The following is a 57,671-nucleotide window of genomic DNA, read 5'->3' as shown; positions in this document are numbered from 1 at the left end:
CCGAGAGTCTTCACGCCGCCGTCTTCCTCGCTCTCTTCGAGGATAATCTGGCAGCCGATGCAGATGCCGAGAACCGGATTTCCCGCCTTCACAACAGCCTTGATGGCGTCTCCGATGCCCGTGCGCGTAAGCGTCTCCATCGCAGATGCCGCAGCGCCCACGCCCGGAAAAATCAGGCGGGTCGCCTTCGCGATTTCATCCGCATCGCGGCTCGACTTCGCATCCGCACCGATATGTGCAAGCGCGTTCATCACGGATGTCAAGTTACCGGCGTTGTAGTCGACCACGATAATAGGATTTGCAGACATAGAGACCTCTCTTTGCATGCGCAAAGATAAAAAATTTAGGGAGCAGGGAAAGCGCTACGCATTCAAAAAGTCGAGTGCCTCGCCCGCAAGCTCCACGCAGCGGTTGCATGGGATGACCTTGTTCGGGCGGATTTCACCGCACTTGGTAAAACCCTGGGCGCCTCGCTTGAAAAAATCCTCGATGGCATCCGCATGGTCGGGCTGCATCATCTTTGCCGCATAGAGCGCCCCGCAGGCGCCGTTCGGGGCCTTCCCGCCACCGAACGCACGGAACATCTCTGCCGCCTCAACAGCTTCCGCTTCGGACTTGCCTGTCGCACGCGCATAGCCGTAGGCCACCGACATTGCGCAGTTACCGCGGTGTTCCGCATGGAAGTTTTTCGAGATTGCCGCAACTGTATTCATCTTTTCTGCCATATTCGCTCCTTTAGGAGAAATATACAAATTTTGATATTGCGCACACCCTATCCGCACTTTCCTTGAAATATTTCACTTTATTGTTATTATTTGCCGCAAAAGAGGTGTATAATGAATGGTTTTAAATTCTTTCGCAGTTCGGCTGTTGCGGCAACGTTTTTCGGCCTGACCCTTATCGCATGTTCCAACGACTCGTCGTCCGAGGCTTCGATTCCCGAACCTTCGCAGATCGAGGAATGCGTAGCACCCGCCTTCCTCAAGAAAGGCGACAAGATAGCCCTGCTCTCCCCCTCTTACCACACGCCCGATTCTAACGTCGAGAACACGGCGAAAGTCCTGGAAGACTGGGGATTCAAGCCCGTCATCGGCAAGCACGTGGGTGCCATCTACGCAGGCAAGTACGCAGGGAACGCCGACGAACGCGCCGAAGACTTTATCGACGCGCTCAAGGATACAAGCATCAAGGCCATCCTCACCAACCGCGGCGGCTACGGCGCCATCCACCTCGTCGACCGCGTCGACCTGAAAACCGTCAGGGACAACCCCAAGTGGCTCATCGGCTTTAGCGACATTTCCACGCTCCACGCCATGGAAACCAAGGCGGGCGTCATGAGCATCCATGGCACCATGAGTTCCTTCATCGGCAAGACCGGCGGCGAAGACGACAACAGCATCTACATGCGCGACCTGCTCCTGGGCAAGGTCCCCAAATACAAGGTCCCCGCCAACAAGCTAAACATCAAGGGTAAGGCGAAGGGCGTCCTCGTCGGCGGCAACATGGCGACTTTCGTCCCTCTCGCAGGAAGCCCCGTCGACGTCTACTCCGAAGACGGAATCATCCTGTTCCTCGAAGAACTGGAAGAAACCATGCGCAATCTTGACCGCATGTTCAGTTCGCTCGAGCTCCGCGGAGTCATGGAAAATGTCAAGGGCGTCGTCCTGGGCGAATTCGAGGAATGCGGAACCGACCTTGATTTCGACAGTCCCGAAGCTATGCTCATCGAGCGCCTGAAAAAATACAACATTCCCGTCATGGCCGGATTCCCCGCAGGCCACGGCGACATCAACCTTCCGATAGTCATGGGAGCAACCGTCACGCTCGATGTCAAGGACAAGGAAGCTACGCTCGCATTCAACATCGACGGCGGCGACGAAGTGGATGTCGACACGGACAAGCTGACAACGGGAAAGCCCATGCCCAAGGCTCTCCGCAAGATGCTCTCCGGAAAATCGTTTGACCTAGAATAAATTAAATCGAAATGGCTTAGGCGAAGGTATTATTTCTTCTTGTTCTTTTGAGAAATAATTTCCATCGCCTCGTCATAGAACGGAATATAGTACGGGAGTTCATCGACCAGTTCGAGTTCTCCCTTTTTGTTATAGCCCAAAAGGTAGCGGTCGTTCACGACGAACAGCGGTTCCACCATCTTGAACGGCGAGAATTTCGACAGGTACACCATTTCCTCCGTACTGATAGAACGGATTTTCGGCGTTTCTGACGGCGTTTCCGGAGTTTGTTCGGAATTGAGAATTCTCTGCTTCACGACATTCCACGCCTTCTCCGCAGACTGCTCGTTCTGGGGAATGGCATAGTGGAACTTGAATTTCTTTTTCTTGGTCACCTGGACCTCGAACTTTCCCTTCTGCCTCTTGAACTTGCTCTTGAACGCTTCGTCGTCCTTGATGCTTTCCCAGGATCCCGGCATCAGGAACAGGTACTTTGCCAGCACGACACCTTCGTCGGATTCGAGAGCCTTCTTGAGATCGCCATGGACGGCGACGACAAGCGAATCGCTAGCGACGACATATTCGACATCGTCCGGAAGTTTCTGGTACTTGAGATTTTCAGGCCTGTTGTTATCGGCCTTTCCCGTGTATGCACCACCGGGAATGGCCTTATGGGAAGCCAAGGCTCTCGGACTCGAGGCACAGCCGAAAAGCAAGCTTACGGCCAGCAAGGATATAGCGATTCGAGCAATTTTCATAGCAGACTCCTTTTATGGGACCTGCTCTAGATATAGAAATATCGAAACGGGCGTCAACCGCTAGATTTCTAAAAAAGCCTTCAAGTCGTCCATGCGGCGCTTGGCCATCTCGATTCCATGCTCGTAGGACTCGTTCATCTTGTCCATGTCGGTATCGAACTGGTCGCACAGCTCGATAAGGGGGCGGACCAGGAACAGCCTCCCCTCCTTCTCGAGCTTTTCCATCTGCACGAACATCTTCTCGTAGCGTTTGAGGCGTACCATCAGTGCACGGAAAAGTTCGGGGTACTTGCGCTTGTACATCGGGTTGAGGATGGCGCGGTACTTGCGGAAATCCGTCACGTCCTCGCCCGGGTAATGCGTCGAAACAGCCACCACCTTGTCGCAGCCCTTTTCAAAAGCGCGTTCAAACGGGATGGGAACCGTAATGCAGCCATCGGCATAATGCTTGCCGTCAATTTCGGCCATCGGGAAAATCATCGGGAGGGCGCAACTCGCGCTAATCAGGTCCAGCAGGCGCTTCTTGTCATGCTTTTCGGACTTGAATTCGGCGCGGCCGGTTTCACAGCAAGTGAGACCAATTTCAAATTCAGTCTTGGAATTCCGGTATGCCTCAAAATCGAGAGGCATCTTGCCGTCAGCCGAGAGGTAGTTGAGCGCATGGAATTCCTTCTGGATTCCGATAAACTTGCTTGCCCACTTCTTGCCCTCTTGCAAGCGGGTCGGGAGCACGATAAACTTTAGCCTCCCCTGCTGCTTCGTAATGAAGTTGACCGCCGCGTGTGCCCCGGCCGACACACCGGACACGTAATTGAAATCAATACCCTCGTCGAACCACGTATCCAGCACTCCAGCGCTGAACATCGTCTGGCGGGAGCCTCCTTCTAACACCAACCCCGTCTTCACGCATTCCCCCTATTGTCATCCCCGGCCTGACCGGGCGGACAGCACTTAGAGCTTTGCTCTTTAGTGCGCATGGCCACCAAGGTGGGGATCTGTTCGGACGGTGTTTCCGCCGCCACCGGCAAAACCGGAGGTTCTGCAACGCCGAGCGCACGCTGCTTGAGCGTCCAAACCTTCTGGCGGAAATACTCACTGCGTTCGGCCAGATGCTTCGAAGAAGGTATGCCCTTCACGCGCTCGATTTTCTCGGGTTCACCCACGACTATGCGGGTGCGGCGCCCAATCTTGTAGACACCTTCAAGGCCCACAGAAAGCACGGGAGCGCCCGTACTACGCGCAAGGAAAGCGAACCCCGTCTTGAACTCATTCAAGAGTCCATCATAGCGGCACTTGCCTTCGGGGAAAATAATGACGTTGTTCCCCTTTTCAAGTTCGCGCTTCGCTAGCAAGGCCCATTCGGTATCCAGGTTAAAACGGTCGCAGGGAATCACGCACTTCACGCGCGTCAAAGCCCAGCTGAAATGTGGATCTTCCACCTGGTCCTTCGCCACAACAATGCTCTTCTTGTGGAAAAAGATGGCCAGCATCATGAGGGGGTCAATCATGCTGGTATGGTTCGCGATAATAACAGAGGGAGTCTTGAGCCGCGGAGACTTCACCGTCTCCCCCACGTACTCGATTTTCGGGCGATACGCCACAAGCAGATAAACGCGCACGGTGTATATCACGACCACCATGACAAACTTCATGAAAAGTTCGAACAAAGGATTCTTCTTTTTCATTACTTTCCGAGGCTTTCTTTCGGAATGCTCGTGAACGTCAGCGCACCCTTCGCGTGCACATTGCCGTTCACCTTCACGATACAGTCAAAGCCGACGATGACTCCACCACCCTTCGTCTTGTTCACGGTAATTTCGAGCTGGTCGCCCGGAATCACCGGCTTCACGAACTTGAATCCGTCAATCTTCAAAAGCACGTAGAGGTTCTTTTCGAGGTCCTCGGCGGGCTTCTCGATAACGAGGGAGCAGAGCTGTGCGCAGGCTTCGCAAATGAGGACGCCCGGCATAATCGGAGTGCCCGGGAAATGCCCCATGAAATACGGTTCGTTCACGCTCACGTTCTTGATGCCGGTAGCGGATTCGTTTGGCACGAGTTCCGTGACCTTTTCGATCATCTGGAACGGCGGACGCTGTGCAATCTTTTCGCTGATTTCGAAAATGTTCATCATAGCGAAAGGCCTCCATCGAGCACGAACACCTGGCCCGTCACGTAGGCGAACTGGTCAGACGCGAGCGCAGACACGATGTTCGCGACCTCGTCCGCGGTACCGAAGCGCTTGAGAGGAATCTTTTCCACATAGCCCTTGCGGGTCTCTTCGGGAATGGCCTCGATCATCTCGGTCGCGATAAAGCCCGGAGCGACGGCGTTCACGCGGATACCGAAACCGCCGAGTTCCTTCGCTAGCGTCTGGGTGAGCGAGTTCACGGCTCCCTTCGTGGCGCTATAGACGGCCTGGCCGGCAAGCGCAAACTTGGAGGATACGGAACTCATGTTGATAATCACGCCGGACTTCTGCTTGTACATCTTGACGGCGACCTGCTGGGCGCAGTAGAAGTAGCCCTTCACGTTCAGGTCGAAGCACTTGTCGAGCGTTTCGGGGTTCATCATCAGGAGGTACTCGTCGCGCACGATGCCCGCATTGTTCACGAGCACGTCGATGCGGCCATAGGCCTTGAACACCTCGCGGACCATGACCTTCACCTGGGAGAGGTCGGCCACGTTCGCCTTGTAAATCATGCCGTCACCGCCCTCGGCCTTGATCTGGTCGAGCGTCTGCTGCGCGGCCTCGTCGGAACTGGAGTAGTTCACCACGACCGTGTAGCCGTCGCGGGCAAGACGCAAGGCACAAGCCTTGCCGATTCCCTTCGATGCACCTGTAACGAGAGCAACTTTCATTTTTGAGCCTCCCTATTAAGCATTTTTCCCAAACACGACTGCGCTGTAAGAGCCACCCGCCGCAAAAGAGATGATTAGAATTTTCTTGAGACTGGCCGCATCGGCAGCCTTGCTAGCCACAGAACCGTCGTTTGCAATAAAATAGGCGTTGTCGCTTGCAAGTTCGCCATTCAAAAGCATGGCGGCTTCTGCAGCGGCAAGCGCGGCAGACCCCGCACGGCCTTCACCGACACGTTCCTTGACCTCGAACAGCGGCATCGTGGCGAGTTTATCGCCGAACACACGCTGGAGGGCACCCTTCTCGATATCGTCGATACGCTTGCAGCCGTTCGCGAATCCGCAAACCGCATCGATATCGGCGGCAGAGAGGCCCGCATCGGCCAGAGCGTCGTTGATAGCCTTGTCGAGCGCCTCGTCGGAACCGGCGAGCTTGCCGAACTTCACGTTCTTGCGGCCATGGCCAAACCCGAGCGCGTAGCAGTAGACCTTCGCACCGCGAGCCTTGGCATAATCCTCTTCTTCGAGCATTATAGACACAGAGCCGTCGCCCACCACAAAGCCTTCGTTTTCGGCAAAGGGGGCAACAACATCGCCTGCAGCCACACCGAGCTTCTGGGCGAATTCGGTAATAATCGGCAAATTCTCGTCGGTACCGGTCGCCATCATCGCCTTTTCCTGGCCGTCGTGGATGACGTTCATGGAGTAGCCGATGCTGTCGAGACCGGAAAGCGGGCCCGTAGTAATCGTGACGCCGTAGCCCTTGATGCCGGAGCAAATCGAGAGGTAACCGCCGGCGGCGTTGTAAACCGTGTGCGGGAACTTAAACGCGGAACCGCCCGCATTGCCCGCCTCGGCAATCAGTTCTTCAAAGTCGTAGGTGGCACCGAGACCGCCCTCGCTGGTTCCCACGATAATGCCGATATCCTTCGCGTTATCGTCGGTCACCTGGAATGCGGAATCCTGCAGGGCGCGCATGCCCGAAACCGTCTGGAGCTGGCCCAGGTTGTCGAGTTTGCGGTAGAAAGCCATCTTGATGCCAAGTTCCTTGTAATCCTCGAGCGCGATGGTCGAATGCACCGATGCGCCTTCGGGCTTCTTGCCCGCCTTCACGGCATCCAGGTAGGCAGCCTTGCTGTTGCCGAGCGGAGACACGATTCCAAGACCGGTCACCGCAATCTTCTTCGCCTTCGCAGACTGCGCAGAGACATCGCCCGGCACCTTCGAGAACACGATGGCGGCGTTCGTGCCGCCGAATGCCACGTTGTTGCTCAAGACGCACTTGAGTTCCTTGTGGCGGGCCTTGTTCTGCACAAAGTCGAGAGCGCCCACCTTCTCCTTGAGGGCGGCGGACTGTTCCTCGGTGTACGGGAACGTCGGGAGCACCGTATCGGTCGTAAGCGCCTTGATGCTGAAAACCGCCTCGATGGCACCCGCAGCGCCCAGGCAGTGGCCCGTCATCACCTTCGTCGAACTCACGCTCACGTTCGCGTTGTCTTCGCCAAAGAAATTCTTGAAAGCCGTAATTTCGGCATTGTCATTCTTGCCCGTACCCGTACCGTGAGCGTTCACGTAGCCGATATCGGACTTATCGATGCCGGAGTTCTTGACAGCGCGGTTAATCGCCTCCATCAGGCACACGCCGTCTTCGCGCGGGGCCGTAATGTGGTTCGCGTCGCTCGTGACGCCGGAGCCGAGCACCTCGCAGTATGTCTTCGCGCTGCGCTTCTGGGCATGTTCGTAAGATTCCACGATAACGATGCCCGCACCTTCACCGAGCGTAATGCCGTTGCAGCGGTTGAACGGGGAGCAACCGTTCTCGTCGAGCGCATGAAGCGAAAGGAAGCCGGAATACGGCACGGACGCAAAGGAATCCGCACCGCCCGCAATCACCACGTCGGCCTTGCCCGCGCGGATGAGGTCGCAGGCAACCGCGATGGAAATCGTGCCAGCCGCACATGCATTCGCCACGTTCGTCACGATGCCACCTGCACCGCAGGTTTCAGCCACCTGGGATGCGATGGATGCAATCGGCATCTTCGCAATTTCTGCGGCATCGCGCCCGTGCTGGTGATACTGTTCAATCGAGAGCACGCCACCCACGCAGCTGCCGATGACCACGCTCACGCGCTGGTCGTCGCCAAAATTAGAAAGCCCCGCATCGGCTAGGGCCTCGTTCGCGGCCTTGATGCAGAGCTTCGAGACGCGGTCCTTCTCTTCGGGGGCGTCAATCTGGTCGAGCGTGTCGCACTTGACTTCGGCAGCCAAGTCCGCATAGCAGTTCTTTGTATCTAGGGAAGTCGTCTTGTGGATACCCGAAACGGATTCCAAAGCGCTCTTCCAGGTTTCTTCGACATTGTTACCGACGGCGCAAATCACACCCAGGCCAGTAACAACACAGCGGCGTTCGTCAGGAGTCATATTTTACCCATGGATCCTGTCGGGCCTTTGTCCGGCTAGCTCAGTAACCGCGGCCATCCAGGATGACCATTCTAAAATTAAGCTTTGTGAGATTCGATGTAGGCAGCGATAGTATCGATGCTCTGGAAGTTTTCCTTGGCAACGCCGGTCATGGACACGCCAAAGGTAGAATCCACGAAGGAGATGATTTCGAGGGAATCGACAGAATCGAGACCGATTTCTTCGCCAAAGAGCGGAGTGTCGAACTGGAGCACGTCACCATCGACGCCGAGATCCGACATAAAGAACGACTTGAGCTTGTTTTTCATTTCTTCGTTAGCCATTGTTTCCTCTTTTGTTTATTTTTGCGACAAAGATAGAAATCTTTTTGTAAGTATTTATCGCAAAAACCTTAAAAAAACGACATGTAGGCCCAAAATGGCGATAAAAAGCAAGAAATCGCCCCTACTGTTCAGGGAAAAGCCGCCCATCCTTCAAAAAAGCAATGCAATGAAGAGCCCGCCGTGCAAGGGACTCCTTTCATAGACAACTTATAATTGAACCTAAACTCGCCCCAACCGAACGGAAATTTTGAAATTGCTATTTTTGGGATATGGCACGCGCACGCAAGACAATTACACCCGACCCGTATGCAAAACCGATAGCGAAACCGCTACCGCCTGAGCAGAGCTTGCCAGGAAAGTTAAAGCAGTTCCAGTCGCCCACGCGTGCGAACTTTGAACTCGTTAGCCCCTACGGGGCGGCGGGCGACCAGCCGAAGGCCATAGAGGAACTCACCGAAGGTTTCAAGCACGGGGAGCAGTTCCAGACGCTGCTTGGCGTCACAGGTTCCGGCAAGACTTTCACGATGGCGAACGTCATCAAGAACGTAGGCAAGCCGACGCTGATTTTGACGCACAACAAGACGCTCGCGGCGCAGCTCTACCAGGAATTCAAGGCGTTTTTCCCGCACAATGCGGTGGAATACTTCGTAAGCTATTACGACTATTTCCAGCCCGAAGCGTATATTCCGCACACAGACACCTTCATCGAGAAGGACGCGAGCATCAACGACGAGATTGACAAGCTCCGCCTGCGCGCGACCGCGAACTTGCTCACCCGCAGGGATGTGATTATCGTGGCTTCCGTGAGCTGCATCTACGGTTTGGGTAGCCCGAGCGAATATTTCGACTTGATGGTGCGCATCAAAAAGGGTGACGTTTACGACCGCGACAAGATTCTGCATGACCTGGTGCGAATTCAATACACGAGAAACGATTTCAGCCTGGAACGCGGCAGCTTCCGCGTGCACGGCGACGTGATTGAAATCCACCCGAGCTACGATGAGGAAGGCCTGCGAATCGAACTTTTCGGCGACGAGGTGGACAGGCTCGTTCGCTTCAACATCATTACCGGCGAAGTCACTCAGGAAATGGACGAGATGACCATCGCTCCGGCAAAGCACTTCGTGACCAAGGAAGAAGGCCGCGCAGGAATTTTGCAGCGCATGCAAGTGGAACTGGCCGAGCGCCTTGCGGAACTCGACAAGGAAGGCAAGGTGCTGGAATCGGCCCGCCTTTCGAGCCGCACTCGATACGACATGGAAATGATTCGCGAGACCGGCATGTGCAGCGGCATCGAGAACTACTCCCGCATTATCGAGAACCGCGCACCGGGTACGCGCCCGTTTACGCTTATCGATTACTTCGGCGACGACTGGCTCTTGATGGTGGACGAATCCCACGTGAGCATTCCGCAGGTGGGCGGCATGGCTGAGGGCGACAAATCCCGCAAGACGACGCTTGTGCAGTACGGCTTCCGCCTTCCTTGTGCGCTGGACAACCGCCCGATGAACTTTGCCGAATTCGAGTACATGTACCCGAAGCAGGTGCTCTTCGTGAGTGCCACCCCCGGCGATTACGAACTCACCAAGACGGGCGGCGTCGTTACCGAACAAATTAACAGACCGACCGGACTTCTGGACCCGAAAATCGAGATGTTCCCCATCAAGGGCCAGATGGACGTACTGCTCTACCGCATCGAAGAAGTCGTCAAGAACGGCGACCGCGTGCTGGTCACGACGCTCACCAAGAAGATGGCGCAGGACCTTACCGACTTCTTTGTGGAAGCGGGCATCCGCGCGCGTTACCTGCACAGCGATATCAAGACCTTGGAACGTCACGAACTGATTCGCGGACTCCGTACCGGAGAATTCGACGTACTGGTGGGCATCAACCTGCTGCGCGAGGGCCTGGACCTGCCCGAAGTGAGCATGGTGGCGATTCTCGATGCCGACAAGGAAGGGTTCCTGCGCAACTACCGCAGTTTAATCCAGACCATGGGACGTGCCAGCCGTAACGTGAACGGTACCGTATTGCTTTTTGCAGACAACATGACCGACAGCCTGGAAAAGGCTATTTCCGAAACCGCCCGCCGCAGGGCCGTGCAGGAAGAATTCAACAAGGAACACGGCATTACGCCGAAGTCCGTGACCCGCAAGATTGAAGATGATTTGAGGATTAACGACCCGCTGGGAATAGACGGCGACGATTCCGTCGACGACGATCAGTTCCCTGAACCTGCCGAAGGGAACGAACCCGGAATCCGTCCGATGGAACCGCTGCAGCCCAGTTCTAGACGAAAGAAAGGTTCTAATTACTCCAAGCGCGCGGAGAACGCCAAACTGAGTGCGGCCGTCGGCGCCACCGCAACACGTCATCCTCGCGCAGGCGAGGATCTATCGGCAAAACTTGCCGACCTCGAGCGCCAGATGAAGGAAGCCGCCGCGCGCCTCGACTTCGAAGAAGCGGCCCGCCTCCGCGACATCATCCGCGGCATGCAGGACTAATTTCCAAAACAAAAAATCCCGCGAATTTCTCCGCGGGATTTTTCACATTCGTCATGTTCGCGACAATTACACGTCGACCACTTCAGTCCAGCCGAACGGGTCTTCCGCTTCGCCAAACTGGATAGCCGTGTACTTCGTGAAGAGTTCCGTGCAGACAGGGCCCGGATTCTTGCCGTCACCGTAGGTGAATTCCTTGCCGGCAACCGGATCCACAATCTTCTTAATCGGGGTAATCACGGCGGCGGTACCGCATTCGGCAGTTTCGGAGAATTCAGCGAGTTCTTCGAACGGGACCTGGCGGCGTTCCACTGTGTAGCCGAGGTATTCAGCAAGCTGCTGCAGGCTCTTGTTCGTAATCGACGGCAGAATGGATTCGGACTTCGGGGTCACGTAGGTCTTGCCCTTGATGCCGAAGAAGTTTGCCGGACCGCATTCGTCGATGTACTTCTTTTCCTTCGCGTCCAGATAAATCGTGCTGGAGTAGCCGAGCTTCTTGGCTTCGGCGAGGGAAAGCAAGCTGGCAGCGTAGTTACCGCCGACCTTCACCGTACCCGTACCCTGCGGAGCGGCGCGGTCGAAGTTGCGGCTAATCATCATATCGACAGGCTTGAAACCGTCCTTGAAGTACGGGCCCACCGGAGTCACGAACATCAACAGCAGGTATTCGTCGGAGGGCTTCACGCCGACTTCCGGGCTCGTACCGATGAGGAGCGGGCGGATGTAGAGCGTTGCACCATGACCATACGGCGGAATAAAGCGGGCGTTGGCCTTCACCACTGTGTGGACCATCTCGCGGAACAGCTCGACCGGCGGCACGGCCATGAGCACGCGGTTCGCGGTGTTCTGCATGCGCTTGGCATTCTCGTCGACGCGGAAGATACGGACCTTGCCGTCCTTGCCCGTGTAAGCCTTGAGGCCTTCAAAACCTTCCTGGCCGTAATGCAAGCAGGTGGCGGCCATGTGGATGCTGATGTCCTTGGAAGAAGAAAGTTCGACCTTGCCCCACTTGCCATCGCGGTAGTAGCAGCGGACATTGTAATCGGTATCGTAATAACCGAAGGGGAGCGTCTTCCAATCGACAGTGTTCAAATCAAGCATAATTTAACCTTTTTTGCAGTTTGTGCATTTTTAAAGGTATCATTCGGTACCGCACAAAAAATACAATTATAAATGCGTTTTTGGCTCAATTTATCATGAAAAAATAAAGAAATATTGGGTATTACCACTCGAATCCTGTTAATTCGTCAATTTCTTTTATAGTCACCGAGCCATCTTCTTCTGAATAGTATTTTACAATTCCTACATGTTTTCCATTTTTGTATTTCACTTCAAGAGACTTCTTCCCAGAACGGAAATGTTTAATTTGCATTCCTTCCATCAAACCATTTTTGTAATGATTAACAATGTACTTTTTTCCCGAAGGAAAATAGCGTTTGTCATATCCATTCCTAAGCCCTTGCGAAAATTGAATTTCGCGAGCTAGCTTTCCGTTAGGATAATAAGTTTTTAAAAGGCGGACTGACTGCGGCACAAGGACATTTTCGCTCGGAACCGGAATATCTACAACATAAATTCCTTTTTTAACATTTTCGGGAATCAGCTCTTTATTTGAAAACTCATAGACTGAATCAGTTTCACATCCCTTCTCCACAATGAACTTTTTCAATGATTGAACCTGGCCAAACAAAACAGAGCTTGTTTTTAAAATCAGATTCTTCGTATGGTATTGTACTTTTTCCGCATAAAAAACAACGGAATCAGGATTGCCGCACCAATTCAAATGCCAACCAGCACCCATCAAATCAACATGCCTCGATTGCAGGAAAATACCACCACCGGCGCATCCACACAAACCGGACAATTCATTCCATTCTGTCGTTTTGTTTATTTCGTATAAAGAATCATCAACCGCATTAAAAAGAGAGGCAATCGTCGAGTCTCTCCTCAAATCAACAGCATTTAACCAAAGCCCGGCATCACACGCAGCCGAAAGCGAGAAAGCACTAAAAACGCTAATCAATATTTTTGCAAACATATTCAAAAAAAATTACTTCCCCGCCGATTTCACTGCACGATCCATGGCCTTGAGATATTTAGGATTTATATATTTTTTGATGTCTGCATAATCCAGGAATATTCTGGCTGTTGGAGTATTGAACTCAACAGGGACAATTTCATCCATTTTATTGAAAGAGAACCACCAAGAAGTCGGAAATTCCTTTATCCCCGAGAAAGGGCCCATTGCAACGGAATGGCGCAAATAGCTACGGAATTCCTCGCCAAACTTTTTTGACTGCTCTTTTATTCTTGTTGTATCAACAAGAAATCCTGCCAAATATAGGTTGTGGGAGTTGACGAACTTCATAAATCCAGCCTTGTCCTTTATGAGATCTTTTGCAGAGATTTCCGTTCCTGTTTTCCTATCAAAAACAGCAAAAATGTTATTTGAGTTACCCCGCATTGATTGATCCTCGAAACCAAAGGAAATCAAGCCATCACCCAGTTGCAGCAACATACTTTTTCCATCTCTGTGTTCCGGAATCCATTTTTTGACACCTTCGATAACCAATGTGTCCAAGTCTCCTTTATTATGGCCGAACATAATATCAAGCATACGATTTCGAATTTTCTTGGTATTGGAGCAGCCCTTCAGTTCCATGGGAATGAAAACATCCCTATCATGAGGAGAACTGTTAACTCTCCTAAAATGATATTTCTTTATCTTGTCGCCATATGCGTTTGTCGTCATCGATATGGTATAGCCCTTATCTCTAGCCATCAAGGATTTTGCGTAATCCGTCAGTACAAAGTATACACTATCGTTCTTATCGACAATATGCGAATCAGTCGAGTCATCATAAAATACTATACCGTCTTTGTCAATTTTGTCGACTTTTACTAAAGTTACAGAGTCTCTACCATATTCAAACTTCACCCTATTGCTCGGCAACAAGTCCGAAACTTGTATTCGTTTTCCGGATTCAACGTCGTATAGTTCACACATTTGATTATCATCGCCCCAGTCCCGGAGCACTTTTGCTTTTACAATTCCATGAGCTGCTGAAATTTTCACGCCTCTAGTAAAAGTCTTTCTTTTACTATCAGAATAGCGATTGATTTCAGCATTAAACGCGGCCGTGTCCGAGCCCTGAACAAAAACATCGTAGCCTTTCATTTGACTCAATTTGGCCACTACTTCATCAAGGTTTTTCGCACCCTTTGTTTCGCCAAACATTAAAGTTTGAAGAGAGTCATCATATTTACTAGCGCCCGCTACGAAATTCGCCACATCCTCCTGCAAATATTGGTTACTGAGGAAAGCCTCAGCCTCCTCGTTGTAATACAGTTCAATTTTTAAAAGATATTCTTCATACCTCTGTTTCTCGACTGTTTTACGGTCAACATACTTTTCATAGAGGGAGTCTAAGTCTAAATGATCATCGGCCATAAATAAACTATCAATCAATCGATCAAACTTGGCTTCATCCATGCCGTTTTTATAAACTTTCACCTCTGTAGTGTAAGGCTTCACCTCTTTAGACCTTAGCAACACCGACTTCGTGACATTAGGTACTTCCCCGGCAAGCGAACCGTTTACCATGAACAAAATGGCTACGGCAATCAACAAAAAATTTCTTGTCCTCATATATTCTCCAAAACTTCAAACAAAATAGCAACTACGTGTGTTTTTGATGATTTTTTATTTCTTCAATCGGCTTGCACGTCTTTGAGGCAACGAACAGAAAACTCGTAGTACTTGTAGTAGTTGCCCGGGCCCGCAGAGTCGCTGTAGTAGTCCAAGCACATGCCGTTCGCGCCGCTGCTATCGCCCTCAGTAGAACTCCAGAAGTACGCGCGGTCGCCCTCGTAGTTAAAATCCCCATCGTAGTTCCTGCGGCCAGCAGGCAACGCCGAGAAGGCGTAGGCGTCCGTCCCGTTGCCGCTACTGTTCCAACCGTTTGTGGACTTGAGCATCTTGCCCGCTGTACTGGAACCGCCAACTGCAGTGAACAAAGTTTCAAATTCCGCTTTTGTTGGCAGGTGCCATCCCTCAGGGCATATGCCGCGTACTGGATAAGTAGGAGAGCATGTTGTACCATAGCCACAGCCCTTGCTATTCGTACTCCATGTTCCCACGCTGTCCATCGCTGCTGCCCAGGTGTAAAGGCGTCCGTACTTGGTGCAGTTGGCAGGGTTATCGCCATAACACCAGCTAGTGGAATCGAAAGTGTAGCCGCTATAGTTATAGGGAATACCAATGTATGCGTAGTTCAGGTTCTCTGCCATCCAGGTCTGCGTACCGATGGTGACCGTCTTGTAGGTCTTGCCATCGCGTTCATCAGTCATAGTTCCCGCAACTACAGTCGATGGTTCTACGTACCCATCACTCGACGAAGACTCCACAGAACTACTGCTGGGTTTAGTACTACTACTGGACACACTTGTCTCGCTATCGCTCGACTTCGGTGTGACGCTGGACGAAGACCCGTCCGAAGGGCGCGTCGCAAAACTGCTGTCGTCGTCGCCACAAGCAACCAGCACCGCCGCCACAAAGCTAACCATCAAGAATTTCTTCAAGGCCATAAACAACATTCCTGCGCTAAACATGCATGAATATACATTAATTTTTATAGGCTCCCCGAAAAAAATCTATCTTTGACCGCATGGAAAAGAAGCACCCTCTCTATTTTACGATTCATGGTCACTTTTACCAGCCTCCCCGCGAAAACCCCTGGACGGGCGTCATCGAGAACCAGCCCTCCGCAAGGCCGAACCACGACTGGAACGACCGAATAGCGAGCCAGTGCTACAGTCCCAATTCCGCGAGCCGCATCTTGAGCCCGCACGGGCATATCGTAGACATTGTCAACAACTACGAGTACATGAGTTTCAACATGGGTCCAACCCTCATGGGCTGGATCCGCACGAACACGCCGGATACCTACAAGCGCATCCAGGAAGCCGACAAGAAGAGCATCGAGCGTCTCGGGCACGGCAACGCGATTGCGCAGGTCTACAACCACATCATCATGCCGCTTGCAAGCGAGCAGGACAAGCGCACGCAAATCCGCTGGGGTATCGAGGATTTCAAGTTCCATTTCGGTCGCATGCCCGAGGCCATGTGGCTTGCCGAGACCGCCATCAACTTCGAGACGGTGGTGGAACTCATCAAGGCGGGCATCAAGTTCACCATCCTTTCGCCCACGCAGGCCGATAGCTTCCGCAAGTTCGACGACGAGGAATGGACCGGGTGCAGCAACACCGACATCGATACGACGCGCCCCTACCGCGTGTACCCGCGGGACAAGGACGGCAATCTCGTATGCGACGGATTCCTGGACGTATTCTTCTACAACCCGTGGCTTTCTTCTGCCGTAGGGTTTGAACACCTTCTGCGCGATGCAGGCACGTTCGGCAGGCGCATTGCCGACGCCTGGGACGAGAACCGCGAAGACGCGCAACTCGTGAGCATCGGTACCGACGGCGAAAGCTACGGTCACCACGAGCCCTTCGGCGACATGTGCGCCGCCTGGCTCTACAACCGCTACGCTCCCGAACACAAGATGGTGCCGGTGAACTACGGCTGGTTCCTCGAGAAGTTCCCGCCGCAGCACGAGGTTATGCTCAAGAACTTCTACGGCGAAGGATGTGCATGGAGCTGCGCCCACGGCGTGGGCCGCTGGTACCGCGATTGCGGCTGTTCGACCGGCGGCGGACCCGACTGGAACCAGAAATGGCGCGGACCCCTGCGTGACGCGTTCAACCACCTGAAAAAGCTTGCCGACGACGTTTTTGTACGCGAGTTCGAGAAGATTTCGAAAATCGGCCCGTGGGATGCCCGCAACAACTACGTGCAGGCGCTCGTCGCACCCGAAGACAAGTCCCGCGTGGAGCAGTTCCTCAAGGATACCGTCAAGGAACCCGAAAACGAGGCCATGAGCGCGAAGGCAATCCGCCTCTTGGAAATCCAGAAGTTCTGCCTGTTCAGCTTCACGAGCTGTGGCTGGTTCTTCAACGACATCGAGGGCCTGGAACCCGTACAGAACATGCGCTACGCCCTGCGTGCCATGGAACTGCTGGAACCGTTCCTGCCGTTCGGGCACAACATCAAGAGCGAGGTGCTGAGTATCCTTGCCCGCGCCACGAGTAACGAACACAAGTGGAACGGAGCCGAGGTCTTTACGCGCTACGCCGAAGACGCGGTCCCCGTAATCCTCAAGGAAATGGCCGAACGCGCCGCGATATTCCACCTGGAACTTGAACAGGATTCCGACAACACGAACTCCCGCATGAAGGCCGAGAAAATTTCTAGCCGCAGGCGCCAGACCCTCGTGCGCGTGACTTACGAAGACAAGTTTATCGGCGAAAAGCGCGAGACGACAAACCTCGTGATTACCGACGCCCTCGGGCGCGTGAACATCGTGGTGGCGATGGGGAGCATCGAGGAGAACGGCCTCAAGTTCGTGGAAAACCCGAATATGGGGACCATCGAGCTCAGGAACCTGTTCCCGACCGCCTACGTAGTGCGCATGCGCGACCTCATGAGCGACTCGCTGCAGACCATCAACAAGCGCAGCACGCAGAAACACCTTGCGAGCCTCACGGAATCGTTCTCGAGTTTCGCGCTGAATCACGGCATCTCCATCGACAGCCTTGCCGACCCCGATCACACGCTGCCCGACACCATGCGAAAGATTCTCTCGCTCGAACTCAACGCCCGCATTCACCACGAGGCGCTCAAGCTGCTCGAAGGTCCGGACTCTAACCTCGTGAAGGAAATCCAGGGGCTCATGGACGAGGCGAACAGGCTCGACACGAACCCGAGTTTCGGCGGTACGGGCCGTATGTTCTTCCGCAAGCTGAGTGCCCTCATCGACGACGTTTACGCCAAGATCGACGAATCTACGGTCAAGTACATCACCGACCTCATCACGGTTGCCGACTGGCTCAAGCTCGGCATCGACAAGACGAGCCTCGAGAACAAGGTATTCAAGATTTACAAGCAGTTCAAGGAAGACCCGAAGGGCAAACTTGCTGCGCTCAAGCCCATGTTCGGCTGGCTCAACTTCGAGGTGGACAATGTATAGGAAGTCCAGCAAACCGCTCATTTCCGCACAGGAGATAAACGAACGGCTGGACACGCTCGGCAAGGACGTGGCCGCGTTCGGGTGCGATATCGTAATTACCGTACTTTCGGGCGGATTCATTTTCAGCGCCGATATCTGCAAGCGTATCGCGACGCCGAAACTGCAACTCGCCTTCATACGGGCATCTAGTTATGGCAGCGGCACCGAATCGAGCGGGAGCCTCAAAATCACGGGGCTCGAGAACATCGATATCCGCGGCAAGAAGGTGCTCGTGATAGACGACATTCTCGATACCGGCAACACGATGTTCGGAATCAAGCAGGCCCTTGCCGGCATGGGCGCGAAGGAAATCAAGACCTGCGTGCTGCTCGACAAGCCCGCCCGCCGTACCGCGGACATAACCGCCGACTTCGTGGGTTTTGAGATAGAAAACAAGTTTGTCGTGGGCTACGGGCTCGACTACGCGGGCGACTACCGCACATTCCCCGAAATCTGGACGATGGAGGAAGACGATGGCAAGTAACGATTTTGAAGACGTCAGGCTGCATGCCACACAGACATTCGAAGCCGTCGAACGCAGCTACAACAAGATAAGCCGCGGCAAGCGATTCCTTATCAACGCTGCCGTGTGCCTCCTGTTCTTCATTGCGGGCTTTATCGTGAGCAAGGTCATAAACGACGTGCCCTCGCAGGGAATCATCGAGAAGGTGGCAGCGCAGCCCGACCTCAAGAACAAGTGCAAGGGCCGTTACGACCGCCCGATGGAATACGCCATCATGCACGAATGCGTGTTCGCGAAGGGTACGCCTTCCGATGACCTGAAACTCGTGCAGCGCATCAACTACTGCACCTGCGCCCTCCAGAGCGTACAGGCGAAAAAGCCCTACCAGAAGATGTTCGAGAACAACCTGGTCGACTTCACCTTCAAGATTCGCGAAGAGAACCTGTGCCAAGAAGAAAAGAACATTCCGGTGCTAGACAGCAACGACGCGGAGAAGTAGCAGGCAGGCGGGGTAGGCGGTTACACGATGGATAGGAACCTGCAAAAAGCGGTTGACGGAACCCGCATCACTCCGGCGGAAGCGCTCGATATCCTAAAAAACGCCCCGTGGACTGAAGTGGTGGAAGCGGGAGACGCGATTCGCAGGCGCATGAACCCCGGAAACCGCGTGGGCTATACCGCGTTCCGCATCGTGAACTACACGAACGTGTGCGAGGTGACCTGCAGCTTCTGCAGTTTTTGCAGGCCGGCGCATAGCCCGGAAGCGTACGTGCTTAGTTTGGACGAAATCCGCCGGAAGACTCTTGAAGCGAAGGTGAAAGGCGCCGACCAGATTTTTTTGCAGGGTGGCGTGAACAAGGAAATTCCCCTGAGTTATTACACCGACGTGCTGAAGATGCTCACGCAGGAAATGGGCGTGAAGGTGCGCGGTTTTTCGCCGGTCGAACTCGTGCGTATCGCGGAATCCAACAACATTACTTTGGACGAACTGCTCGACGTTTTGAAAGAAGCGGGCCTCAGTTCCGTTCCGGGAGCAGGCGCCGAAATCCTCAGCGACCGCATGCGCCAGATGCTGAGCCCGAGAAAACTCCCCGCACAACAGTGGTGCGATACTCTCGCCGCCTGCCACAGGAAGGGTTTACCCGGGAGCGCGAACATCGTCTTCGGGAGCGTCGAGACCGCAGAAGAAATCATCGAGCACCTGAACTACGTGCGGAGCACGCAGGACAGGGCGCCGGACGCCGCCCACGGATTCAAGAGTTTCGTGGTATGGACGTTCCAGCCGCAGACCGACAAGTTCCCCATCCGGCACGTGCGCGGCGACGAATACCTCAAGCTGCTCGCGCTCAGCCGCATATTCCTCGACAACATCCCGCATATCGAGGTTTCGCTCCTCGGGATGGGCCTCTCTCTCGGGGAACTCGGGCTCCATGCCGGCGCCGACGACATCAACAGCATCGTGATAGAAGAAAACGTACTGCAAAGTCACGGCCTCACCACCATCGAGGCGGCTGAAAAGTTCATTACCGACGCCGGTTTTACCCCGTACCGGCGCAGTTTAAATTTTGATTAAAGCATAAAAAAACCGGCCCGTTTTTTCAACGGCACCGGAAATCACTAGAGAGAGATATCTAAAAAAAGAGCCGAGCGTCGATTAGGCGCGTTTGGCGTACTTCTTGAAGCTCTTGACCAGCAGGGCAGCGAGAATGCAGTACATATTAACCTTTCTATCCTTTATTTTTGCTTTTTATCGCCGTTTTTCACTTCTTTTCCAAACAGCGCGCCAAAATTAACAAAAATTTACTAACGCGTCAAGGGGAAAAATTATATATATTTAAATAATTTACCCACTCCATTTTTTCTCGCATCCCTACATCCCTCGCCCTCTTCCCCCGAACGCCCAATTCGAATCCTTCTCGTTGGTTTTCTCCCTGAAAAATTGGTATTTTTGGGGCATGAAACAGATTATCGTATTCTGCCTCGTCCTGGCTGCCATAGCCTCCGCGCGGCCTTCCCTGCAACTCGACAGGGAACGCGTAGAAGCGGGCAAGACCTTTGGACTGCAGCTTGTATACCCGTTAAGCGATTTGCCCGAAAACAGGAGCGGTTTTTCCATCGACACGCAGAACGGTTTCACGTTCCTTGGCATGGACAGTACCGACCAGGTGATGCGCCCCAGCATGGAAGAAATGTTCAATTCCTTCTGGGGAGGCGGAAGCCGCGGCGCCTACAAGGCCCGCATTTACACCTTCAAGCTAAGGGCCCCCAAAAAGACAGGGCGCCTGAACATCGGCAAGGTCATGATCGAATTTGAAGGGCAAAAACAACCCATCTCGGGCGAAATCCCCGTCAACATCCAGCGAGCCTATAGCGACGATGCGCTCACAGTAAGCCTCACCCCAAGCAAGCGCACCATTTACGAAGGCGAACAGTTCTACGTGACACTAGGATTCTACGCCTACGAGCACTTCCAGGGCAACCTGCAGGCGACCGACATGAACACGGGCAACGACTTCATCGTCCACAGGAGCGATATAGCCGGCATCAAGTTCGAACCCGTTGAGAATAACCGCCGCGAATTACAGGCGAGTGCAAAGTTCGCATGGCTCAGCCCCACCAAGAGCGGCAACCTGCAAATTCCGCCGTTCAAGTTCAAGTACACCAAGCGCGGCGAACCGAAGATTGTCGAAGAAAACAAGCAGATGGGCGGCATGTCGTTCCATTCGCAGAGCATCCGGCAGGAATCCGTCGAAGCCGAAACCCAGACCCCCACAGTAAACATCACCGTGAAGCCGCTTCCCACCGAAGGCAAGCCTGCGGACTTCAGCGGGATGGTGGGTAACTACAGCTTCAGTGCCGACTTTGACCGCACCGACGTGAAGGTGGGCGAAGCGCTCACGCTCTCCGTGGACATCAAGGGCGACGGAACGCCCGGTACCATTACCGACCCGAAGTTCCCCGACTTCAGCGACTTCCGCTCCGTCCCGCCCGAAAACAGCATCAGCAAAAAGGTCGCGGGCAGCAAGGTCATTACCAGCAAGAGCATAAAAGTTTTCCTCTACCCCAAAAAGAAGGGCGACTTTACCGTACCCGAGATTACCTACAGCTGGTTCAACCCCGCAAAGAAGAAGTACGAGACAGCAAAGGCAGGCCCCTGGAACATCCATGTGGAGAAGGGTGAAAATGCCCCCGAGGCAGTATTCCAGAACCCCGTCGCCGCAAGCGGCCCCGCCGCCGTGCAAAAACAGGAAATCGAATCGCTAGGTTCGGACATCCGCTTTATCCACCAGGTCAAGGGCACAGGCAATACCGCACCGTACAAGAGCATCCTTTACTGGGTTCTGATGGCGGCCGCCCTTCCCTTCTATTTCGTCGTGACATGGATTATCCGCAAGCGCCGCAAGCACAATAGCGACACGGCCCTGGTACGCAAGGGCAAGGCGAACAAGATGCTCAAGGCCCGCTTCGCAAGCGCCCGTGACGCCCTGGCGAAGGGTGACGCGAAGGCTCTGTACGCCGCACTCGAAAACGGCCTCATCGGCTACCTGAGCGACCGCACCAACCTGGAATTCAAGGGCATGACCCGCCCACAGATGAAATCGAAACTCGAAGAACTCGGCGTGAAGGCAGAAACCATCGAGGCCATCGACAGCTGGCTCGAAAAGTGCGCCTTTGCGCGGTTTGCCCCGGTGAACCCGAACGAAAGCGAGCAGAAGCAGATGCTTGCCGACGTAGAAAAACTTTGCGAGGAGATCGACGTATGAATTTCATGAAGTACATTTTTCTGGCACTTTGCATCGCTGCGGCATCGGCCGTAGCCGCCCCCGACTGCGCGGGCATTGACGCCGGCACGAAGGCCTATAACGGGGGCGACTTCGAGCGCGCCATCGACGAATGGCGCACCTGTGCCGACAACGGCACACCTGATGCCGACCTGCTTTACAACCTGGGGAACGCCTACTTCAGGAGCGGCAAGATTGGTTTCGCCATCTTCTATTACCGTTCGGCCCTCAGGCTGCGCCCGGGTGACGATGACATCCAGCACAACCTCAAGTTTGCGCAGGCCATGACCCGCGACAAGGTGGACGAAGACGAAGAAGAGAACCCCATCCTCTCCGGCCTCTTCAAGTTACACCACGCGCTTTCCCTGAAGGCCCAGCTCATCACGCTGCTTGCTATTTTCTGGTTCATTGCGCTCATCGGCATTGCCGGCCGCATCGTCATCGGTGAACGCGCCAAGAACATCTGCACGGGCGCCATATTCGTGCTCACTGCAATTTTCTGCGTCATCGGTTCCAGTGCCGCCTACAAGATTTTCGTGCTCGAAAAAGACATCTGTGGAGTTGTCACCGCAACCGACGCCGACGTGACAAGCGCCCCGAGCGACAAGTCGCAGACGCTCAATACGCTTTCCGAAGGCACCACGTTCGAAGTCATTTCCGAACAAGGCAACTTCGCAGAAATCCGCCTCGGCGAAAAGATCAAGGGCTTCGTAAAGCTCTCCGAAGTGGGGATTATAAAATAAGACCTTCGGCTAACTACGTTAGCCTCGCGCACCCACAATTAATTAAACTTCAGCAGTAGTGCAATTTCGAACTGCAGTATCTGCCGCAGGTGCGGAGTCTCGTCATCAAGCTTTTCGTGAATCTGGCGGTATTCGATGTAGCTGCTCATCGAGGCCATCTTATTGAACTGGTAACTTGCGCTCGGACGGATAAACCATTCGTGTGTCCGCGAGGGCACCGTACGGTCCGTAAGCTTCAGCTCGGGCTTGTAGGCTGCATCGGGAGCGTTGACGCTGGAATCGAAATGCCACTGCTTAAACACCCCGTCCGTACCGGACTCCTTATTCCACATGCTGTAGTTCTGATCGGGATTATATTCCTTGCGAATCGTCTTGTTGTAGTCGTAGCCCGCAGTCAATTTCAGGTCCAGGTTATTTTCAAGCTTGAAATACCACTTCCAAATCTGGAAGCCCTTTTTGAGCTTGAGCGGATAGGAAATCGTAAAGTCGTCCCCGATGTTTATGGCAAAATCGTTGTAAAGCGACGTATGTATCCACGGAGTTTCCCAGAAGTAATCGGAGGTATCGGCGATATTGCCCGTAGAATCCGGCCAACATGGGAGCCCGATGACTTCTTCCTTCGGACGTCTGTCTGTTGTCTCTATCTTGAATCGAACGCTATTCTCTATCTTCAGGTTTTTCTGAGTCAAGAAGGTCACGCGGATGAGCGGATTGAAGTTTATCTGATGCGCCCAGGAATCTTCTGCGCTCTGGAACGGCTTCACCGTCGTCGTGTAGGTATAGTCAAACCGATGGACCGTGCTCACACTCTTGAAGCTATTCAACAGAGGAATCCTTTGCGCAAAGTTCGGGACCGTCACGCCTACACCGATCTTCGGCCACACCGTCGTCGTATCTATGTAAAGCGGGTATTCCCTGGACTGCGCGAAATCTTCTTTCCACTGCAAATCGCCGGTAATGCCGATATCCCAAATAGGCAGGGTAAAGCCGGAACCAATCTGGAAGCTACGGGAAACCGCATGGCGGAAGTTGCCCTGGTAGACAAGGGTATCGACATCCTTGCTGCGGTATTGGCCGAACCTTTCGAAATCACCGCGCGAAGTAAGTCCCATATCCCCGGATACAATATTCCACAGGCCACGATTGCGGTAGCCGTTACCAAGGCCTAATCCGTATAGGTAATACTGGAAGGGTGTCACGCCCTGCTGTTCGTACAGCTGCGCAAGTGTAAAGTTTTCACCGATGGTATTCGTGCTGGCCGTCCAGTTCATGCGAATTTCGCGCCACTTGATTTTTTCAAGAGCCTTCACAGCCATGGATTCCTTTCCGAACAATTTAACAAGGTCGACAATCTTGAGCGTGGGTGTGAATTCAAACCGGTTCGTCTGCGAAATCGTCCAGTAATTCTTTTCGAGCGTCTTCTGGTTCATGAAGTCAAAGTCATCGGGAATTGTCTTTTGCTGGTTGAAGTCAGAAGTAAATCCCATGTTGAACGGCAGGAACGGAATCAGGCGAGGGTTGAAATTGACCTTGAACTGCTGGTTTCTAGAACGTTCGTTGCGGAGAATGCCGTAGGACTTGCCATATTGGCGGCTACCGACGCTATCCACCTTGTAGAACGTGGTGCTATCATAAAGAATCGTGTAAGAATCCGGATTGGACATGTCGATAGCCATATCCTTGCCCGAAGCATCCTTCTTCGGGATCGTATCCGTCGGGATAATCACGAGGCTGTCGCGCGAAATATAGACCTTCCTGTCGGTATGGTCGTAATCGAAAACATACCCGCTAGCAAAAAGCCCGCCTTCATCGGTGGTAAAGAAGTTTTCTTTCACGAAGCCTTCGCGGTCGCCGCCACCATACATGTCGCGCTTGATATTTAACGAGTAGCTCGTAGAAAGGAACGACAGGATGTTCCAGCGCATGTTGAGCTTATGCGTGAGGTCCGCCGTATAGGTGACGACCTTGTCCACCTGCGGTTCCACGAAATCCGGATCTCGCACCTGGTTCACGTAGCGGACATAGTTCAAATCGAACAGTGTCACATCGAACGTCTGCGGCCAAGGTTCGAACTCCGTCTTGGAGAGCGCCTTCAGGATTGCGTTTTCGGAATTCGCAAGCGATCCGAACGGCTTCATCTTGAACAGGCTGAACGTTCCGAGCTTGTATTCAAAAACCGTATGGTAAGCATACGTAGAATCTGCCGCCGTAGTCGCGCGGCCTTCGCTCTGCTTGAAAGAGTAGCTCGCCGCGGGGCGTTCCAGAAGCATCTGCGACAGCACCTCGCCCACCTTGGATTCAGAAGCCTTGTAGCTCTTGCTGTAGCTGATACTGAAGTTCTTCTCGCGCGTGTAGGATTCATAGCCCTTAGACTTGGCTTCGTCACGCAGTTCCTGTTCCTTCTTGTCAGATGTCACCGAGAGTTCGTTCTGGAACATGTCCTTCGTAAGGTTGCCAAATCCGCTATGTTCGAGCGTCAGGTCATCGGAGGGCTTCATGTACGGCCGCTTCGTCGAGCTTCTGTAGCCCAAATTCATCGGGATGCGGAATCCCAGGCTATCCGGGAGGAACTTGTTCAAATTGACCGACACGTCGGCCGACACGTCCAACTGCGAAGCTGCCTGCGACGCCTTCGGCTTCGGGGACCCACCCGTCGTCGACAGGGTCGCAAAGTTTCCATCCTGATAGCGGACGGCGCCCGAAACGGAGAGGAAGTCCGCAAAGTTCACCTGTCCCGAGGTGCGCGCCGCATAGCCCCATTCCGTATCCATATCCGACAGCCTGAGGTCATCAATCCAGAACGTTCCCTTGAGATCCGCCGGCGAGGCATTCGAATCCGCGATAATCACGAAGCGCATCCAGTCGATGCTTGACACGGTGGGGTTACCGACCAGCTTAATGCGTTCATCGCGGTCACCGCCCAGTTCCTTCACGACCGGTTCCAAAAACGGCGGATGCCGGCCCTGCTTCAGGTCAGAGAAGTCCGAGACATTCATCGCAAACGCGTTGTCGAGCCAGTTCTGCTCATGGCAATCCTGGTCACGTTCCGACGACGAACATTCGTATTTCACCGGGCGGAAGCTCCATTCATAATAATCCGAAGAACCTTCAAGAGATCCCGAGCCAAACTGCATCGCGAAGCGCACCGGAACCTTCTCGGCCTCGGTTACATAGTGTATTTCCATCTTCAACGACTTGTAAGACGCAAGGTTTTTCTTGTCCGTTTCGAACAGGCGCGTCACGCCCACTTCCTGCCCCGGATTCATATTCTGGTAATCAAGGACAAGGGATGTTTCCTTGAGCGGCGCGTTTGTTTCGGAATCCCGCTCCGTCTTGGTATTCGGCGACTTGAAATAAGTATTCGCATTCTCGCGGCTGTTAATGGTCGAAACTTTTATGTAGCTGGTATCCGATGTCGATACATTTTCCGAAACCTTCATCTCGTTGCCATTTACGCTCACCACCTGCGAATTCTCGTTGGAAGACGTCTTATAGAAATCCGCAACCGTAGTTTCTTCCCAGGCATTGCCAACGACCGCAAGACCCACGACCTGGACCTTCGCCTCCGCGACACCCGGATTCAGCTTTCCAATCCAGAGACGAGTGTAGAGCGCCTGAGCGAGGATCGACTTGTAGCTGCTCCCCGTCGAAGACACGAGCGTATCATACTGGTTCAGCGGGATGCGCCACTTGCGCCAGCCATTCTTCAAGCGGTCAAAGTTCGCCTCGTTCGTATCAGAAAGATCTATGCGGTAGCGGACGAAGCTAATGTCGGTATCGAGAGAACCGTTCTTGTTGATGTCCTCGGTATCGTAGGTGCGTTCACCCGAGTTGTTTTCAGTACCGTTAATCGTTACCGGCGGGTCGCTGTCGTCATCCAGGTTCTCGTCGAAGTTGTCCAGCGAGATATCCGTCGTCGGTCCCGCATTGCGAGAATTGACTTCCGAGGAGATACATCCAGAGATTCGGCAATCCCACACCTGGCGTTTTTCGTCTGCACCGCTAGTCCCGTCCAGGCCCTTGTCATGAAGTGCCGTCGTAGAGCCCAAGTCATTTTCGCCATTATAGAACCCGTCAGGTTCGTAACCATTAATGGAAAGGTCTTCGCTGACCTGCCCGAGATCGAGGTAAAGCGAGCCTACGTTTCCGCGAGCCACAATCTCGATATACTTCATCTCGCTCATGTCCTGGTAGTAGGCGCTGTTCGGACGCATGATGCCGCCCCACGAATTTCCCACCAGGTTGTCGTTCGCACGGAGCGTCATCTTCAGCACGGTCAAGTGCTGGTTGTCGACATCGGAATTGCCCACATTGGGGTAGATGTACTTGTAAAGTTCCGTGTTATTGCTGTGCCAAATGAATTCGCCCTTATGGCGGTAATCCTGATTCTCGATGTAAGTCGAAGGATTAGCGGACACACCGCCCGGAGGCGACGCATGATACCAGGAGAGCCTCGACAGCGGATAGGTCAGCCCCGAGGAGGTCGCTTCGAAATCTTCGACAAGCGCTTCGGCGTCTTCGCTCGTATTCGCATTGTGGCGGCTTCCGGCAAATTCGGCTTCGAACCTCCAGCTGGACTTTGCTTCCGTGTTAATGCCCGGAATCTTATTCACGAGGTCCGTAAACACCTGGACCGTATCCTGGAGCCTCAGGTTCATGCCCCACAGGAAACTGGAGAAGGGTTCGTTGCCGAGAGTCGGCGTCTTGGCCGTCGTGCTCTGGCTCTTGTAGAGGGCCGTAATGCCAAAGAGGGAGCCGGTGCCGAACCCGTAACGTTCCAGCGGCAGTTCCGCACGCGCACCGAGCAAAAGCTTGTTGTCAATTTCGAACAGAGGCTCGCATTCGAACTTCACCTTGATTTCCTTGTTCGGGTCAAGGGCACGTTCGCTCAGGAGCTCAATCTGTCCCAATTCGTAGTTCACCTCGTAGTCGACGCCGCGCGTAAGGACCGTGGAACCGGAAGTCAGCTTTTCCGTTCCCGGCGAAATATCCATACAGGCGCTTCCGCTCACGGAATAACTGGAATTCGGGTCGCGGACACTGATGGTGGAACTGCGGCGCTTGCCGACGGATTCAAAATAGAACTGGCTCGTGTAACGGTTCAGGTTGTAAACCGGCAGCGTATACAGTTGCGATACTGCGTTCGAGGAATCCAGCAGGCGGAACGGTTCAAGGCAGTTCGCGCGAGCGCGCTCCGTCGCATTCGGTCCGCTATACTCCGACAGAGGCTTACACGGAAGCCACATTTCACCCGTATAGTTGCCGCTCGCGTCCTTCTTGAAAATCGTAGCGTCGCTCACGAGGGGACTTCCGGTCGAAGTGTCCGCCACCCCTAGAGTCTTGAGGAACGAACCGGCCACGCCCGACTTGTTCTTCATGCGCAATACGAAGCTGCTGGCGCTCGCATCCGAGATACCGATGCTATACACGTTACGCAGCATCAACTTGTCGATGTCGGTCAGTTCGGCAAGAGTCGCATCCCACTGGATAAGGACGACTCGCGCCCCGTCATTTACCGTTGTTCCAGTCCTTCCCGTCCCGTCGTTGCTCCAGCTCGCAGCGAGAAGCGTAGAACGGGTCACCCCGTTCACCTTCACGATACCCGTCTTGGGGTCGTAGGTGAAATCGCTCGACGGAATCTCGACCATGCGTTCCACAGTCTTCTCGACCGTCTTGCCGTTCGGAGCCTTGTAGACGACCGTGATATTGTCGATGACATCCTTCGACGCGTTCATCGCGCTACGCTTGTAGAGCTTGAGGTTCGTCGCCGGATAGTTGGAAGTCGTCCGCCCCGCGATACCCGCATTGATGTAGGCGCTACGCGCTTCATGATTCAAGAAGTAATAGCGGTAGGCAACAAACTGCTTGTCGAGCACCTGGAATTCGGTCGTCGTCTCGCTCGCATTGATGGTGTATTCTTCCTGGCTTCCTCCATCCTGCGAAGCAATCGTCGTGAGTTTCCAGTCGCCCAGCTTCCAGTCAGCCTTGATACCGAACAGGCCCTGATGGTTCTCCGAGTAACCCGTCAGTTCGGTACCCGAAAGCGAAAGCGAAGTCGTACCCGCTTCCACGCGCTGCAGAATGTAATCTTCGAATTCTCCCTTGAACGATTCCTCGTAGACGACGCGCACCTGGTTCTGCACCCCCAGGCCGCTTTCGACATTGTTGACCTCGACCGTGATGTAGGGACCGATCTTGCCCTTCACCATGAAGCTCGGTTCATATTCCAAGGTCGGCGAAGGCCAAAGGCTCGTCTTGGTGCTTCCCTCCGCGTCATCCAGTTCGCCGTAACCCTTGAAGCGAACGTTCATCGTTCCCTGGAGCATGAGCTTCGGCTTGTCGAAGCCGAAAGTTTTCATCCACGCAGGCATGTTCACCGGGATGGTGATATCGAACATAGAACCCGTTTCCGGAGCCTCGTACCCGCCGTCACGCTGGCCAACAAGACTGCTGAGCCAAAGGTTCTTACGGCCAATGTCGTACATGTCGGCCACGTAATCCGTGAGTTCAGGGTAATGCGCCGTCCAAAGAGTCGTCGTGTCGCGCGAGACACTGTTCACGCGTTTCTCGCTCACATCCAGTTCGCGGGTCGCCATGTTGATGTCATGGCTGAACACCTGCCCCCTGTTCGACTTCATGAGCATGGGCGAAGAACCCACGCCGCCAAAAGGCAAAAGACTGTTCAGGGGATATGTGGATGGAGGCAGGGGGAAATAGTCCAGTGTCGGCTGCCATTCCGTTTCGGCAGGATCCTGGGGCTGGGCTTCATCCGCATTTTCCGCTGCAGGAGCAACGTCTGCAGGAGCGCTCTCCTGAGACCACGAAATGCCGAACGCCGCAAGGCAAAGGGCAAGCAAACCCGTCGGGGCTTTATGTCCAAACTTCCTAAAAAGCAACAGTCTTAAAATACAGAATTCGGCGGCGCCAAATCCAGTAAAAAAGTTGATTTTGCGGTAAATTAGAAAATTATAACAAGGGAGAAGCTACATAAAAAGGAAATCCCCGCAAAATGCGGGGATTAAATCCTTGAATCGGGAGGTTGCTCCGAGACGTTAGATGAACGCCTCGATACCGCCCTTGCACTTCTCCCAGCTCGAATTCTTCTTGCACAGGAGTTCCATCATCTTGTCGTAGGTCGCCGTGTTCGAGAAGCCCTTCCACAAGCGACGTTCCACGGATTCACCGCTATCCTTGTCAATCGTGGTAATCGTGTCGTAGTAGGCCGGATTATCCTTGAACTCGTTAATCAGGATGCCCTTCAAGTCTTCCGTATAGATCCTGGAAGCGTACTTGAGGATGGATTCGTTGAAGTTGAGTTCGTTCTCGACGAGCCATTCGAAATCCTGGATAGGATCGCCATAGACGAGCCAGTGCTTGAGAGCGAGAGCCACGACGAGATCCCTCACGGCGCTGCGGAAGATGAACTTGTCTTCGAGGCGGCCATTCCAGGTAATCTTGGTCAGCGGGTTATCGTCGTTGGCTTCGATAGAGACACCCTTGCCCGGAGTTACGCGACGAATCTTGATCGGGAGACGGCTAAGAAGCTGCCATGCCTTCGTGAAGGCAATCGTCTTTCGCACGAAGTCCTTTTCCTTGTCCGGCGAAACGCGCACGAAGGCACCGAAGCAACGCTGGTAAAGCGTTTCCTTGTCGAAGATGCAGTCGCTGCTGCGGCATTCGCTGAGCTTGCCGTCCATCATGAACAGAGTCTTCGCAAGTTCCGGGCGCATGCGCACTTCGAGCTTGCGGGTACGGGCCTTGAGGCGCACGCCGTCCTTGTACACGTAGGTAAAGCCTTCTTCCTGGTAACGCTGCCAAATGAAGAACTGCAGGTCGTCGGCGGCACGCAGGTGATAGCTGAACACCGGGTTCTGGCGGTTGTTGGCCATGGTCACCTGGTTCAGGAAGTTGTCGGCACCGGGGTACGGCACCACGACCTTCACCAGGACCTGCGGGTTCACCGGCTTCTTGCTTCTCTTTGCATAGGTTTCATAGGTAAAGAGCGACTGGGCGCCGTTAATGATCTTCGGACGTTCGATCACGAGGACCTTCTTGCCGTCGCGTTCCTTCGCACGGAGGTCATCGCCCGTAAGGGTCATGCCGTTATGCAGGAACGGGAAATCGTCCACGTTCACGTTCTCGTCGTCGTTACGTTCCATGGTCTGGAAGGCGTCGATGAGGGCCGCGTTCGTATGCGTGAGGTTACCGAGATAAGTACGGATGTTGCTCGAGACAATCGCCATGTTGTGCTTCGTCTTGAGGCGCTTGCCAAGAGCAACGTGATAATCAAAAATCGTGCGGATGGGGCAGAATCCGAGGAAAAGTTCACCGTGGTCGCTCGTGAGGTGAAGCGGTTCGGACTCCATCACGATTTCGAGCTTGTCGTCGGCACTGCGAAGATCCTTGGTAAGGTCGTCATGCTCGGCCATGATTTCAAGCTTCGCTTTGACTTCGTTCTTCCAGATGGCAAGCTTGCGGCGCATGTCCTTGAGGGTGCGTTCGAGTTCGGAATCAGTGAGATCGCGGCTTGCCTTGGTACGGAGAACCGTAATCTGGAGCGTTTCCATGTAGGGGCGGCTAGCCGGCGTATCTTCGTCATCCTCTTCGTCGCCGTCAGAAATCTTCTTTACATCCCACGGGTCAGCCTCCTCGCGGAGCGAAAGGAAGAACGGGTTCGTGGGGTCGCTCGTACGGAACACTGCAATCTGCAGCTGCTTGAGGTCGGAATTCAAGTGGGCCACCACCTTTTCGAGGGGGGTATCCTCATCCAGGAAGATGAAGAACTCCATGAAGCCCTGTGAATACTGGAAGCCGTGGAAACAGCCGTTCTCGTCTAGGTTCAGATGCCGGAGTGCCTTGATTCGGTCGTTGGGATCGTTGGGGTTCAGACTCAAGAGGCTAGCGACGAATGCTAAGCGGCGTTCCTGCGATTTTGTTAGTTCCATTTTTTCCTCAATGATTCTTCTTGCGGCCCACCATATTTAGATATATAATAGACCACTTCGGATTTCGCACACTAAAAATAGTTTCAAAACTACAATTTGAGTAAAAAAATAATAAATCTTTTTGTAAAAAGACCAAGAATACCCCTAAAAATAATGCACAAATGAGCAAATTCCAATCAAAAATATCTTTTCCGGGCATTTTCCCCCGCGGATTTCGTCAAAAAAGCTATGATTTAGACGAGAACCAAAACGATCTAGGAGTGCCGTATGAATTTGCTTGATATCATCACCAAAGCCAAGGCCGAAAAAGCTAAAGTGCTGGACCTTTCGCAGAAGGAACTCCGGCTGCTTCCGCCTGAACTTTTCGAAATCGAAACCCTCGAAGAGCTCAACCTGGACCGCAACAAGCTGGTCGAAATCCCCGACGAAATTGCAAAGCTCAAGAACCTGAAGAGCCTTTCGGTGAGCGAAAACGACCTGATGGAGCTTCCCGAGACAATCGGCGAGCTCAAAAACCTGGAACACCTCTACCTGGGCTACAACAGCCTCTCGGAACTCCCGAGTTCCGTCGGCAACCTCGAGAATCTCCGCACGGTAAACATCGCGAAGAACCAGATGCTGGACCTGCCCCTCGAAATCGGCAAGTGGACCAAGGTCGTGAAGCTGTCCCTCCACGACAACATGCTTTCGGAAATTCCGGCCTCCATCGGCCGCATGAAGGGTCTCGTGAAGCTCTACCTCGACAACAACGACCTGACGGCCATTCCCGCATCCATCGGCAACCTCGAGAACCTCGAGATCCTCATGGTGTCGGGCAACAGCCTCGGCTCCGTGCCTTCCGAACTGGGCAACCTGAAAAAGCTCCGCGAACTCGTGCTGGACGCAAACCAGCTCGATTCCCTGCCGGACACTCTCGTCCAGTGCGATTCCCTGGAAACCGTATCCATTGTCGAGAACCCAATGGAAGACGGAGTCCCTCGCCAGCTCCTCGACAAGAAGGGTCTGAAGATAGACCAGTAGCCTATGCGCATGCGCCTGTGGCCACTTTTACCTATAGCCCTCCTTGTCGGCTGTAGCGATTTCCTTTCGCCTGTCGAGAGCACGCCCGAACCGACGGAATACGAGTTCAACTACTGGCTCCTGCAAAGGACCTACCTCTACGAGGACGAGCTTGCAGGTCTCCCCGAGAACGGCGATTCCGTGCAGGCTCTTTACGGAGCGCTTTCCGATCGCTACACACGTTACGTGGAGCCCTCCCGAAGCGAAGCCGTCACCGAATCGCGCAACACGAGCATCATCACGGGCGATATCGGACTCGAATACATGGAAGATTTCAGGTTCGAGCACCCGCTCTTTGTCTATCGCGTCTATCCCGAAAGCCCGGCAGCGAAGGCCGGAGTCCCCAGGTACGGGAATATCATATCCATCAACGGGACCGAACTTAAAGGCGAAGACGCCTACAGCACGTTCCGTGCCGTATTCTCGCAATCAGCGGATATCGTCCTCGAAATCGCATTCGACGACAGCGTCACAGTCTACAGCATGCACCGTGAGAGCATCTACGCGCCGACCATCTTCGTCGACACCATCCAGGGAACGGAAGTCATCTCCATCCGCGAATTCAAGCCGAACACCATCGACCGCGAAAAAGGAACCTACGGCGAACTCCGAAACCACCTGGATTCCACGAAGGGCGACACCTCGGTCCGCATTATCGACCTGCGAGGCAACCCCGGCGGGCATGTCGACCAGTGCATTCCCATGGCAGACCTCTTCGTCCGAGCCGGGACCCTATCGACAAGGTCATGGTCGACCTTCGACGCGAGCGGCAGCCGCATCCACATGCAGCGCTCTATCCATGCCAAGGGAGGCGACCCCGGAGAATCGGGCAAGTTCATTATCCTGGCCAACAACGGAAGTGCCTCCTGCGCAGAGATTTTCATTGCAGCCGTCCGCGAGCTTACGGATATTCCCGTCGCAGGAACCACCACCTACGGGAAGGGCATCGGGCAGTCGGCATGGACCACCGTCGCAGGCGGGCTCGCGACCATCACGACCCTTGAGTTCAAGACTCCCAATGGGAATTCCTACCACAAAAAAGGAATCGTCCCCGATTACCCCTGCAAGGAAGGTGCAACCATATCCTGCGCCGTCGACGCTATAGGCACCCATTTTCAAAAATCCTTAAAAAAGGGATATCACGGCCTCCATGCACAAGAACCCACCATACTCAGGCTTAATTCTCCCGACACAGCCTATTCCGGTGGCGCATGGACGGAAAACTTGCTATTTTAGGAAAAAAGGAGACCCGCATGAACGCATTCAAACACATTGCTTTTTTAGCATTTTCATCGCTAGCGCTATTTTCGATAAACGCCTGCACAACGACATCGGGGACATGGCTGGACGACCCGTTCAACAATGATTTCGACAACCTGGCCGAAGATCAAAAAGAACTCGTTTACAACGGATTCCTGCTTCAGTCTTTCTACGTAAACGCCTCGACCGAACTGAGGGACGCCGATGTTTACGATGGCAAGGGAGCATCACACGGCTTTTCTCCGGACGATTACGAATACCCCGACGTATCGTACATGTACAGCACCATAAACGACAACTACACCAACTACTACAGCCCCCGCATTGCCGACCGGATTATCAACCTGCTGACCTACTCGGAGACCGCAATCGGCATCGGTGCAAAGGTCAAGCCGTATACAAGCCCCTCCTGCGCCGAGACGGATGAAACCTGCAGCGATTCGGTCACCGTGTTCGAATTCTCCCAAGTCTACAAGGGCGGGCCGGCGGAAGCCGCAGGCATCAAGAAAGGCGACATTGTCGTTTCCGTCAATGGGACAGTCCCGAACACGGTAGACGCATTTGACAAGCTGACCACCGGCCAGGAAGGCGAAAAAATCACCCTGGAAATTTCCCGCGATGGAGACTCCCGTGAAATCGTAATCACGCTGGCGCCCTACATCTCGCCCACCGTCTTTGTTGATGACTACAAAGGCATTCCCGTCATCACCATTTCCGAATTTACAGACACGACAACGCTCGCTTCCGGCACCTATGGCGAATTCCTCGAGGCTCTTGAAGAAACCGACGGAGCGCCGTCCACTATCATCGACCTGCGCGGGAACCCCGGCGGAAGCGTCGATCACTGTCTGAATATTTCCGCCGAACTCGTCTCCAAGAACGACACCCTGGTCACCATCATCGAGCACGGGCTCGACGAAGACTACGAAGCCGTCGTGGATACGGTCACCTACACAGCGGATTCGGACGGTCTCGGCAAGGGACGTTACTATGTATTCCTCGCCGACACCGGTAGCGCCAGCTGTGCCGAAATCATGCTCGCGGGTGTTGCGCACAATACCAAATCCCCGATTGTAGGCATGGTCACCTACGGAAAGGGAATCGGTCAATCATACCTTGGAACCTACGCAGGGGGAATCGCAGGCATCACCAGCATGAGAATCATGGACAAATACGGCAAGAGCTATCACCGGTTCGGGTTTGCCCCCGATTACGAGGAAGCGGACCCGGACAAGGCTCTCGAGAAGGCCTATTCCCTGGCAGAGGATGCAACCGCCGTCGGAACCGTAAGCTACGGGACGACGGACTTGGGACACTTCACGCTGCAAAAATCCCAACGCGGGAACAAGAGCCCCAAACGCGGCGGAGCGTTCAAGATACTCCGCAAGCCCATTGCAAAACCGGCGCCGCTCAAGTAGCCTTCACGCCATAACGGAAAAGGACCCCGAATGGGGTCCTTTCCTATTTACTGATTTCCGTTTGCTTAGTTTGCAGCAGCGGGAGCGGCCTCGGCCTTCGGGGCTTCGGCAGGCTTGGCTGCAGCCTTGGGAGCAGCCTTAGCCTTCGGGGCTGCCTTGGCAGGCTTTTCTTCCTTGGCAGGTTCAGCGGCGGCCGGAGCGGCGGCGGCATGCGTATCGATGAGTTCCATTTCGAATACGAGCACGCTGTTGCCCGGAATCTGCGGGCCACGTCCGTGCGGGCCATAGGCAAGATCACTCGGGATCCATGCGGTCACCTTCTCGCCCACCTTCATGAGCTTGAGCATTTCCGTCCAGCCCGGGATGACGGCGTTGATCGGGAATTCGAGCGGTTCGCCACGGTCGACGGAGCTATCGAACTTGGTTCCGTCGAGAAGCGTACCGGTATAGTGGACCTTGACAACGTCGGAATCGCTAGGAACGGCGCCCGTACCTTCGGTAATGACCTTGTACTGGAGGCCGCTTTCCGTCGTCACGACACCTTCGGCAGTCTTGTTGGTGGAAAGGAACGCTTCGCCAGCGGCCTTGCGTTCTTCATTGGCGATGCTGTCCTTCTTGTTTCTTTCTTCCTGGTTCTTCTGCTGGAGTTCCATCAGGTTTGCAAACACGACAGAGTCCGTCATCAGGTACTTGGCGGAATCCTGCATGTAGCGTTCCTTAAATGCCTGGATAAACACATCCACATCCAGGTCGATAGAATCACGGGTCACCAGCTGGAAATGGGCCTGGTTGCCGAAATGGGCACCGAGAGCGTAGCTGTACTTCTCCTTGTCCGTATTGAGGGAGGTCTTGGCGGCCTGGCCCTGAGTACAAAACTGGTCGCATCCCGTCATCATAAGGGCAAGCGTTCCAGCAGCAACTATAAATTTAGTCTTCATAGAGTCCTCTTTTTTGTGTGTTTCTTATCACACTCTTAAAATAGCAAATCCAGCATGTTTTTTATCATGCAAAACTATTTTTTACATGGCCTTTTTCATATATTATGGGCAAAAACAATCAAGGTATACTGAACATGTGCGGAATAGTCGGCTACATCGGCCCAAATGATGCTTTACCCATCCTCGTTGGCGGTCTCAAGAAACTGGAATATCGCGGTTACGACAGTTCGGGCGTCGCCCTCATCGAAAACGCGAAAATAGAGATTGTCCGCGCATCGGGCAAGATCAGCGCCCTCGAAAACAAGCTCAAGACCACCCATATTGGCGGAAACATCGGCATCGCCCACACCCGTTGGGCCACCCACGGAGCACCGACCGAGGCAAATGCCCACCCCCACGTGAGTTACGACGGCAAGATTTCCATTGTCCACAACGGAATCATCGAGAACTACGCAACCCTCAAGGCGAAACTCATCTCCGAAGGCGTGCAGTTCAAGTCCGAAACCGATACCGAAGTCGTCGCCCACCTCATCGCGAGGTTCTACAACGGCGATCTCAAGACAGCCGTGCTCAAGACTCTCGCCAAGATCGAAGGCACGTTCGGCCTCGCCGTCATCTGCAGCGAAGAACCGGGTACCCTCATCGGAGCCCGCCGCGGAAGCCCCCTCATCCTGGGAATCGGGACCAACTCCGAATTTTTCCTTGCGAGCGACGTTTCGGCAATCATCAACCATACGCAGAAAGTCGTCTACCTCGACGACAACGACGTGGTGCAAATTAAGGACGGTGCCTACTCCATCGTGAACATGAACAGCCACGAAGTCCAGCGCGACGTTCAGGATGTGGAATTCGATGCGGACGCCATTGCGAAGGGCGGGTTCGCGCACTTCATGCTGAAAGAAATTTTCGAGCAGCCTGAAGTGCTCCGCAATACCATGCGCGGCCGCCTGCTCGCCGCCGAAGGGAACGCGAAACTCGCGGGCCTCGACACGAACATCAAGGAACTGAGGAACATCAACCGCATCATCATCACCGCCTGCGGCACAAGCTACTATGCGGGCATGGTCGGCGAATACATGATCGAGGACCTGGCGGGTGTTCCGGTGGAAGTCGAATACGCATCCGAATTCCGCTACCGTAACCCCATCATCAAGCCGGGCACGCTCGTGCTCGCCATCAGCCAGTCCGGCGAAACGGCCGACACGCTTGCCGCCCTCAAGGAGGCCCAGCAGAAGGGTGCGACCGCACTTGCGATATGCAACGGCGTGGGCTCCACAATCGCCCGCACGAGCGACGGCGGCGTGTACCTGCACGCAGGCCCCGAAATCGGCGTGGCGAGCACCAAGGCGTTCACCAGCCAGGTGACCGTACTTGCGATGATTGCACTCTTGCTCGGGCGCCAGCGCAGGCTCAGCTTCGAAACCGGAGCGGACATCGTGAAGGCGATGCAGGAACTCCCCGCACTCGTAGAACAGACACTGCAGCTTTCGGACCAGATTGCGGGCATTGCGCAGAAATACGCGAAGGCGAACAACTTCCTGTATCTGGGCCGCCACTTCAACTACCCCGTCGCCATGGAAGGCGCCCTGAAGCTCAAGGAAATCAGCTACATACATGCCGAAGGCTATCCCGCCGCCGAAATGAAACACGGTCCCATCGCCCTCATCGACGAGAATATGCCCGTGGTGGTCATCGCCCCGAAGGACGCCCTGTTCGACAAGGTCATCAGCAACGTGCGCGAAATCAAGGCCCGTGGTGGACGCGTCATCGCCGTCACCACCGAAGACTGCAAGCCGCTCGACGAATTTGCGGACCACCTCATCAAGGTCCCGAAGACCATCCCGATGCTCATGCCGATCGTGACATGCATTCCGCTGCAGCTCCTCGCCTACCACATCGCGGTTCTCCGCGGAAACGACGTGGACCAGCCGCGCAACCTCGCAAAGAGCGTGACGGTGGAGTAAAGCAAGCCCCGAGGCTATTTGATTTTCTAGATTTGAAATAATGACCGAAATCGAGGAACAGGAAGATTACGAAGTCCGAATCGGCTCCTTCAACGGGCCGATGGACCTACTCGTGTACCTTGTCCAGAAGAAGGAAATGTCGCTGGACCAGATCCCGATTGCAGAAATCGCGGACGACTTCCTCGCATGGGTCAACAAGATTGGAGTGACCGACCTCTCGAAGGCGGGCGACTTCCTGTATATGGCGAGCCGCCTGATGGCCCTCAAGGTTCAGGAACTGCTCCCGGCAGAAGAACGCGACCCGGAACTTGTCGAGGAATACAACGCCGACCGCGAAAAACTGATGCAGGAAATGCTCGAGTACCAGCGCTACAAGCAGGTCGCCGGCGGGCTCCAGGACATGGAAGGCAAGAACTTCGGTACCTACAGTCGTGGCCGCCTCGAAAAAACGCAGAACGAAGAAGATACTCTTGCCGACGCGAACATCTGGCAGCTTTTCCGCGCCTACCAGAAAAGCCTCAAGACAAAAATTTCGGATACGGTCCACCACATCGAACTCGACTACGTGACCATCCAGGACCGGCAACAGGCGATAAACAACTACCTCTCGGTAAACGGACGCGCGCTCTTCGAGGAACTGCTCGACAACGACAGCCACCCGATTGTAGCCGCAGTGACCTTCATGGCGCTTCTCGAGATGATAAAGACCGACGAGGTGGTGTTCCGCCAAAGCGAACTGTTCGGCCCCATCTGGATTTACCGCAAGAAGAACAACCCGGACTACGCCGAAGAAATGGCGCACGAAACCGTTTTCTATTCGAAAGACCCGGACGTAAAGCCCGGACTCGTCGAAGAAATCCGCAACATGGCGCTGGCCCGCTCGCAAGCAGGCAGCGTGGGCGATATCGCCGCCGTGATGAAGGAAGCCGTGCTCTGGACGACCCGCGGGCGCGAAGTGACCGAGGAGAACCTGCAGGCCATGCTCGAAGGGCGCGAAGACCTGAGCGAAGTGCAGGAGAACCCGTTCGCCGAGATGATGAAGGAAGACGAGGCCGCCGAGGCGGCGATGTCCGGCGCTCCTGCCGAAACCGCACCAGCGGATGGTTCGACGGGCTCACCAACCGATGTACCGGTTGAAAGCGAGTCGCCGACAACCGAAACGGTTGCGGAATCTTCAGTAGAAATGGAGATGCCCGAACAAGTCGGGCATGACAATGAGAAATGGTTCGCCACGCCTACGGCTCACGATGACGTGAAAGAAGAACCGCAGCCGTCAGACAACATGAGCGACGAGGAATTCGAGGCGTTCATGAAGAAAGCCCAGGCGTTCTACGACACCCAGGCCGAGGAAACTCACTCAAACGAAGACATCGCCGGAGAATCCGGCGATGATGATGACGACTTCCCGTCCATAGAAGTGCATTCCGGCGAAAAATAATGCGACAAGGGAGGGTTTCGCACGGGTACCTTCGGTGCAAAAATTTAATCCCAGTTGATGCTCGGGGGCGGGTCCTTCAGGTCCTTGTTCTGCTTGGCCGCCTCAAACTTCTTTTCCAGGAGCTCGGCGCGGTTCTTCTGCGCTTCTTTCGCTGCGGCGAATTTCGCTTCCAAGTCGGAACTGCGGGATTTCTGTTCCTTGAGGAAATCGTCGAAGGACTTGACCTCCTTCTTGAATTCCTTATGGCTCAACACCTCGCCCGTATCGGCGTCCACGACGATTTCGCCCTTGCACATGGGGCATTCGATGGTAAGCGTCCTTACGGCCATAGAGCCCCCTAGTCCCTGCGCCCGCCGATAAGGCCTGCGCGGTACGCCCAGTAGAGCAACTGGAGAATCGAGCTGATGGCAGCCGCCACGTAGGTAAGGCCCGCAGCAAACAGTACGCCCGAAACCGTATTGTATTCGCGTCCCTGTGCCACGACGTCCATGCGGGCAAGCGCCTTCTTCGCACGGCTAGAAGCGTCGAATTCTACAGGTACCGTCACGAGGGTGAACAGCGTGGTTGCCGCAAACAGCAACACACCGACAAGAGCGACAGGATGACCAATCGCCTTCCCGAAACTCATGAGCATGATACCGATAATCACGAGCCACGGTCCGAGCGAGCTTCCCAAGTTTGCCACAGGGACAATAAACGAACGCAACCACATCGGGAAATACCCCTGCGCATGCTGGATGGCATGCCCCACCTCATGTGCGGCAACCCCCGCGGCGCTAGCACTGCGCCCGTGATAAACTTCGCGGGAAAGGTTGAGCGTCTTGTTGAGAGGGTTGTAGTGGTCCGAAAGGAACCCCTGGTGTTCAAGCACCTTCACGTCGGTGATGCCTGCGTCCATGAGAATAGCCTTCGCCACGTCGGCACCGGTAAGCCCGCTCGAAATTTTCACTTTCTGCCCCGCATTGAAGCGGACCTTGACCAGCAGCGAGACACCGCCCGAAAGGGCGAGCGTCACCACGAGAATCATCATGTATAAAGGATCGAAATACATCTGAATTCCTTTTGATAAAGTTTTACACCCTAAATGTATAAAAACAAAGCCGGAAAAGGTAGTTTCCTATCCGGCTTATTCGCATTCCATCGAAAAAAGCTAGCTACATGTCACCGACGTCTATCTTCACCTTGTCGCGGATACGGGTCAGCAACAGCCCTATGACCATGTAGACGACAGCCTGAATGGCAAGCTGGTAGAGCTTGGGCGCCACATCGTAAATATCGGCCCCCATCTGCTCGATGGAGAGCCACGCCGGTATGGCAAAAGTGCTCGGCAGTATGTACGATATCGAGACCATCCACTGGGGCATCAGGTAACTGGGCCAACTGAAATTCGCAAGGAAGAGAATCGGGATGGAAAGGTACAGGAACAGCTGCATGCTGGATTCGCGACGCACAAATATCTGCGAGACCACCATGCCGAAGTTGATGACGGACGCCAAGAACACGATGGAGAAAACCACCATCGGCAACAGTTCCCCACGCCTCGGGAAATCGAACAGGTTGTAGACAATACAGTGGTAGAAGAGAATAAAGGAACAATAATGGACAAAGTAGGCAATGGAACGGCCAAAGTAGCGGTAGGGCACCGACTCGTTCTCGACGGGGCTGTCGCGGAACTTTTTACGGAAACGCCTGTGCGCACGCGAACCGCCGAGCACGCAGATGCCGATAATGAGCGACTGCTGCAAGATAACCACAAGAACACTCGGCACCACGTAGTTCGCATAGCCGCCGGTGCTGTTGAACAACGTCTGAATGCTTATCGGGAAGGGATCGCGCATGGCAATCGCCTTGGTGGAGGGAACCTTCTTCGAAAGCGCGATCTGCTTTACCTTGTTTGTCGCGCCCACTGTCAATGCGCAAGTGGAGAACGCCGTCCCAATGGCGCCATGGAACATGGCATAGGCCCCATGCGTAAAGATGTTTACCGTCACCTGGTGCTTGCCGCGAATATCCTTCTCCATGTTTTCGGGAATGACCATGAACCCGTAAATCTCGTCGCGGGCCATCGCCTCCTCGGCGAGCCGCATTTCGGGATAGATGGATTTGACTTCGATTTGCTGGGCTGCGGACGCCATGCGAATCAGGTCGCGGGACATGGACGTGTTGTCGAGATCGACGACGGCTACGGGAACCTTCGATACCGTCTGGTAAACGTAGGGCACCGGATAGTAGAAAGCATAAATGAGGCCGGCCACCACGAGCAGGAGCACCGCGGCGGGGTCCGTATAAATCAACTTCCATTCGGCGAAGGCAACTTTCCAGAGGCGCTTGATCATGCTTGAGCCTCCGCATTCTTGACTTCTTTCATCTTGGCTTCACGACGCAGGTGCTGTTTCCAGCGCATCGACATGAGGAGCGCACCGAGCACATTCCAGAACACCGCCATCCCGATAAGGATTTTCATGCTCTCCCACGCAGGGGCCATATCCACATCGCCAAGGAGCATCGTCGATTGAATCATGAGCACATGCGTCAGCGGAAGTATGAACGCGAAGCAGCGCACGGCAAAGGGCATCGCCATCACCGGGAAAGTCTGGCCCGCAAAGGCGAACGCGGGGCTTCCGATAATGCCTGCGGCACCTGTCGCCATTCTCATGATGCCGAACACGCCCACAAAAACAATTCCCGCGCCGGAACACGCGAATATCATGAACAGCTGGGCCGCAGCCGACATCACGAATTCATCGAAGGTGAGCGGAGCCAGCAACCTGTGGCAGTAAGCATAGCAGCCGACGGTTTCGAGCCAGAGCACGATGTTCATCGGGAACACGCTAGCCACCCACAAGGTAAGGCGCGAGCCGCCCGCATAGCGGATCATCTCGGTCACGCGGTGGTCTCGAAGCGGGAACGAGGTCACGTACACCCCGACAATCATCGCAGCGAGATGGAAAATTGCAGTCACGAGGCCGAACGCGAGGAATCCCTGGTAATTGCTCTTGAGGTTCCCTACCGAATGGATTTGCACCTTCACGGGGTCTTCCATCTGGGCGGTAAAGAGTTCGCTGCCTGCAGACGCAAGCACGGAGCGGATTTCCTTGGTCGCGAACATGTTGGTGAGGTAATTCTGGCCGCTAGAATATACGGGAATGACAGGCGCTTCGAGGCGGAGCGCCCGGCGTTCCAGGTCGTTGGGGAACACGAGGAATCCCTGCAGGTCACCACGGACAACCGCATGCTCGCATTCGCTCATGTCCGTGCAAATCATCTTGATGTCGAGCACCGGACTCGAACGCAACTTCATTTCGAGCTTATCGGCAAGCTGGCTATCGTCCTGCTTCACGATCCCGATAGGCACGTGTTGCACAATCTGCGACGAGAACATCCCTATCGTAAAGAGGGATACGCCAATGGGCAACACTACAAGAGTCATCCACAACACGATATTGTGGCTGAAATAAATCTTGCGGATGGTGTTCAACAGGCCATTCAGAATCATGGCGCGACCGGATTACTTGATGGAATCGGCAGAAAGGAGAACGCTCATACCGGGGCGAAGGTTCTCGACCTTTGCCGTCGGGCGGAGGCGCACCTCGAACGTCTTGAGATCGAACCCGCCGCTTTCCTTGGAACTGCGCCAGGTGGCATAGTCGCCCACGGAAGCGATGTAGCTCACTTCCATTTCGACATCCTTGTCAAGGGCCGGAATACGGAGCACGAACTTCTTGCCCTTCGAGACATTCTTGAGCATGTCTTCGCGCAGGTGGAATACCGCCCAGGCGTCGTCCAGGTCGGTGACGGCGATGACGGGCATGCCGGAACCGACAACTTCGCCTTCCTCGGCAAGCTTGAGCGAGACTTCGCCGCTGATGGGGCTACGAATCTTGGTTTCTTCGAGGTAAGCGTCGACTTCGGCGGTGGCACCGCGGGCCTGCATCACGAGCGCATTCGCAGCGGCCTTGTCTTCGCTGCGGGCACCGGCCAGCGCCTGGTTATACTGGGCTTTCGCGGCATCGGCAGCGGACTGGCTCGCCTTCATCTGGGTTTCGGCCTCGTCGCGCTTCTGGAGCGGGAGCACGCCCTCGTTAAAGAGTTTCTGCACGCGGTCGTAGGTGTTCTTCGCAAGCGTCGCCGCATCCTGGGCGCGGTCGGCCATCGCCTTGAGCGCTGTAATGTCTTCGCTTCGGGCTCCGTTGCGGGCCTTGCTCGCCTGGGCGCGTGCGGCACCGAGGGCACCCTGGGCCTGCATCTTCTTCGCCTCGATTTCCGGGCTGGAGATAACGGCTACGATGGAATCCTTCACGACCAGGTCGCCCTCGTGCACGAACAGCCGTTCGATGCGGCCGGGAACCTTCCCGGCCACGAGCACGCGCCGCGCTTCCATCTGCCCCTGCAAGAACTGTTCACGCGGGGCAGTCGCAAACTTCTGCAACTGCATGACGCCCAAAACCACGAGCACAATCAGGCCCGCGACAACGATAACCTTTCCGAGAGTCTTAAGCACGTTCATTATTTAGCCTCCGAATTTTCAGCCGAAGATTCCTTTTGTTCATTCTCTGCAGGCGCCGTTTCAGCCTGCTTTGCGCCTTCCTGGGCCGGAGCCTCCGGTGCAGCCTGCATATCGGCAGGAGCAGCCGGTGCAACCGCATCTGCCGTGGCAGCCGTCGTATCTGAGGCAGGTTCCGCAGCGGGCTCCGCAACAGGTTCAGCCTTTTCCACAGGGCGGGTCGCATTGAGCATCGTTCCCGCATCGGCCACCTCGCCCGACGCTTCCAGAAGCCCGAGCCAGGCGACAACCGCATCAAAATGCGCCTTCAAATCGCCCACCTGCAAGCGGGCAAGTGCAAGTTCCGCATCCACCACGTCAAGGCCGGTCGCAAGGCCCGCCTCGTAAGCGCGGGTCTGGCTGCGGAGGGCTTCGTCGGCAAGTTCGCGGGTCTTCGCAAGACTTGTCAGACGGCCCCTTGCATGTTCCAGTTCGCGCCAGCGCTTTTCGACAAGCAAATTGATATTGTCGAGCGTCTGCTCTTCCTTGCTCGAAAGCGAACGTTCCATGGACTTCGCGGAGCTCACCTTGGCACGGGATTCCTTGCCCCCCAGAATCGGGAGGTCCCACTGCGCTTTCGCGCCCACCGCCCATTCGGGCTCCAGAATCGTCAAATCCTTCGTGTAAAGTTCGCGGTAGCCAAACAGGGCGACCGTCGGGAACCAGTCGGCGCGCGCCGCGCGAACGGCATCCTGACTGCGTTTACGTTCCGTGCGCAACTGGCGAAGGCCCGGATGCTTTTCACGGGCAAGCTGCTTGAATTCTTCCATGCTACGAACCACCTCGGGAGCTTCCACCGGGGTTGTCGCCGTGATGCTCGTATCCGTCTTCAAGAGGCTCGCAAGCGCCATGCGGGCAAGCGACTGGTCACGCAAGGCATCTTCGTAGGCATTCTGCGCTTCGGCAAGGGCCACCTCGGCACGGAGGCGTTCGGCCTTGCTAATCTGGCCGCCCTCTTCCAGCTTCTTGGAACGTTCCAGGTGACCTTCGAGGTTCTTCATCGTCGTCTCGCGCATCACCGTGAGTTCTTCGGCAAGGCGGAGCGTGAAATACTTCGTCGCGACATCCATCAAGATGGTGTTCTGTGCCATGTCGAATTCGGCCTTGCGGGCGTTCACATTCTCCTTGGCGGCATCGTAGGCGGAATAAATCTTGAGGCCGGTAAAGATGGGCCACACGACCGTCACACGCGCATTGAAGAACAGGTCATCCTGCACCTTCATGCTAAAGTCGGTATCGCCAATCTTTTTCGAGGCCGATTCCCCATACGAATCGGCGGCCTGCTGGGCAAGGGCACCCACTTCGGGGCTCCCCATCACGCCGCTACGGATATCGCCCGCCTTCTGGTCGACCATGCTTTTCGCGGTCGCCTCGTCCAGTCCGTAAGCGTCCATCGTCTGCTTCACGGCATCGCCGTATGCCTTCTCGTAAGCCTTCTCGTACACGGAGAGATATGCCTTGGAATAGGCAGCGGCACTCGCCACCTCGCCAAGGGGTTCCTGCAGGCGGCTCAAATCAATCTTTATCGGCTCGTTAATCTTCGTGACCCCGGCAGAAAGGGACACCTTAGGTAAGAATCGGGAAAAAGCCTCGCTCTTGCCGCTCTCGGCCATTTCGACCTTGGCGCGTTCCGCCTTGATTTGCGAGTTGTTGGACTTCGCCATTTCGAGGGCGTCCTGCAGAGTAAGCGGGGTCGCCATGGCAGCCATGCTGAATAAACCAATATAGACCAAGCTCTTTTTCATAGCATGTAAAAAAATACAAATTTTCCAGCCAAAAATAACTCCGCTCATCCCGATAATCGCGCAGAAAATCAGAAAAAGAAGGAGGCCCATTTTTCGGGGCTTCCTCATAAAAACTTATGATTTCATATCAAAGGTTATTTCACGCCAGGGGTCGGCTCGGCGGCCTTCCAGGCCTTCGCTTCATAACCCATAGTGGTCACGTCAACGCGCTGCAGGCTGTAACCCAGGCCATCCGCTTCAGCAAGGCCATCCCAGCCATCGGAATAGAGGGTCGCGTCGTGCCAAGTATAAAAATACTTGACTATCGAAGGATCCAGGGCGTCCGTTTCCTTAGAATAGGGTTCCTTCACCGCAATCGTTTCACCGCGGTTAGAGAGCTTGCCGCTGTAGGTAACGATCTGAACCTCTTCCGGTATCTTGTAAATACTGCGGACAACATCCGCATTCCATGCAGAAATGCCAAACGACTCCAAATCAACGTCTTCGAGCACTTCCGGAATCAGGAGCATCAAGCCCTTCGCAGGGATTGTCGCATTCGAAGCGAATTCGAGGTTGATGCCTTCGACTTTCCAGCCCTTCTTTACGGAAGAACTGTAAAGGGAGACGGCGGCGTCCGAAGCATTTACGATTTCCATAAATTCAAACGGGACCTTGGTCTTGACCGTTGCCGGATGGTAATGGATTTCGTTGATGTAGAGAGAACCCACCTGGAGAGCAGAGTTCTTTTCGCCGGGGGTTGCTGCGGCAAGCGGCCCTTGTGCCGTAGAACCGTCGGAAAGGTCGACAATGCCGCTTGTCGAATTCGTCGCCGGGACCCAGATACTCGATTCGTCGCCTTCCTGCGGTCCGCGCAAGTAGAACTCGCCACCATCGGGAGCGACAATCAGTTCGGCGTCAAATGCCGTATTGGCATCAAGAACGAGATAACCCTTCGCAGGGACCGTGCCCTCCTTGATAGTAAGCTTGTCCCCGCGGCGCTTGACATCGAGCCTCCATCCCGTAATATCCACGGGCTCGTCCCCCGCATTATAGATTTCGACCCAGGAATCCTCGCCAATCTTGAAAGGCTTGATTTCGTTAATGCGCACTTTCGTCGGAACAACCCATTCGTCATTACCCACACCCGGGGTGCCTTTATCGACCTTGCTCGCCGCCCAAGAATTGGGCTGAGCCGCATTTCCGCCCACATAAACAAGCGAGCGTCCCTTGCCATCGGCAAGGCTCGGCCAAGGAGGTTCGTTGCTGAACGCGCAGCTAACGTCGCCTTCGCCGTCCACCTTCACGTTCACCACGTCACCCTCGTTCACGAGTTTCGCGGACGTTCCTCCAACCCACGGGCCAAAGAGCCTTCCCGCAAAGGTCGGGTACATCTTCCTGAATTCGGCAGTGTCGTTCGCGACCACCACGTACTCGCCCTTCTTGAGAGGCTCTCCGGGGAACGTGTAGTCCACGGCACCGCTCAGGTGGAGAAGGAAGTTCTGCATGTTATCCATGTCCATGCCGCTCGCGATGTAGATTTCCACCCATTCAAGGGGCGATGTATCAGGAGCATTGTACATAATTTCGGAGCAGGCCATCTGCACCTTCGCGCCGCTCGCTACCGAAGAGCTGGACTTTACCGTAGCTGCGGAACTGCTGTTCGCGCCAACGTCCCCACTGCTGGTGGGATTTTCCGTGCTGGTCGGTTCTGCAGCCGAACTTTCGGGCTGCGGGGCCGTAGGATCATCGGAGCAAGCCGAAAACGCACCGAGCACCGCGATGCAGGATCCTGTCAAAAGCCACTTTTTCATGTTCATAAGGGCCATCCTTTTTTAAAGTCCATGCCTTTAATAAAATACTTAAAAATTGCCAGCCAGTTTTGTCCAATACGGGGACTTGAACCGGCGAGGGTTCTCGTAAACGCGTTTCCATTCGGCTGCCGCATTACCGAATTTAGAAAATGCGGCGTGCTTGAGGTTCAAAAATCTTATCAGGTCGAACATCCAGTAAGGAACCTGTGAGCAAGGACACTTCAATTCGAGCACTGCATCGGCACCGGGCTGGAAAAACCTCGGGAGACCCGTCGAATGCATGTAGTGCGGGTCCACCGTATAGTCAAATCCATTCTCTTCGCGGAAGCGCATGCCCGTGTCGATAGTGACGCGGGAATATTCTTCACGGAGCCCGAACCAGGCGCGGCGCTTGTACTGCGTCAAAAGGCGCGGGTGCGCCCCGTAAAGTTCCGTCTTGTACAGGAAATCCTTGAGATACATGCGGTCCTTCTCGCCCTTGCAGGGCCATTCATCGGGTTTCATGTGCCAGACTTCGCCGGGGTTGATTCCCTTGATAGTCGCGCGACTCTTGTAGCAGATGCTCTTGATCTTGCGCTTGACTTCGAAATGGAACGTGCCGTCTTGTGCGGGGTGTTCACCATAAGTGCGGATACGCATGTTGAAGCGATCCAGGAGCTGCTTCTTTTTCCAGCCGAGGAACGTCCACTTCGGGGTGTCCAGGTAGAGGTTAGTAATCCAGTAGAAGCCACCCGGTGTAATTTTCGAGTAGTAGTCCTCCTCGCAGTACGGCGCAAGGAAGGCTCCAATCCGGTCCGCCCATTCGACGGGGATGTGGTACTTGAGCTCGAAACGCTCGAGGAGGCTAAAACCGCGGGCTTCTGCCATATTACTTCAGAGCCTCGCGCAGGTGGTTCACAACGCCCTCACGGGCAAGGATACCCGCATAGTTGAGCAGTTCAAGATAGCGGGCAAAGATATCGTATTCGAGCTTGACCGCCTTCATATCGCTTTCGAGCGCGCTTTCCTTTGCACGCAGGAGCAACAGCGGGTCGGAACCGGCATTGCGGGCAAACTGTTCCATGAAGCCGCTCGCGCCCACCTGCTCCACGAATTCCTTCTGCACCTTCCACTGGCCAATCAGCGCGAGCACTTCTTCGGTAAGGCGTGCCACCTTCTGGTTGATATCGCGCACGTCGGCGAGGTAGTCGCTCTCGGCATCGAGCTTTGCCACCTGTAGCTTGAGGTCGGAATCCTTACCGCTGTCAAAGAACGGCAGGCGGAAGGCCAGGTTCACGAAGAACTTGTCGGCAGTCTTCCTGTTGTCCTTGTCGGGGACGAGGACGCTGGCAAAGCCGTCGCAGTTCAAGGCGCTCACGCAACCCGTTTTCTTTTCGAATTCCGCCCTGTAGTCTGCGTAGGCACCCGTGCCATAAACATCATCGGCATACAGGTCCTTGTACTTTTCCATCAGGGATTCAATCTGCAGCGAATACCCGATACCGATATGCGAAATATAGTCGCGGCCCTTGCTCACGTCCTGCTTGGCCTGCGCCACTTCGCTGTCGCGCTTGCCGCGCGCCATGGCCACCAGCGGGAAGTTCTCGTTCACTTCCACGCCGTTAGAAAGGTTCTGGGCCAGCTCATCCATGGTCGGGAGGAACGAGGAATCGAGATCGACGCCTTCGAAGTCGGGCACCCAGATTTTCATCTTGAGTTCGGCATCGCGGAGCGCCGTGCTGTCCGAAAGCAGGTCAGCCTTGATGGTGGCGCTCTTTTCGAGCGTAGACATCAGGTCTTCGGCATTAAACGAGGCAGAACCCGACTTGAGGTGCAGCACCTCGATGCGGTCGGCGTTCACCTGCAGCAGCTGCTGATTGATGGCATTTATCTTCTTGCGCATCACGTAACGCACGCCGCGTTCGTAACGGTCGTAGAGCAACAGCGAACGTTCGACGCCGAACCTCGCCTTCTCGTAATTCCTTACGGCATCGGCCCTTTCCTTGTCGGCACTGCTTTCGCCAAAGGTCTTCGGGCTCATGCGCAGTTCAAAATCGTGCTTTGCAAAGCTGAACCCGTCAAGCTGGTAACGGAGTTCCAGCTTGTCCCAGAGTTTCGTATTCCGTTCGCCCGAGGTGGCCTCGGAACGCTTCTGCGCCGCTTCGTAGCGGGGGTCGTTCTTGGCCGATTCTACAAGCTTTTCCCATGTGAGCGGTTCCGCGAATACGGCAGCCGCAAGCATGGCGGGGAGGACTGCAATGCGTTTCATTACTTGTTCTCGTTCTTCTTGAGTTTCTTTCCGCTAGTTTCAGAAATGGTCACCATCTCGCCCAGCAGGAACGGATTGTTTTCGGGAATCTTGATGGTCACTTCACGGCCGTAGACCGGCATCTCGGGCATCTTCCACATGCGTTCCGGGAAAGCAACGATACGGCTCGAAAGACCGACGACCTCGCCCACCACGGCCTTGCCCGTACCGGCAAGCGTAGTGACCTTCACGGCCTCGCCCAGGTCCATGTTCTGGTAAATCTGTTCGTTGATGTAGCCGCGCACGAGCGTCGGGGACTTGTGAGCAAGCGTCACGATAGGAGCAAAGCTGGATACCTTCTCGCCGTCACGCACGTTCACGTCACCCACGACCCAGTCTTCCTTCGCAATCTGGATAAGTTCTTCTTGCTGCTTCTGCATTTCCTCAAGTTCCTTCTTGAGGTTCTCGGCTTCGTTCTTGCCGCTCGCCTTCTGGAGCTTGCTGCTACCGCGGAGGAGGGCAATCTGCTCGTTCGCGCTCTTGGTGGCAAGGGCGAGCTCGTTCTTGAGGCTCTTGATGCGCATCGCCATCGCGTCGTTGCCGTCGCTCTGGGACTTAGAGTTCGAGAGGCTCTTGAGCTTTGCAGAAATCGCCTTGTTGCTCTGGTATTCCGATTCGAGGTTGCGGATTTCGGCGGTGAGCGTCAGGCGGCGGGTTTCGAGGTTCGCCTTCACGTCGGCCACCTTCTGGTCGATTTCGGCGGAACTCAGGTTGCTGCGGCCTTCGAGAGCGTCAATCTCGCGGGTAAGTTCGGCAATGCGGAGGGTCAGGTCGGGGCGGTTGATCTGGACAATCGTATCGCCCGCATGGATTTCCTGACCGGGAACCACGTGCACCTTCACAATCTCGGTAGCGGAAGGCACGCTGATGATGGTTTCGCTAGCCTCGGCGATACCCCTGAACATGGCGACCTTGCCCTGGTAGACGACACCGAGCACCACGGCGATGATGACGCACAGGATCCAGGCGATGGAGAGCTTGTGACTGTAAACGTAGGCCACGCCCGCATTGTTCTTGTGGGTGTTCCAGAAGTTGTCGAGGAGATCTTCAAGCTTGTTCATTCCCGACCTCCCCTACATTTCCGTGGTAGCATCTTGCATCATGAACTGCACGTCCGAGATGCCATCGAGCTTTGACAGTTCGTTCAGGATTTCAGCGGCGGGTTTTGTGGCCCGCAAGCGCACCTGGTAGGCGACATCGAGGCGGGAACCGCCATCGACTTCGCGCATGGTAATCAAAATAAACGTCTTGAGGCTCGTCTTCATGATATGTTCGACCTGTTCGCGGACCGGGCCTTCGTTGGGGAGGGCGAAACGAAGCATGCCATCAAAGAAGTGCTTGGTGCCGAGACCCGTGCGCGAAAGGAGGAAAGCCACACAGCAGAAGGCGACCGTACCGCCGGCAGCGGCACCCCACGCATACACGCCACATCCGATACCCGCGCCCAGCGAGGCGAATATGAACATGATATCGCGCGGGTCCTTGAAACTCGTGCGGAAGCGGACCACCGAGAGTGCGCCCATCATGCCGAGACCGCGTCCGACGTTATCGCCGATGGCCTGCATGATCATCGCAGCCGCGACCGAGCTCAGGACGATGCCCTGGACGAAGTTGCGGGAATAGGAAAGGCCGAGGAACGTCTTTTCGTACGTCCAGCCAATCATGGAAGAGAGGATAAAAGCCAAGGTTAGCGTATAGATCAACGTGATAATCGTCGCGTTGGTCGTACTGGATTGGACCGCAAGAAGGTCAAGCATGTTGGACTCCGTATAGGTTTGCTATTTGTCCCCATAATCTACTTAAAAAATGCCGTTTTTAGAGCAATTTCATGTAAAAATGGGTCAACAAAGAGCCATTATAATAACGTTTCATCCGAAAAATAGATAAAAACTCCCGAAATTCCTTGTAAAGAAGCGTTAATAAAGCATTCTCCGTTGTAAAAGAGAACATCAAAAAAGGGCATTTTTCCGGAACTGTTCGTTCCACAAAAAAAGATGGCCGCAAGGCCATCTTTTTTTCAAATCCAAGATTTGAGGAAGAATTACTTCTTCAGGAATTCATTAATTCCAGCCGCGGCTCTGCGACCCTCACCCATGGCGAGAATCACGGTTGCGGCACCCAGCACGATGTCACCACCGGCGTAGACCTTTTCCATGAAAGTCTTGTTGGCGGTTGCATCTTCGAGAAGGATGTGACCCTTCTTGTCGACGGAGAGTTCCGGCGTGGTGTTGCTGATAAGCGGATTGGAACCGTTACCGATAGCAACGAGCACGGTGTCGCATTCGATTTCGAAGCTTGCACCTTCGACCTTGACCGGACGCGGACGGCCCTTTTCGTCGGGTTCGCCAAGTTCGTACTTGTCGACGAGCATGCCGCGCACGTGACCGGCTTCGTCGCCAAGGATCTTGGCCGGGTTCTGCAAGACACAGAATTCGACACCCTCTTCCTGGGCATGGAGAACTTCTTCCTTACGGGCCGGAAGTTCGTTCATGCTGCGGCGGTAAACGATGCGGACCTTTTCAGCACCCAAGCGGAGAGCCATACGGGCAGCGTCCATAGCGACGTTACCACCACCGAGAACGACCACGTTCTTACCGGGCCACATCGGGGTATCGGCGTGTTCCTTGTCGTAGGCGCGCATGAGGTTAGCGCGGGTCAGGTATTCGTTAGCGGCGAACACACCGACGAGGTTTTCACCTTCGATGTTCATGAAGAGCGGGAGGCCAGCACCGGTACCAACGAAAACGGCATCGAAGCCATCCTTTTCAATCAGGTCCTTGAGCTTGCGGGTACGACCGATGACAAAATTTGTCTCAAACTTCACGCCCATGGCTGCGAGAGATTCGATTTCGTTGTCAACAATCTTCTTGGGCAAACGGAATTCAGGAATGCCGTAGCGGACCACGCCACCGAGCTTGTGGAAAGCTTCGAAGATGGTCACGTCGTGGCCTTCGCGGCGCACGTCGGCAGCGACAACCAGACCGGCAGGACCGGAACCGATAACGGCAACCTTCTTGCCGGTAGCGGGCTTGACGGCCGGCACGGAAGCACCACCGTTGTTGCGTTCGTAGTCAGCAGCAAAGCGTTCCAGGCGGCCGATAGCCACAGCCTGGTTCACGTCCTTGTGCATCTTGCCCATGGTGCAGTTCATCTGGCACTGGCGTTCCTGCGGGCAAACACGGCCGCAGATTGCCGGGAGCAAGCTGGTTTCCTTAATCTTTGCGATAGCGGCCTTGAAGTCACCTTCAGCAATCTTTGCGATGAAGGCCGGAATGTCGATGTGCACCGGGCAGCTTTCGACGCAAGGCTGGTTCTTACAAGCGAGGCAGCGGTTAGCTTCCACGATAGCCTGGGCTTCGGTGTAGCCCTGGGCCACTTCTTCCATCACGCGGGCGCGGTAGCTGGGTTCGAGCTGCGGCATCGGCTGGGCCGGAATAGCAGTCTTGTCCTTGGGCTTGAGCGGCTTCGGAAGGGCGTTAATCTTTTCAAGTTCCACCTTGGCGGCGGCGTCCAACTGTTCACGAGTCAAATGTTCAGACATTACTTGCTCTCCTTGGCCTTTGCGTCAGCCATCTTATCAATGTTGCACTTGTGGCCGTCATTGGCACCGAAGCGGTGCAAGGCTTCCTGTTCCTGGGGCTTGAAGGCGCCCATACGCTGGAGCATGTTGTTCCAGTCGACTTCGTGGCCGTCGAATTCCGGGCCATCGACGCAGACAAACTTCGTCTTGCCACCGATAGTCACGCGGCAGCCACCGCACATGCCGGTCCCGTCCACCATGATGCTGTTGAGGCTCACGACGGTCTTCACGCCGTAGGGCTTGGTGGTGAGGGCGCAGAACTTCATCATAACCGGAGGACCGATGGCGAGCACCATGTCGGGCTTGCCCTTCGTGTCTTCGCAGAGTTCCTTCAGCGGTTCGGTCACGAGACCCTTGCGGCCGTAGGAGCCGTCGTCGGTCATGAAAATGATTTCGTCGGCGAGGGCGGTCATTTCTTCCTTCATGAGGAAGAGGCTCTCGTTACGGGCACCCATGATGATGGTGACCTTGTTGCCGGCCTTCTTCATGGCCTGGACAATCGGGTGCATCGGGGCAATGCCCACGCCACCGCACACGCAAACCACGTGGCCAAAATTCTCGATGTGGGTCGGGGAACCCAGCGGGCCCACGAGCACCGGGATATCGTCACCGACTTCGAACTTGGAGAGTTCGGTGGTGGTCTTACCGACGGTCTGGAAAATCAGGGTGATGGAGCCTTCAGTCGTGTCGGCATCGGCGATGGTGAGGGGCACGCGTTCGCCGTTGTCCTTGTTCGTCTGGAGGATGATGAACTGGCCGGCCTTACGCTCTTGGGCGATCAGCGGGGCCTCGACGCGGAATTGGAATACCGCAGGAGATAACTGTTTTTTAAAGAGAATTTTTGCCATAGTGGCACAAAAAATAGAAAAAAGGCACCCCGGACGAGGTTACCTTTTTAATAAAATGATGTTCCAAAGCGGGCAAAAAGAGCCCGAACGGGCTACTCGTCCTTGATACAGCGGAGGTAGCAGCCGTCGTGCTTGTCACGAGACGTGCATTCTAGTTTTCCCGTTATATTGGAGGTTTCGTTTACAGAACATGCGATTGCTTTTTTGGGTTCGTTGACCCCGTTGCGTATGAGTTGCTGCGTCGTCCACCAGCAGGCTTCGCTGTTGAATGAACCTGGCGACGGAGAGTATATGTAGCTTCCGTACACAGTTGACGGCATCGTCCCGTATTCCTTGGAGAAAGCCAGCTTTTCCAGTTCTGATTCACTTGGAACATGCCAGCCCGAGGGGCATATTCCTCGCTCCGGGTAAACGATGTTCGCCTCGTTGTTTAAGTAGCTTGTGCCGCGATTAACCGGGGCAGTCCAGTGATAAAGGGATCCCTGGTCTTCGCAATCAGCGGCGTTGCTTGTATTGCTGGAACTGTTGTAGCACCACCATGCCTGATTGTGGTTGCCAGCGCCATCGCCATGGAAATTGAAGTTGTCTACCATGATTGTGGTGGTTCTCTTGTATTTGTCGCCGGGAATAAGGGCGTCCAGGATCCTGTATGACTTGGGCTCGCCACTTTCTCGGGAGTCAAGGATTGTGTCATAGACCCAAGCATCCCATTTATGTTCAAGAGTGTCAACGCAGCGATAATTCCACGTCAATAAACCACTTTTGTATCGGGTAAAAAGTTTAAAGGTTTCTCCGGTACAAACCTTTCCAACCTTACTTTCAGTATTTGTCATGCGGCGCCATTGGTATTGGCTGTTCGAGACATCGCACACAATGCTATCGGCGATTGTGTATGCTATTTCTTTGTTGCAAACTTTATTCGTCTCCTTTTCATACTGGGTAGCCGCGCGCCATTTACCGTCACTCGTACAAACGGAGTCGGCGTAAACAGAATCGTGAGAGGAATAGTATCCACATGCGCTTCCCAAGGCGATTTCGGAACTTGTAGCAAGACGCCAATAGTGTTGGCAGACATCGTATTTGCCGCAATCTGAATTAGTTCCGTCATATGCGCATATAAATTTATGCACTATCGTGTCTAGTCGGCTATTAAGATTGCCTCTGCACACCATCCCTGTTGCAATTTCACCGGCGTTGGCTGGGCGCCAGAAATATCCCGTTGATGAAAGATACAAGCAAGTCCATTCCCCAAACACGGAGTCTTTCATCTTATAGGAACAAACCTTGCCTGCAGCAATTTCGTACGCTGTAGCAACTCGCCAGTGATAATTCGAATAAGAATTGCTAGTACCATTACTATCATACCCACAAACATAGCCGTTCACAACGTTGTCTCCCACGCTTTCTGCAACTTTAGTATTGCAAGGCTTCCCTGTCGCAAGTTCTTCTTCGGAAGCCGTACGCCATTTCAACGTTTGGTCCTTGATAAGGCATGTATAGCCATTCTGTACACGGGTGCTGTCCATATTCCTCCTGGTGCAGAATGCGTTATTCGCCTTCTCTGCCTCGGACTGTTTTCGCCAGTTATAAACGGCTCCAGAACCAGGGTTGGTATGTACACAGGCATAACCGTTCACGAATGTCGAGTCGATATCCTTGTTGCAGAATTTCTTTGTCACGAACTCAGCCTCCGATATGGCGTTCCACTTGCCGCCGGAACAATACCAATAGGCACTATCCGACGTCATTTGCATCTCGCCATCCCTGTCTGTCGTGCAGAACCCAAGTTCGAACACCTCTCCCGTGATTTCGGTCCAGGAGCCGCTTTCGCAAGCATAAAAGTGCTCATTGTCGAGTTTTTTGCGTTCTCCCTCGCGACCTTCGGTACACACGACGCCCAGTCCGAAAGTAACTCCGTCCGTTTCCACCCATGTGTTTCCGGAACACATGTAATAAGAGCCAGATTCTGTTTTCTTCAGGGTGCTATCCGCGACATCCTCGCTGCCGCATACGCCAATTTCCTCTTCGAGTTCACTCAGCTTATCCCAGGAGCCGTCCTTGCCATTGAAATGGCAGACGTAAGTCCCCGCTTTCTTGGTAGAGGCCACTTCCATGTTCCGCTTTTCGGTACAGAGTTTGAGTTCGTAGGCAACGGAATCGATTTCAATCCACTGTTTGCCGCTACAGACGAAATACTCGCCGGACTTGGCCTTGACGTATTCATTCTCGCGCTTTTCGGAACATTCCTTGAGTTCGAACTGCGTCTCGGTGATCTTGTTCCACGAGCCGGCCTTGCACACGTAGTATTCGGTCGACTTCCCGCCCTTGTACTCCTTGAACTGGCCTTCCATCTTGCCGGTGCAGAGGCCGAGTTCCGTATCCAGGGCGGTCGCCTTGTGCCAGCGCTTCGCCGTGCAGGCGTAGCCCGCGCCGTAGTTTTCGCTCTTCTTGTTGCTGTTCTTCTCGATGGTGGATTCCAGGCTGTCGGTGCATGCGCCGAGGCCGTATTCATTTGTCCAGAACGCATAGAGCGCCGATTCGAAGTCGGGGACGGCCGCCACGAGCTTCATCGCCTTCACGTTCTCGCGGATCGCGGCGAAGTTGTCGGTGCTGTCGACTTTCGAGGCCCAGTCAGCGAAGGCGGCGGTCGCTTCCGCGCTGTCGAGGCCGCCGGTCGAACCGAAGAACTCCTCGATTCCGCCGAGGAGGATGCCGAACTTGCTCGCCGAGAGGTCTCCCTGCAAAAGGATGGAGGCGAAAAGCAGGGCCTGGCCTGCAGAAGTCGTGTCGGAGAGGCTGAGCGCGGTCGCGGTCAGGTCGTCGTCGCCCTTGCCGCCGAACACGGAAAGCAGTTCCTTCGTCGCGCGCTTCTTCGCGGCGGGGACGTTGAACTTTTCCTTTAATACGAGGTGCTTCGCGCGGGCGTA

43 protein-coding genes (1 of these 43 running past the window's edge) are annotated in these 57,671 nt (G+C 54.7%); 13 read left to right on the top strand and 30 right to left on the bottom strand.

The genetic code is table 11. The features are described 5' to 3' along the window. Both hisH and B4B27_RS00310 read right to left on the bottom strand, forming a co-directional pair. Positions 1-308: the start of an imidazole glycerol phosphate synthase subunit HisH gene (gene hisH, locus B4B27_RS00315; protein ID WP_290722567.1), read on the bottom strand. It extends 316 nt beyond the left edge of the window; the window shows 308 of its 624 coding nt (coding positions 1-308); its start codon is at positions 306-308; its stop codon lies beyond the left edge, outside the window. A gap of 54 nt (positions 309-362) precedes the next feature. Continuing rightward, positions 363-725 (bottom strand): hypothetical protein, encoded by a 363-nt coding sequence (locus tag B4B27_RS00310; RefSeq protein WP_290722566.1) that lies wholly within the window; start codon positions 723-725, stop codon positions 363-365. Between the two features lie 111 nt (positions 726-836). On the opposite strand from B4B27_RS00310, the gene B4B27_RS00305 reads away from it, so the two are divergent. Next, positions 837-1,973: a S66 peptidase family protein gene (locus B4B27_RS00305; protein WP_290722565.1), complete on the top strand. Its 1,137-nt coding sequence runs from the start codon at positions 837-839 to the stop codon at positions 1,971-1,973. A 29-nt stretch (positions 1,974-2,002) separates the two neighbouring features. Here B4B27_RS00305 and B4B27_RS00300 read toward each other — a convergent pair whose 3' ends face one another. The 7 genes from B4B27_RS00300 to B4B27_RS00270 all read right to left on the bottom strand — a co-directional run bounded on the left by B4B27_RS00300 (position 2,003) and on the right by B4B27_RS00270 (position 8,310). Next, positions 2,003-2,710, bottom strand: a complete 708-nt coding sequence (locus B4B27_RS00300) for a hypothetical protein (protein WP_173380835.1) — start codon at positions 2,708-2,710, stop codon at positions 2,003-2,005. A 60-nt stretch (positions 2,711-2,770) separates the two neighbouring features. After that, on the bottom strand, positions 2,771-3,601 hold the full coding sequence (locus tag B4B27_RS00295) for a patatin-like phospholipase family protein (protein ID WP_290722685.1): 831 nt from the start codon (positions 3,599-3,601) through the stop codon (positions 2,771-2,773). A gap of 11 nt (positions 3,602-3,612) precedes the next feature. Next, entirely contained in the window at positions 3,613-4,395 is a 783-nt protein-coding gene (locus B4B27_RS00290; RefSeq protein WP_290722564.1) for a lysophospholipid acyltransferase family protein, read from the bottom strand. Next, on the bottom strand, positions 4,395-4,841 hold the full coding sequence (fabZ, locus tag B4B27_RS00285; protein ID WP_173365777.1) for a 3-hydroxyacyl-ACP dehydratase FabZ: 447 nt from the start codon (positions 4,839-4,841) through the stop codon (positions 4,395-4,397). The genes B4B27_RS00290 and fabZ overlap by 1 nt, the downstream gene beginning before the upstream one ends. Continuing rightward, on the bottom strand, positions 4,838-5,569 hold the full coding sequence (locus B4B27_RS00280) for an SDR family NAD(P)-dependent oxidoreductase (protein WP_173365778.1): 732 nt from the start codon (positions 5,567-5,569) through the stop codon (positions 4,838-4,840). Before B4B27_RS00280 ends, fabZ begins: the two co-directional genes overlap by 4 nt. Before the next feature lie 15 nt (positions 5,570-5,584). Beyond that, positions 5,585-7,987 (bottom strand): beta-ketoacyl-[acyl-carrier-protein] synthase family protein, encoded by a 2,403-nt coding sequence (locus tag B4B27_RS00275; protein ID WP_290722563.1) that lies wholly within the window; start codon positions 7,985-7,987, stop codon positions 5,585-5,587. Between the two features lie 77 nt (positions 7,988-8,064). Beyond that, positions 8,065-8,310 carry an acyl carrier protein gene (locus B4B27_RS00270; RefSeq protein ID WP_173365779.1) on the bottom strand — a complete coding sequence of 82 codons (246 nt, stop codon included), beginning with the start codon at positions 8,308-8,310 and terminating at the stop codon, positions 8,065-8,067. A 269-nt stretch (positions 8,311-8,579) separates the two neighbouring features. Here B4B27_RS00270 and uvrB point away from each other — a divergent pair, with 269 nt between their 5' ends. Next, a complete protein-coding gene (gene uvrB / locus B4B27_RS00265; RefSeq protein ID WP_290722562.1) occupies positions 8,580-10,814 on the top strand; it encodes an excinuclease ABC subunit UvrB in 2,235 nt (744 codons plus the stop codon). A 66-nt stretch (positions 10,815-10,880) separates the two neighbouring features. Here uvrB and B4B27_RS00260 read toward each other — a convergent pair whose 3' ends face one another. The 4 genes from B4B27_RS00260 to B4B27_RS00245 all read right to left on the bottom strand — a co-directional run bounded on the left by B4B27_RS00260 (position 10,881) and on the right by B4B27_RS00245 (position 15,398). Beyond that, complete coding sequence (locus B4B27_RS00260) at positions 10,881-11,903, bottom strand: branched-chain amino acid aminotransferase (RefSeq protein ID WP_088638563.1); 1,023 nt, start codon at positions 11,901-11,903, stop codon at positions 10,881-10,883. A 130-nt stretch (positions 11,904-12,033) separates the two neighbouring features. Then, positions 12,034-12,849, bottom strand: coding sequence for a toxin-antitoxin system YwqK family antitoxin (locus B4B27_RS00255; protein WP_290722561.1), 816 nt, complete (start codon positions 12,847-12,849; stop codon positions 12,034-12,036). 12 nt (positions 12,850-12,861) lie between these two features. Beyond that, positions 12,862-14,460, bottom strand: coding sequence for a hypothetical protein (locus B4B27_RS00250; protein ID WP_290722560.1), 1,599 nt, complete (start codon positions 14,458-14,460; stop codon positions 12,862-12,864). A 62-nt stretch (positions 14,461-14,522) separates the two neighbouring features. After that, positions 14,523-15,398, bottom strand: a complete 876-nt coding sequence (locus tag B4B27_RS00245) for a fibrobacter succinogenes major paralogous domain-containing protein (protein ID WP_290722559.1) — start codon at positions 15,396-15,398, stop codon at positions 14,523-14,525. 80 nt (positions 15,399-15,478) lie between these two features. Between B4B27_RS00245 and B4B27_RS00240 the strand changes: the two genes are divergently transcribed. From B4B27_RS00240 to B4B27_RS00215, 6 genes are all read left to right on the top strand, one after another. Next, the gene (locus tag B4B27_RS00240) at positions 15,479-17,902 is read left to right on the top strand and encodes a DUF3536 domain-containing protein (RefSeq protein ID WP_290722558.1); all 2,424 of its coding nucleotides are present in this window, start codon (positions 15,479-15,481) and stop codon (positions 17,900-17,902) included. Further along, complete coding sequence (hpt, locus tag B4B27_RS00235; protein WP_290722557.1) at positions 17,895-18,425, top strand: hypoxanthine phosphoribosyltransferase; 531 nt, start codon at positions 17,895-17,897, stop codon at positions 18,423-18,425. Before B4B27_RS00240 ends, hpt begins: the two co-directional genes overlap by 8 nt. Further along, complete coding sequence (locus tag B4B27_RS00230) at positions 18,415-18,903, top strand: hypothetical protein (RefSeq protein ID WP_290722556.1); 489 nt, start codon at positions 18,415-18,417, stop codon at positions 18,901-18,903. Before hpt ends, B4B27_RS00230 begins: the two co-directional genes overlap by 11 nt. A 27-nt stretch (positions 18,904-18,930) precedes the next feature. Next, positions 18,931-19,977, top strand: a complete 1,047-nt coding sequence (locus B4B27_RS00225; protein ID WP_290722555.1) for a CofH family radical SAM protein — start codon at positions 18,931-18,933, stop codon at positions 19,975-19,977. A gap of 382 nt (positions 19,978-20,359) precedes the next feature. Then, positions 20,360-22,168, top strand: coding sequence for a BatD family protein (locus B4B27_RS00220; RefSeq protein WP_290722554.1), 1,809 nt, complete (start codon positions 20,360-20,362; stop codon positions 22,166-22,168). Then, a complete protein-coding gene (locus tag B4B27_RS00215) occupies positions 22,165-22,929 on the top strand; it encodes a tetratricopeptide repeat protein (protein ID WP_173380824.1) in 765 nt (254 codons plus the stop codon). The genes B4B27_RS00220 and B4B27_RS00215 overlap by 4 nt, the downstream gene beginning before the upstream one ends. 38 nt (positions 22,930-22,967) lie before the next feature. Here B4B27_RS00215 and sprA read toward each other — a convergent pair whose 3' ends face one another. Together sprA and B4B27_RS00205 are read right to left on the bottom strand one after the other, a co-directional pair. Further along, positions 22,968-29,825 (bottom strand): cell surface protein SprA, encoded by a 6,858-nt coding sequence (gene sprA, locus B4B27_RS00210; protein ID WP_290722553.1) that lies wholly within the window; start codon positions 29,823-29,825, stop codon positions 22,968-22,970. 156 nt (positions 29,826-29,981) lie between these two features. Next, on the bottom strand, positions 29,982-31,874 hold the full coding sequence (locus B4B27_RS00205) for an AIPR family protein (RefSeq protein ID WP_173364912.1): 1,893 nt from the start codon (positions 31,872-31,874) through the stop codon (positions 29,982-29,984). Between the two features lie 267 nt (positions 31,875-32,141). On the opposite strand from B4B27_RS00205, the gene B4B27_RS00200 reads away from it, so the two are divergent. Genes B4B27_RS00200 through B4B27_RS00190 form a run of 3 tightly spaced genes read left to right on the top strand, consistent with a single transcriptional unit; the run spans position 32,142 to position 35,611 of the window. Further along, on the top strand, positions 32,142-32,894 hold the full coding sequence (locus B4B27_RS00200) for a leucine-rich repeat domain-containing protein (RefSeq protein WP_173380823.1): 753 nt from the start codon (positions 32,142-32,144) through the stop codon (positions 32,892-32,894). Between the two features lie 9 nt (positions 32,895-32,903). Next, on the top strand, positions 32,904-34,169 hold the full coding sequence (locus B4B27_RS00195) for a S41 family peptidase (protein WP_290722552.1): 1,266 nt from the start codon (positions 32,904-32,906) through the stop codon (positions 34,167-34,169). A gap of 17 nt (positions 34,170-34,186) precedes the next feature. After that, positions 34,187-35,611: a S41 family peptidase gene (locus B4B27_RS00190; protein ID WP_290722551.1), complete on the top strand. Its 1,425-nt coding sequence runs from the start codon at positions 34,187-34,189 to the stop codon at positions 35,609-35,611. Positions 35,612-35,676: 65 nt separating this feature from the next. Here the strand turns inward: B4B27_RS00190 and B4B27_RS00185 are convergent, their stop codons facing one another. Next, entirely contained in the window at positions 35,677-36,549 is an 873-nt protein-coding gene (locus tag B4B27_RS00185; RefSeq protein ID WP_173364916.1) for an FKBP-type peptidyl-prolyl cis-trans isomerase, read from the bottom strand. A gap of 134 nt (positions 36,550-36,683) precedes the next feature. Between B4B27_RS00185 and glmS the strand changes: the two genes are divergently transcribed. Continuing rightward, positions 36,684-38,513, top strand: coding sequence for a glutamine--fructose-6-phosphate transaminase (isomerizing) (gene glmS, locus B4B27_RS00180; RefSeq protein ID WP_290722550.1), 1,830 nt, complete (start codon positions 36,684-36,686; stop codon positions 38,511-38,513). Positions 38,514-38,553: 40 nt separating this feature from the next. Then, positions 38,554-39,951, top strand: coding sequence for a segregation and condensation protein A (locus B4B27_RS00175; protein ID WP_290722549.1), 1,398 nt, complete (start codon positions 38,554-38,556; stop codon positions 39,949-39,951). A gap of 44 nt (positions 39,952-39,995) precedes the next feature. On the opposite strand, the gene B4B27_RS00170 is transcribed toward B4B27_RS00175, so the two are convergent. The 14 genes from B4B27_RS00170 to B4B27_RS00105 form a co-directional block, all read right to left on the bottom strand. Next, the gene (locus tag B4B27_RS00170) at positions 39,996-40,280 is read right to left on the bottom strand and encodes a hypothetical protein (RefSeq protein WP_072809059.1); all 285 of its coding nucleotides are present in this window, start codon (positions 40,278-40,280) and stop codon (positions 39,996-39,998) included. Between the two features lie 8 nt (positions 40,281-40,288). Beyond that, on the bottom strand, positions 40,289-41,002 hold the full coding sequence (locus tag B4B27_RS00165) for a zinc metallopeptidase (protein ID WP_173364921.1): 714 nt from the start codon (positions 41,000-41,002) through the stop codon (positions 40,289-40,291). 103 nt (positions 41,003-41,105) lie between these two features. Next, positions 41,106-42,287 carry an ABC transporter permease gene (locus B4B27_RS00160; RefSeq protein ID WP_290722548.1) on the bottom strand — a complete coding sequence of 394 codons (1,182 nt, stop codon included), beginning with the start codon at positions 42,285-42,287 and terminating at the stop codon, positions 41,106-41,108. Further along, a complete protein-coding gene (locus B4B27_RS00155; protein ID WP_290722547.1) occupies positions 42,284-43,447 on the bottom strand; it encodes an ABC transporter permease in 1,164 nt (387 codons plus the stop codon). The genes B4B27_RS00160 and B4B27_RS00155 overlap by 4 nt, the downstream gene beginning before the upstream one ends. Before the next feature lie 12 nt (positions 43,448-43,459). Continuing rightward, positions 43,460-44,458, bottom strand: a complete 999-nt coding sequence (locus B4B27_RS00150) for an HlyD family secretion protein (protein ID WP_173364923.1) — start codon at positions 44,456-44,458, stop codon at positions 43,460-43,462. Continuing rightward, positions 44,458-46,239, bottom strand: coding sequence for a TolC family protein (locus tag B4B27_RS00145; protein ID WP_290722546.1), 1,782 nt, complete (start codon positions 46,237-46,239; stop codon positions 44,458-44,460). Before B4B27_RS00145 ends, B4B27_RS00150 begins: the two co-directional genes overlap by 1 nt. 134 nt (positions 46,240-46,373) lie before the next feature. Beyond that, positions 46,374-48,035 carry a lamin tail domain-containing protein gene (locus B4B27_RS00140; RefSeq protein WP_290722545.1) on the bottom strand — a complete coding sequence of 554 codons (1,662 nt, stop codon included), beginning with the start codon at positions 48,033-48,035 and terminating at the stop codon, positions 46,374-46,376. 42 nt (positions 48,036-48,077) lie between these two features. Beyond that, entirely contained in the window at positions 48,078-48,896 is an 819-nt protein-coding gene (locus B4B27_RS00135; protein WP_290722544.1) for a polyphosphate polymerase domain-containing protein, read from the bottom strand. 1 nt (position 48,897) lies between these two features. Further along, positions 48,898-50,277 carry a hypothetical protein gene (locus tag B4B27_RS00130; protein WP_290722542.1) on the bottom strand — a complete coding sequence of 460 codons (1,380 nt, stop codon included), beginning with the start codon at positions 50,275-50,277 and terminating at the stop codon, positions 48,898-48,900. Continuing rightward, the gene (locus B4B27_RS00125) at positions 50,277-51,377 is read right to left on the bottom strand and encodes an HlyD family secretion protein (RefSeq protein WP_290722541.1); all 1,101 of its coding nucleotides are present in this window, start codon (positions 51,375-51,377) and stop codon (positions 50,277-50,279) included. The genes B4B27_RS00130 and B4B27_RS00125 overlap by 1 nt, the downstream gene beginning before the upstream one ends. 12 nt (positions 51,378-51,389) lie before the next feature. Next, entirely contained in the window at positions 51,390-52,073 is a 684-nt protein-coding gene (locus B4B27_RS00120; protein WP_290722540.1) for a DUF4956 domain-containing protein, read from the bottom strand. A 284-nt stretch (positions 52,074-52,357) separates the two neighbouring features. After that, positions 52,358-53,857 (bottom strand): NADPH-dependent glutamate synthase, encoded by a 1,500-nt coding sequence (gene gltA / locus B4B27_RS00115; RefSeq protein ID WP_073323109.1) that lies wholly within the window; start codon positions 53,855-53,857, stop codon positions 52,358-52,360. Then, positions 53,857-54,744, bottom strand: coding sequence for a sulfide/dihydroorotate dehydrogenase-like FAD/NAD-binding protein (locus B4B27_RS00110; protein ID WP_072809080.1), 888 nt, complete (start codon positions 54,742-54,744; stop codon positions 53,857-53,859). Before B4B27_RS00110 ends, gltA begins: the two co-directional genes overlap by 1 nt. Before the next feature lie 92 nt (positions 54,745-54,836). Beyond that, the coding region (locus tag B4B27_RS00105; protein WP_290722537.1) for a hypothetical protein at positions 54,837-57,671 on the bottom strand (2,835 nt) is incomplete at its 5' end.

The sequence above is a fragment of the Fibrobacter sp. UBA2449 genome, from assembly GCF_002342555.1.
Lineage (GTDB): Bacteria > Fibrobacterota > Fibrobacteria > Fibrobacterales > Fibrobacteraceae > Fibrobacter.
Note: the sequence above shows the minus strand (reverse complement) of the source record. Positions and strands in the feature narration are given on the sequence as shown.

What these genes read in the sequence shown, in the direction of transcription:
- B4B27_RS00310 (WP_290722566.1), bottom strand. Translation starts at nt 725, where the DNA reads ATGGCAGAAAAGATGAATACAGTTGCGGCAATCTCGAAAAACTTCCAT.
- B4B27_RS00305 (WP_290722565.1), top strand. Translation starts at nt 837, where the DNA reads ATGAATGGTTTTAAATTCTTTCGCAGTTCGGCTGTTGCGGCAACGTTT.
- B4B27_RS00300 (WP_173380835.1), bottom strand. Translation starts at nt 2,710, where the DNA reads ATGAAAATTGCTCGAATCGCTATATCCTTGCTGGCCGTAAGCTTGCTT.
- B4B27_RS00290 (WP_290722564.1), bottom strand. Translation starts at nt 4,395, where the DNA reads ATGAAAAAGAAGAATCCTTTGTTCGAACTTTTCATGAAGTTTGTCATG.
- fabZ (WP_173365777.1), bottom strand. Translation starts at nt 4,841, where the DNA reads ATGATGAACATTTTCGAAATCAGCGAAAAGATTGCACAGCGTCCGCCG.
- B4B27_RS00280 (WP_173365778.1), bottom strand. Translation starts at nt 5,569, where the DNA reads ATGAAAGTTGCTCTCGTTACAGGTGCATCGAAGGGAATCGGCAAGGCT.
- B4B27_RS00275 (WP_290722563.1), bottom strand. Translation starts at nt 7,987, where the DNA reads ATGACTCCTGACGAACGCCGCTGTGTTGTTACTGGCCTGGGTGTGATT.
- B4B27_RS00270 (WP_173365779.1), bottom strand. Translation starts at nt 8,310, where the DNA reads ATGGCTAACGAAGAAATGAAAAACAAGCTCAAGTCGTTCTTTATGTCG.
- uvrB (WP_290722562.1), top strand. Translation starts at nt 8,580, where the DNA reads ATGGCACGCGCACGCAAGACAATTACACCCGACCCGTATGCAAAACCG.
- B4B27_RS00255 (WP_290722561.1), bottom strand. Translation starts at nt 12,849, where the DNA reads ATGTTTGCAAAAATATTGATTAGCGTTTTTAGTGCTTTCTCGCTTTCG.
- B4B27_RS00250 (WP_290722560.1), bottom strand. Translation starts at nt 14,460, where the DNA reads ATGAGGACAAGAAATTTTTTGTTGATTGCCGTAGCCATTTTGTTCATG.
- B4B27_RS00245 (WP_290722559.1), bottom strand. Translation starts at nt 15,398, where the DNA reads ATGGCCTTGAAGAAATTCTTGATGGTTAGCTTTGTGGCGGCGGTGCTG.
- B4B27_RS00240 (WP_290722558.1), top strand. Translation starts at nt 15,479, where the DNA reads ATGGAAAAGAAGCACCCTCTCTATTTTACGATTCATGGTCACTTTTAC.
- hpt (WP_290722557.1), top strand. Translation starts at nt 17,895, where the DNA reads ATGTATAGGAAGTCCAGCAAACCGCTCATTTCCGCACAGGAGATAAAC.
- B4B27_RS00230 (WP_290722556.1), top strand. Translation starts at nt 18,415, where the DNA reads ATGGCAAGTAACGATTTTGAAGACGTCAGGCTGCATGCCACACAGACA.
- B4B27_RS00225 (WP_290722555.1), top strand. Translation starts at nt 18,931, where the DNA reads ATGGATAGGAACCTGCAAAAAGCGGTTGACGGAACCCGCATCACTCCG.
- B4B27_RS00220 (WP_290722554.1), top strand. Translation starts at nt 20,360, where the DNA reads ATGAAACAGATTATCGTATTCTGCCTCGTCCTGGCTGCCATAGCCTCC.
- B4B27_RS00215 (WP_173380824.1), top strand. Translation starts at nt 22,165, where the DNA reads ATGAATTTCATGAAGTACATTTTTCTGGCACTTTGCATCGCTGCGGCA.
- B4B27_RS00205 (WP_173364912.1), bottom strand. Translation starts at nt 31,874, where the DNA reads ATGGAACTAACAAAATCGCAGGAACGCCGCTTAGCATTCGTCGCTAGC.
- B4B27_RS00200 (WP_173380823.1), top strand. Translation starts at nt 32,142, where the DNA reads ATGAATTTGCTTGATATCATCACCAAAGCCAAGGCCGAAAAAGCTAAA.
- B4B27_RS00195 (WP_290722552.1), top strand. Translation starts at nt 32,904, where the DNA reads ATGCGCCTGTGGCCACTTTTACCTATAGCCCTCCTTGTCGGCTGTAGC.
- B4B27_RS00190 (WP_290722551.1), top strand. Translation starts at nt 34,187, where the DNA reads ATGAACGCATTCAAACACATTGCTTTTTTAGCATTTTCATCGCTAGCG.
- B4B27_RS00185 (WP_173364916.1), bottom strand. Translation starts at nt 36,549, where the DNA reads ATGAAGACTAAATTTATAGTTGCTGCTGGAACGCTTGCCCTTATGATG.
- glmS (WP_290722550.1), top strand. Translation starts at nt 36,684, where the DNA reads ATGTGCGGAATAGTCGGCTACATCGGCCCAAATGATGCTTTACCCATC.
- B4B27_RS00175 (WP_290722549.1), top strand. Translation starts at nt 38,554, where the DNA reads ATGACCGAAATCGAGGAACAGGAAGATTACGAAGTCCGAATCGGCTCC.
- B4B27_RS00170 (WP_072809059.1), bottom strand. Translation starts at nt 40,280, where the DNA reads ATGGCCGTAAGGACGCTTACCATCGAATGCCCCATGTGCAAGGGCGAA.
- B4B27_RS00165 (WP_173364921.1), bottom strand. Translation starts at nt 41,002, where the DNA reads ATGTATTTCGATCCTTTATACATGATGATTCTCGTGGTGACGCTCGCC.
- B4B27_RS00160 (WP_290722548.1), bottom strand. Translation starts at nt 42,287, where the DNA reads ATGATCAAGCGCCTCTGGAAAGTTGCCTTCGCCGAATGGAAGTTGATT.
- B4B27_RS00155 (WP_290722547.1), bottom strand. Translation starts at nt 43,447, where the DNA reads ATGATTCTGAATGGCCTGTTGAACACCATCCGCAAGATTTATTTCAGC.
- B4B27_RS00150 (WP_173364923.1), bottom strand. Translation starts at nt 44,458, where the DNA reads ATGAACGTGCTTAAGACTCTCGGAAAGGTTATCGTTGTCGCGGGCCTG.
- B4B27_RS00145 (WP_290722546.1), bottom strand. Translation starts at nt 46,239, where the DNA reads ATGAAAAAGAGCTTGGTCTATATTGGTTTATTCAGCATGGCTGCCATG.
- B4B27_RS00140 (WP_290722545.1), bottom strand. Translation starts at nt 48,035, where the DNA reads ATGAACATGAAAAAGTGGCTTTTGACAGGATCCTGCATCGCGGTGCTC.
- B4B27_RS00135 (WP_290722544.1), bottom strand. Translation starts at nt 48,896, where the DNA reads ATGGCAGAAGCCCGCGGTTTTAGCCTCCTCGAGCGTTTCGAGCTCAAG.
- B4B27_RS00130 (WP_290722542.1), bottom strand. Translation starts at nt 50,277, where the DNA reads ATGAAACGCATTGCAGTCCTCCCCGCCATGCTTGCGGCTGCCGTATTC.
- B4B27_RS00125 (WP_290722541.1), bottom strand. Translation starts at nt 51,377, where the DNA reads ATGAACAAGCTTGAAGATCTCCTCGACAACTTCTGGAACACCCACAAG.
- B4B27_RS00120 (WP_290722540.1), bottom strand. Translation starts at nt 52,073, where the DNA reads ATGCTTGACCTTCTTGCGGTCCAATCCAGTACGACCAACGCGACGATT.
- gltA (WP_073323109.1), bottom strand. Translation starts at nt 53,857, where the DNA reads ATGTCTGAACATTTGACTCGTGAACAGTTGGACGCCGCCGCCAAGGTG.
- B4B27_RS00110 (WP_072809080.1), bottom strand. Translation starts at nt 54,744, where the DNA reads ATGGCAAAAATTCTCTTTAAAAAACAGTTATCTCCTGCGGTATTCCAA.